52 protein-coding genes, 2 rRNA genes and 1 pseudogene (2 of these 55 cut by a window edge) are annotated in these 57,671 nt (G+C 39.5%); 17 read left to right on the top strand and 38 right to left on the bottom strand.

The features are described from left to right. Window positions 1–1,339, bottom strand: partial view of an S-layer homology domain-containing protein gene (locus tag MKY13_RS00865; protein ID WP_339214731.1) — the start only. Its footprint begins 3,041 nt before the window's first position; 1,339 of the gene's 4,380 nt are visible here — the first part of the coding sequence; it begins with the start codon at window positions 1,337–1,339; its stop codon lies beyond the left edge, outside the window. A 767-nt stretch (window positions 1,340–2,106) separates the two neighbouring features. On the opposite strand from MKY13_RS00865, the gene MKY13_RS00860 reads away from it, so the two are divergent. Together MKY13_RS00860 and MKY13_RS00855 are read left to right on the top strand one after the other, a co-directional pair. Then, window positions 2,107–2,958, top strand: a complete 852-nt coding sequence (locus tag MKY13_RS00860) for a CAP-associated domain-containing protein (protein WP_339214729.1) — start codon at window positions 2,107–2,109, stop codon at window positions 2,956–2,958. A gap of 325 nt (window positions 2,959–3,283) precedes the next feature. Further along, window positions 3,284–4,468: a CaiB/BaiF CoA-transferase family protein gene (locus tag MKY13_RS00855; RefSeq protein WP_339214727.1), complete on the top strand. Its 1,185-nt coding sequence runs from the start codon at window positions 3,284–3,286 to the stop codon at window positions 4,466–4,468. Window positions 4,469–4,535: 67 nt separating this feature from the next. Here MKY13_RS00855 and MKY13_RS00850 read toward each other — a convergent pair whose 3' ends face one another. The 3 genes from MKY13_RS00850 to MKY13_RS00840 form a co-directional block, all read right to left on the bottom strand. Then, a complete protein-coding gene (locus MKY13_RS00850) occupies window positions 4,536–5,990 on the bottom strand; it encodes a Fe-S-cluster redox enzyme (RefSeq protein WP_339214726.1) in 1,455 nt (484 codons plus the stop codon). Between the two features lie 186 nt (window positions 5,991–6,176). Beyond that, on the bottom strand, window positions 6,177–6,692 hold the full coding sequence (locus tag MKY13_RS00845; RefSeq protein ID WP_339214724.1) for a hypothetical protein: 516 nt from the start codon (window positions 6,690–6,692) through the stop codon (window positions 6,177–6,179). Between the two features lie 79 nt (window positions 6,693–6,771). After that, window positions 6,772–8,067 carry an acetamidase/formamidase family protein gene (locus MKY13_RS00840; protein ID WP_339216816.1) on the bottom strand — a complete coding sequence of 432 codons (1,296 nt, stop codon included), beginning with the start codon at window positions 8,065–8,067 and terminating at the stop codon, window positions 6,772–6,774. A gap of 276 nt (window positions 8,068–8,343) precedes the next feature. Between MKY13_RS00840 and MKY13_RS00835 the strand changes: the two are divergent. After that, window positions 8,344–8,689, top strand: a pseudogene (locus tag MKY13_RS00835) (DUF1722 domain-containing protein). Window positions 8,690–8,767: 78 nt separating this feature from the next. On the opposite strand, the gene MKY13_RS00830 reads toward MKY13_RS00835, so the two are convergent. Then, window positions 8,768–9,550 carry a glucose 1-dehydrogenase gene (locus tag MKY13_RS00830; protein WP_339214722.1) on the bottom strand — a complete coding sequence of 261 codons (783 nt, stop codon included), beginning with the start codon at window positions 9,548–9,550 and terminating at the stop codon, window positions 8,768–8,770. Between the two features lie 114 nt (window positions 9,551–9,664). Here MKY13_RS00830 and MKY13_RS00825 point away from each other — a divergent pair, with 114 nt between their 5' ends. Together MKY13_RS00825 and MKY13_RS00820 are read left to right on the top strand one after the other, a co-directional pair. Beyond that, complete coding sequence (locus tag MKY13_RS00825; protein ID WP_339214720.1) at window positions 9,665–10,180, top strand: ClbS/DfsB family four-helix bundle protein; 516 nt, start codon at window positions 9,665–9,667, stop codon at window positions 10,178–10,180. A 127-nt stretch (window positions 10,181–10,307) separates the two neighbouring features. Continuing rightward, the gene (locus MKY13_RS00820) at window positions 10,308–10,739 is read left to right on the top strand and encodes a DUF4279 domain-containing protein (protein WP_339214718.1); all 432 of its coding nucleotides are present in this window, start codon (window positions 10,308–10,310) and stop codon (window positions 10,737–10,739) included. 122 nt (window positions 10,740–10,861) lie between these two features. Here MKY13_RS00820 and MKY13_RS00815 read toward each other — a convergent pair whose 3' ends face one another. The 5 genes from MKY13_RS00815 to MKY13_RS00795 form a co-directional block, all read right to left on the bottom strand. Further along, window positions 10,862–11,431, bottom strand: coding sequence for a cupin domain-containing protein (locus tag MKY13_RS00815; protein WP_339214716.1), 570 nt, complete (start codon window positions 11,429–11,431; stop codon window positions 10,862–10,864). Between the two features lie 49 nt (window positions 11,432–11,480). Continuing rightward, complete coding sequence (locus MKY13_RS00810; protein WP_225231388.1) at window positions 11,481–12,494, bottom strand: nucleotide kinase; 1,014 nt, start codon at window positions 12,492–12,494, stop codon at window positions 11,481–11,483. A 211-nt stretch (window positions 12,495–12,705) separates the two neighbouring features. Further along, complete coding sequence (locus MKY13_RS00805; RefSeq protein WP_191701650.1) at window positions 12,706–15,297, bottom strand: cation-translocating P-type ATPase; 2,592 nt, start codon at window positions 15,295–15,297, stop codon at window positions 12,706–12,708. A 207-nt stretch (window positions 15,298–15,504) separates the two neighbouring features. After that, window positions 15,505–15,747, bottom strand: coding sequence for a spore protein Tlp (locus MKY13_RS00800; protein WP_191701651.1), 243 nt, complete (start codon window positions 15,745–15,747; stop codon window positions 15,505–15,507). A gap of 450 nt (window positions 15,748–16,197) precedes the next feature. After that, window positions 16,198–17,529: an FAD-dependent oxidoreductase gene (locus tag MKY13_RS00795; RefSeq protein ID WP_339214713.1), complete on the bottom strand. Its 1,332-nt coding sequence runs from the start codon at window positions 17,527–17,529 to the stop codon at window positions 16,198–16,200. Window positions 17,530–17,702: 173 nt separating this feature from the next. Here MKY13_RS00795 and MKY13_RS00790 point away from each other — a divergent pair, with 173 nt between their 5' ends. The 3 genes from MKY13_RS00790 (at window position 17,703) to MKY13_RS00780 (ending at window position 20,862) form a co-directional block, all read left to right on the top strand. Beyond that, a complete protein-coding gene (locus MKY13_RS00790; RefSeq protein WP_191701653.1) occupies window positions 17,703–18,035 on the top strand; it encodes a sigma factor in 333 nt (110 codons plus the stop codon). A gap of 119 nt (window positions 18,036–18,154) precedes the next feature. Continuing rightward, window positions 18,155–19,090, top strand: a complete 936-nt coding sequence (locus tag MKY13_RS00785) for a Gfo/Idh/MocA family oxidoreductase (protein ID WP_191701654.1) — start codon at window positions 18,155–18,157, stop codon at window positions 19,088–19,090. 170 nt (window positions 19,091–19,260) lie between these two features. Continuing rightward, window positions 19,261–20,862: a gamma-glutamyltransferase family protein gene (locus tag MKY13_RS00780; RefSeq protein WP_191701655.1), complete on the top strand. Its 1,602-nt coding sequence runs from the start codon at window positions 19,261–19,263 to the stop codon at window positions 20,860–20,862. Between the two features lie 87 nt (window positions 20,863–20,949). Here MKY13_RS00780 and MKY13_RS00775 read toward each other — a convergent pair whose 3' ends face one another. Next, window positions 20,950–21,258 (bottom strand): DUF6509 family protein, encoded by a 309-nt coding sequence (locus tag MKY13_RS00775; RefSeq protein WP_191701656.1) that lies wholly within the window; start codon window positions 21,256–21,258, stop codon window positions 20,950–20,952. Window positions 21,259–21,390: 132 nt separating this feature from the next. On the opposite strand from MKY13_RS00775, the gene MKY13_RS00770 reads away from it, so the two are divergent. Continuing rightward, window positions 21,391–22,566 (top strand): DHHA1 domain-containing protein, encoded by a 1,176-nt coding sequence (locus tag MKY13_RS00770; protein WP_191701657.1) that lies wholly within the window; start codon window positions 21,391–21,393, stop codon window positions 22,564–22,566. 54 nt (window positions 22,567–22,620) lie between these two features. Here MKY13_RS00770 and MKY13_RS00765 read toward each other — a convergent pair whose 3' ends face one another. The 14 genes from MKY13_RS00765 to MKY13_RS00700 all read right to left on the bottom strand — a co-directional run bounded on the left by MKY13_RS00765 (window position 22,621) and on the right by MKY13_RS00700 (window position 35,006). Next, a complete protein-coding gene (locus tag MKY13_RS00765) occupies window positions 22,621–22,977 on the bottom strand; it encodes a rhodanese-like domain-containing protein (RefSeq protein WP_191701658.1) in 357 nt (118 codons plus the stop codon). Window positions 22,978–23,212: 235 nt separating this feature from the next. Beyond that, a complete protein-coding gene (locus MKY13_RS00760) occupies window positions 23,213–25,210 on the bottom strand; it encodes a methyl-accepting chemotaxis protein (protein ID WP_191701659.1) in 1,998 nt (665 codons plus the stop codon). A 162-nt stretch (window positions 25,211–25,372) separates the two neighbouring features. Beyond that, window positions 25,373–26,185, bottom strand: a complete 813-nt coding sequence (locus MKY13_RS00755; RefSeq protein ID WP_191701694.1) for a metallophosphoesterase — start codon at window positions 26,183–26,185, stop codon at window positions 25,373–25,375. 40 nt (window positions 26,186–26,225) lie between these two features. After that, window positions 26,226–26,876, bottom strand: coding sequence for a DUF3292 domain-containing protein (locus MKY13_RS00750; RefSeq protein ID WP_225231389.1), 651 nt, complete (start codon window positions 26,874–26,876; stop codon window positions 26,226–26,228). Window positions 26,877–26,893: 17 nt separating this feature from the next. Then, window positions 26,894–27,610 (bottom strand): silver transporter, encoded by a 717-nt coding sequence (locus MKY13_RS00745; protein WP_191701661.1) that lies wholly within the window; start codon window positions 27,608–27,610, stop codon window positions 26,894–26,896. Further along, window positions 27,576–28,466 carry an ABC transporter ATP-binding protein gene (locus tag MKY13_RS00740; RefSeq protein ID WP_191701662.1) on the bottom strand — a complete coding sequence of 297 codons (891 nt, stop codon included), beginning with the start codon at window positions 28,464–28,466 and terminating at the stop codon, window positions 27,576–27,578. Before MKY13_RS00740 ends, MKY13_RS00745 begins: the two co-directional genes overlap by 35 nt. Window positions 28,467–28,470: 4 nt before the next feature. Further along, complete coding sequence (locus tag MKY13_RS00735) at window positions 28,471–28,842, bottom strand: GntR family transcriptional regulator (protein ID WP_191701663.1); 372 nt, start codon at window positions 28,840–28,842, stop codon at window positions 28,471–28,473. Window positions 28,843–29,208: 366 nt separating this feature from the next. Beyond that, entirely contained in the window at window positions 29,209–29,613 is a 405-nt protein-coding gene (locus MKY13_RS00730; protein WP_191701664.1) for a Na+/H+ antiporter subunit G, read from the bottom strand. Next, the gene (locus MKY13_RS00725; protein WP_191701665.1) at window positions 29,591–29,875 is read right to left on the bottom strand and encodes a Na(+)/H(+) antiporter subunit F1; all 285 of its coding nucleotides are present in this window, start codon (window positions 29,873–29,875) and stop codon (window positions 29,591–29,593) included. The genes MKY13_RS00730 and MKY13_RS00725 overlap by 23 nt, the downstream gene beginning before the upstream one ends. Further along, entirely contained in the window at window positions 29,872–30,354 is a 483-nt protein-coding gene (locus tag MKY13_RS00720) for a Na+/H+ antiporter subunit E (RefSeq protein WP_191701666.1), read from the bottom strand. Before MKY13_RS00720 ends, MKY13_RS00725 begins: the two co-directional genes overlap by 4 nt. A 14-nt stretch (window positions 30,355–30,368) precedes the next feature. After that, the gene (locus tag MKY13_RS00715) at window positions 30,369–31,853 is read right to left on the bottom strand and encodes a Na+/H+ antiporter subunit D (protein WP_191701667.1); all 1,485 of its coding nucleotides are present in this window, start codon (window positions 31,851–31,853) and stop codon (window positions 30,369–30,371) included. Beyond that, window positions 31,846–32,184 carry a Na(+)/H(+) antiporter subunit C gene (locus tag MKY13_RS00710; RefSeq protein WP_191701668.1) on the bottom strand — a complete coding sequence of 113 codons (339 nt, stop codon included), beginning with the start codon at window positions 32,182–32,184 and terminating at the stop codon, window positions 31,846–31,848. The genes MKY13_RS00715 and MKY13_RS00710 overlap by 8 nt, the downstream gene beginning before the upstream one ends. A gap of 1 nt (window position 32,185) precedes the next feature. Then, on the bottom strand, window positions 32,186–32,608 hold the full coding sequence (locus MKY13_RS00705; RefSeq protein WP_191701669.1) for a Na(+)/H(+) antiporter subunit B: 423 nt from the start codon (window positions 32,606–32,608) through the stop codon (window positions 32,186–32,188). After that, a complete protein-coding gene (locus MKY13_RS00700; protein ID WP_191701670.1) occupies window positions 32,595–35,006 on the bottom strand; it encodes a Na+/H+ antiporter subunit A in 2,412 nt (803 codons plus the stop codon). Before MKY13_RS00700 ends, MKY13_RS00705 begins: the two co-directional genes overlap by 14 nt. 338 nt (window positions 35,007–35,344) lie before the next feature. Here MKY13_RS00700 and MKY13_RS00695 point away from each other — a divergent pair, with 338 nt between their 5' ends. Beyond that, window positions 35,345–36,028: a histidine kinase gene (locus MKY13_RS00695; RefSeq protein WP_191701671.1), complete on the top strand. Its 684-nt coding sequence runs from the start codon at window positions 35,345–35,347 to the stop codon at window positions 36,026–36,028. Window positions 36,029–36,083: 55 nt separating this feature from the next. Here the strand turns inward: MKY13_RS00695 and MKY13_RS00690 are convergent, their stop codons facing one another. After that, window positions 36,084–37,289 (bottom strand): MFS transporter, encoded by a 1,206-nt coding sequence (locus MKY13_RS00690; RefSeq protein ID WP_191701672.1) that lies wholly within the window; start codon window positions 37,287–37,289, stop codon window positions 36,084–36,086. Between the two features lie 107 nt (window positions 37,290–37,396). On the opposite strand from MKY13_RS00690, the gene MKY13_RS00685 reads away from it, so the two are divergent. After that, window positions 37,397–38,080, top strand: a complete 684-nt coding sequence (locus tag MKY13_RS00685; RefSeq protein WP_339216813.1) for a DUF421 domain-containing protein — start codon at window positions 37,397–37,399, stop codon at window positions 38,078–38,080. A 59-nt stretch (window positions 38,081–38,139) separates the two neighbouring features. Here MKY13_RS00685 and MKY13_RS00680 read toward each other — a convergent pair whose 3' ends face one another. The 5 genes from MKY13_RS00680 to MKY13_RS00660 all read right to left on the bottom strand — a co-directional run bounded on the left by MKY13_RS00680 (window position 38,140) and on the right by MKY13_RS00660 (window position 42,223). Continuing rightward, window positions 38,140–38,922 carry an ABC transporter permease subunit gene (locus MKY13_RS00680; protein WP_339214704.1) on the bottom strand — a complete coding sequence of 261 codons (783 nt, stop codon included), beginning with the start codon at window positions 38,920–38,922 and terminating at the stop codon, window positions 38,140–38,142. Next, window positions 38,909–39,811 carry an ABC transporter ATP-binding protein gene (locus tag MKY13_RS00675; protein WP_191701674.1) on the bottom strand — a complete coding sequence of 301 codons (903 nt, stop codon included), beginning with the start codon at window positions 39,809–39,811 and terminating at the stop codon, window positions 38,909–38,911. The genes MKY13_RS00680 and MKY13_RS00675 overlap by 14 nt, the downstream gene beginning before the upstream one ends. Continuing rightward, on the bottom strand, window positions 39,808–40,008 hold the full coding sequence (locus MKY13_RS00670) for a PLD nuclease N-terminal domain-containing protein (RefSeq protein ID WP_339214702.1): 201 nt from the start codon (window positions 40,006–40,008) through the stop codon (window positions 39,808–39,810). Before MKY13_RS00670 ends, MKY13_RS00675 begins: the two co-directional genes overlap by 4 nt. Before the next feature lies 1 nt (window position 40,009). After that, complete coding sequence (locus tag MKY13_RS00665) at window positions 40,010–41,128, bottom strand: helix-turn-helix domain-containing protein (protein ID WP_339214700.1); 1,119 nt, start codon at window positions 41,126–41,128, stop codon at window positions 40,010–40,012. Window positions 41,129–41,275: 147 nt separating this feature from the next. After that, window positions 41,276–42,223: a carbohydrate kinase gene (locus MKY13_RS00660; protein WP_191701677.1), complete on the bottom strand. Its 948-nt coding sequence runs from the start codon at window positions 42,221–42,223 to the stop codon at window positions 41,276–41,278. Window positions 42,224–42,373: 150 nt separating this feature from the next. On the opposite strand from MKY13_RS00660, the gene MKY13_RS00655 reads away from it, so the two are divergent. The 4 genes from MKY13_RS00655 (at window position 42,374) to MKY13_RS00640 (ending at window position 46,725) form a co-directional block, all read left to right on the top strand. Continuing rightward, entirely contained in the window at window positions 42,374–42,934 is a 561-nt protein-coding gene (locus MKY13_RS00655; RefSeq protein WP_339214698.1) for a GNAT family N-acetyltransferase, read from the top strand. Between the two features lie 16 nt (window positions 42,935–42,950). Next, window positions 42,951–43,874: a DMT family transporter gene (locus tag MKY13_RS00650; protein ID WP_339214696.1), complete on the top strand. Its 924-nt coding sequence runs from the start codon at window positions 42,951–42,953 to the stop codon at window positions 43,872–43,874. Between the two features lie 387 nt (window positions 43,875–44,261). Then, window positions 44,262–45,785 carry an argininosuccinate lyase gene (gene argH, locus MKY13_RS00645; RefSeq protein WP_339214694.1) on the top strand — a complete coding sequence of 508 codons (1,524 nt, stop codon included), beginning with the start codon at window positions 44,262–44,264 and terminating at the stop codon, window positions 45,783–45,785. After that, entirely contained in the window at window positions 45,778–46,725 is a 948-nt protein-coding gene (locus MKY13_RS00640) for a BadF/BadG/BcrA/BcrD ATPase family protein (RefSeq protein WP_191701681.1), read from the top strand. Before argH ends, MKY13_RS00640 begins: the two co-directional genes overlap by 8 nt. A gap of 47 nt (window positions 46,726–46,772) precedes the next feature. Here MKY13_RS00640 and MKY13_RS00635 read toward each other — a convergent pair whose 3' ends face one another. From MKY13_RS00635 to ade, 3 genes are read right to left on the bottom strand one after another with little or no spacing between them, the layout of a single operon-like run. Continuing rightward, window positions 46,773–47,141, bottom strand: a complete 369-nt coding sequence (locus MKY13_RS00635; protein WP_191701682.1) for a DUF1232 domain-containing protein — start codon at window positions 47,139–47,141, stop codon at window positions 46,773–46,775. A gap of 52 nt (window positions 47,142–47,193) precedes the next feature. Continuing rightward, window positions 47,194–47,931: a glycosyltransferase family 2 protein gene (locus MKY13_RS00630; RefSeq protein WP_339214692.1), complete on the bottom strand. Its 738-nt coding sequence runs from the start codon at window positions 47,929–47,931 to the stop codon at window positions 47,194–47,196. Between the two features lie 60 nt (window positions 47,932–47,991). Further along, entirely contained in the window at window positions 47,992–49,737 is a 1,746-nt protein-coding gene (ade, locus tag MKY13_RS00625; protein WP_339214690.1) for an adenine deaminase, read from the bottom strand. Between the two features lie 144 nt (window positions 49,738–49,881). On the opposite strand from ade, the gene MKY13_RS00620 reads away from it, so the two are divergent. After that, window positions 49,882–51,807 carry a tetratricopeptide repeat protein gene (locus tag MKY13_RS00620; RefSeq protein ID WP_339214688.1) on the top strand — a complete coding sequence of 642 codons (1,926 nt, stop codon included), beginning with the start codon at window positions 49,882–49,884 and terminating at the stop codon, window positions 51,805–51,807. Window positions 51,808–51,864: 57 nt separating this feature from the next. On the opposite strand, the gene MKY13_RS00615 is transcribed toward MKY13_RS00620, so the two are convergent. Beyond that, window positions 51,865–53,040 carry an alanine--glyoxylate aminotransferase family protein gene (locus MKY13_RS00615; RefSeq protein ID WP_339214686.1) on the bottom strand — a complete coding sequence of 392 codons (1,176 nt, stop codon included), beginning with the start codon at window positions 53,038–53,040 and terminating at the stop codon, window positions 51,865–51,867. A gap of 424 nt (window positions 53,041–53,464) precedes the next feature. Next, a complete protein-coding gene (gene aceA / locus MKY13_RS00610) occupies window positions 53,465–54,748 on the bottom strand; it encodes an isocitrate lyase (protein WP_191701687.1) in 1,284 nt (427 codons plus the stop codon). A 214-nt stretch (window positions 54,749–54,962) separates the two neighbouring features. Between aceA and MKY13_RS00605 the strand changes: the two genes are divergently transcribed. Then, window positions 54,963–55,634 (top strand): LytTR family DNA-binding domain-containing protein, encoded by a 672-nt coding sequence (locus MKY13_RS00605; RefSeq protein ID WP_339214684.1) that lies wholly within the window; start codon window positions 54,963–54,965, stop codon window positions 55,632–55,634. A 64-nt stretch (window positions 55,635–55,698) separates the two neighbouring features. Here the strand turns inward: MKY13_RS00605 and rrf are convergent. Continuing rightward, a 5S ribosomal RNA gene (rrf, locus tag MKY13_RS00600) occupies window positions 55,699–55,814 on the bottom strand. A gap of 82 nt (window positions 55,815–55,896) precedes the next feature. Next, a 23S ribosomal RNA gene (locus MKY13_RS00595) occupies window positions 55,897–57,671 on the bottom strand; it runs 1,154 nt beyond the window's last position.

Here is a 57,671-nt window from a genome sequence, read left to right as displayed (position 1 = left end):
AAACCGATACATTGTAGTCTGTGTCGATGTACATCGCCTTCGGACTTGCATATAGCTCAACATTTGCCACATTTCCTTGTAATGTCAGACGGTCAATTTCGTAATTGGCTTTTACAAATGTACGATCGGACGTTACATATAAATGACGGATATCCGCGTTTTCAAAGTCCACATATTTCTTTAAGTTCGACATACGGTCTGTATACTTCTGTAAATGAGGTGGCTTTGTTGGGTCGGGCTTCTCTTGTAATGTTTCTTTATCAACTGGGTTCAGGAAATCTTCATTTTTTGGAACAGTCGGTTTTCCCCAATCGATGAATGATGCGATCTTGCCAACGCTTGCAATACGCGTATTGCTTAATGAAGCAAGCGAACGTCTCGGCGCTTCCGCCACTTCCACACGCCCAGTAAAGTTAATATTTTTAAAGCGCACATAGCTACCATGTACGATGAGCTCCCCTGCAAAAGAAGAATAGCCTCCATCAAGCGCTAATAATCGAGAGGAATTTCCGCTCGCATTAATTGTCAGCTTCGTAATGTTCTGAACTGTATTTCCTGAAAAATTTCCTTCAATAAAGGCACCTTGCAACACGTTTTTATTTGCTGCATTTAAAATGCTCCGTAAATGCGGCGCAATCGTATGCGCAACACCGTTTATGTAAATTTGATTGCCAGTAATATCGCCAACCGCATATACAGGATTGCCTCGATCGGCCTTTTCCGCACGCCATATAAATGTTGCCATTTGTGCACGAGTTACAGTATTAAACGGATCAAATGAAACAGGTGTCTTCCCCTTCGTTACATTCAGGTCATAAAGTGTTTGGATGAAGTAGGCATTCGCATTTTTTGCGTTAACATCCTTAAATCCGTGGTTAAGCTTTGAGGAAACCCCAAATTTGAAACCAAGTGTTAAAATTTTCGCCATTTGTCCGCGTGTAATCGGTTCTTTCGGCTTAAATGTTTTATCGGAATACCCGTTAATAACCCCTGCCTCTGCCAATGCTGCAATGTAGCGGTAGTTTGGATTGCTCATCTGTACATCTTTGAAACCTGGGTTTTTTGGATTTGTTATATTAACATCAATCGTTAGTGCCAGCATTTTAGCGGCATCTTCCCGAGTGATGGCTTGATTTGGTTTAAATGTGCCATCTGAATAACCTGTCGCAATTTTACGGCTGGCTAAATCTAAAATGGGCTCATAATAATCTGCAAATGGATTTAAATCGCTAAATGAATAGGCATTTGTCTGCTGCGGCATGGCCACGATGACACCACTCGCTGCTAAAACTGTTGCGACTGTAGCCTTCGAAAGCTTTTTTCCTTTTTTCGAATCCATGTTTGAGACTCCCCCCTTTTTGAAGTGTCGAGTTATGGTACATCTTTTTAGCACGTACGCTCTTTATATCGGACAATAGTGCACAAAACTGTATCAAATTTATATAGTTTTTCTTTTTAAAGTAGGAAAATCGTTCACATAATACTTAAAAGAAGTATCCTTTACTTCTTTATAAACAAAAAGGAACGGTTTTGCTTTTCGACTCGAAAGTCAGAAAGCAAAACCGTTCTATAATAAATAGCCAACCATTTATACATTACCCGCACAAAAATAGTTCTAATCACTAGCATTTAATCAGCAAATGATAGTCTCTGCAAGACGCCATATAAAATTGTCTATTTTCATTATTTTTATTATTAATTTGTTCGCTCCTCACATACATTGAATGAAAAATAATTCAAATTACCCAGTTTAAAATGATGAAAATGTGAATTTCAAATTTCCGTTGCAATAAAATAAACTATAATGTTATATTTTACTCCTTAATACATTTATATTTTAAACTTATGCGCCTTTATTCTAATTGTTATTTTTATACATATAACTTATAAACTGCCGCTATATGGAATTAATTAAACCTAATATAGGTATTTTCACACACGACCTGTTATAACTTTACCGTTTATTTAAAGCTTAGCAAATCATCTTTCATGAAAGTTCCATAGTAATTGCGCTAATATAGTATTCGTGAGTAGTAGAACTAGAAATAACAAATACAACTATAAGATTATGTGATATATTCATTGAAATCGGCAAAGGGGAAAGCGATGAATCAAGATGTTCTTATTCCATTAACAACTGAGTCTACGGTAGTCACAAAAACAACTGCAATCAAAATTTTTGCATCAGAATATGATTTTGAATGGAGCATCCCCTCTTTAGACTATAACCAGTTCCATTTAATTGGCACTAAAAATAACATTGCGGTAGCCGGCTATGAAACACGCATTGGACAAGCGGTCTGTGGTATTTCCATTGGTGACTCACGTCAGGCAGTAAAAGCACAATACGGCGAACCAATAACCCATATTATAAAAAACAATCGACGCTTCAGGCAGTACTATGATGATAAATACAATGCTGAAACAAGCGGTACTTATTTAATTGATCATCAATATGTAACATTCTTTTATGATGTGCATAAAAACTTTCAAGTGCGATCCATTATGGCAATAGATACCGAAACAGAAATGTCCAAAGTAGGCTTCTTTGCTGCGCCATCACCAGCTTTACGAGACGGCTTTGAAGATTTGATGATGGATCTGATTAATGCTTCGCGCGTTTCGGAAGGGTTGCTTCCTTTACAATATACACCGGAATATAACGCCATTGCCCGTAGCCATAGCTTAAGCATGGCCACTTACAACTATTTCGGTCATATGGATATGCAAGGCTTACGTGGTGGAGCCCGCATGAAAAATGGCGGCATGGCATATGACTGGTGGGGCGAAAACTTAGCATGTGGTCAATATAGTGCCATTTACGCACATGAAGCGTTAATGAACTCCTTGACTCACCGGGAAAACATTTTGCGTGAGCAATTTACCCACGCATTTGTTGGCGTCGAATTCAATACCCAAAGCCTGCCTTACTTTACCATCAATTTTTATTCCTTATAATCTACAGGTCGTATTAAGAGTGATGTTACTTTTAATGCGGCCTTTTATCTTTCCATTTGAGAAATAGTTGTCCAAAATAACCCTTTTTTCTGCATATTTTGCTACATTTGCTTATTTTTGCACTATAATTTTCTGAGTATTTAAAATATAATAATAGAATACTATTGAAAGAGATAGTTGTTTTCTTATGTACATCCTGAATAAATTTTAAAATTTTTCATATTAAAAAGGATAAATATAGGAATTTATCTTATTAACTGTTATAATACAATAAATTTATATTAACCTGTATTAATACAATGTGTGATCATTAAGGGGGATGGGCATGACAATTTTAAATGGATTAAAAATACTGGATTTTTGTTCTCTGTTACCGGGACCACTTGCTACGATGATGTTTGCAGACTTAGGGGCAGAAGTCATCCATATTGAATCAAATCGCCGAGTTGATTTAATGCGTATAATGCCGCCTTATGATGAAGAGAAGGAATCCTACATTCATCAGCATTTAAACCGCTCGAAAAAGTCACTGCAACTAAATCTGAAATCTGAAGAAGGCATTGAAATTGTTAAAAAGCTCGTGAAGGATTACGACATTATTATCGAAGGTTTTCGCCCAGGTGTCATGAAGCGTCTAGGCATTGATTATGATACATTGCGTGAGATTAATCCGCGCCTTATTTACTGTGCAATCACAGGATACGGTCAAACGGGCCCATACGCAACACGCCCAGGTCATGATAATAACTATTTATCAGTTGGCGGGGTATTGAATCATTCACGTTTAAAGGATAAAAAGCCTGTTGCGATGGGGATTCAGATTGCGGATATTGCCGGGGGGACAATGCATGCTGCCATCGGAATATTAGCTGCGGCACTGCATCGTGAAAAATCCGGTGAGGGGAAATTCATTGATGTATCTATGACCGATGCCATGTTTGCGATGAACGCGCTGTACGGCACTCAATACCTTGGAAGCGGGCGCCCTCCTCAGCCGGAAGAGGAAATTTTAAATGGTGGCACATTTTATGATTATTACCGGACAAAAGACGGGCGATATTTTTCAGTCGGCAGTCTAGAGCCGCAATTCCGTAAACTATTATGTGAAGCGTTAGAAATTCCGGAGCTTATTGACAGCACATTTAATGACTCATCCTATACACAGCAGCGATTTAAAGAGGCAGTAACGGACGCCTTTTGCACAAAAACATTTGATCAATGGCTGGAAATTTTTAATGAAGATTTCGAAGGTTGCGTAGAACCCGTACTTACATTTGATGAAGCATGCAACCATCCACAAATCCAGGCCCGCAATATGCTCGTAGATGTGAAAAAATCAGATGGCTCAACACAGCGCCAAATCGGCACAGCCTTAAAAATTAGCGGAGTCGAGCCTACGTACCAATATGTTGGGGCAAAAATGGGTGCACATACTGAGGAAATTTTAAAAACATACGGCTATACTCAAGAAGAAATTGAAAAGCTCAAAGCAAATGGTGTGTTAATTTAAATAAAAAGGTGAATCTAGATTCCAAAGAATCCGTTGATTCACCTTTCTTCCACCCTACTTTTTATCGTTAACGGGTTATCATAACCCGATGCTCAATAAACTGACGCAGATTATAAAAATGAGCAGGTACGAGTAAATATTTCTTATATACAGCCAATAACTTTTCCACTAAGTTATCTTCCTCTGCATAAAACAGGATTTTCAACAAATTGCAAATATGTTGGGATGTCATTAGAGCAATTGCATTATATGGACTTCGTGGATCCAAATATTCAATTTGCCATGTCGCCAGCGATTCACGAACTTTATGGATGGAACCATCTACTAAATTGGCAATATCACGCTGAACCGTTGCCTCAATTTTATGTAAAATATCCTCATAGTCATCAGATTGCAGCAATTCGAAAATAACTGTACAAGTTGCAAGCTCATAATTTCTCAAAAGCTCGATTCCTTGTTCAAATTTCTCCTCTTTTACTACGCTATCTATCAGTTCATAAAACACATGCTCTATATAATTTTTCCGGTAATGCTTTACGAGTGCATCCGGCTGAGGGTTCATACTACTTAAAACGTCCGTATATTCTACGACAAGCTCGATGGCGTGGTTATTCAGTCGTTCTTCCTCAATTAAGTACATCCCCTGCATTAAAATATTCCTGTAATCCTTTTTAAATACGGCCTCTTGAAATAGCATATAACCAAGCAACGTATACTCTTTGTTATTGAGTGCAAACTCCCCGGTCTGCCAATTTCGCTGAAGGGCATAGATGCATTTGCGGAGCTTTAACATATGGCGGCGTCCACTCGTAAAATGTGTGCGAACATTCAATAGATGGAGCTGCTTTAATTCATCGGATTTCGGATTTTCAAAATCGATTTTCTGTATGAGCTTATGAACGATTGTCGCCACCCGATTAACGGTCAACTGCTCGGCAAGCAGTGCTTTAAAAGTTGCCATTAATTCCACAGGGCGCGAGATTTTCTTCAAAGGAAGCTGTAAAAATACTGAATATATTTTTTTGGCGCCAATCACTTGCCAGAACTTTTCATGCTCACAATAGATGGGCTGTACAAAAAATTGATTGTTGACTTTATAAACATAAATTTTATTAAGCCCTGTTTGTGGACGGGGTGTACGAATAGCCTTTGCAAAGATAAATTCTATTAACTGTTCAAATTCGACTTCCCCTTGCGTATGTAAAAATGTGAATAGTTGTTTTCTGTTTTGTGGCTGTGCAAAAAATTGCCCCAACTTTTCATTGGCCATATCGACATTCATATTTGCCTTGCTAAAAGAATCGTAAAAAAATAAATCAAATTTACCCCAATAATATTTCACTAGCTGAAAACAAAATTTCTCCGCACGCTCCTGCTTCAACAAAAAAGTGTCACTATACATGGGAGCGCCCCAAATAGGGAGGTTTCCATCAAACAGAGATGGTTCTTCCAAAGCTTGCTCAAGCTTCTCCCCTATTTGTCCGTTCGTTTGTTGGAAAAGCTGCTCATCATACGAAAGCAACAACAATATCCTCCTCCTTCCCTTGTCTTTTCTCTATACAAAAATATAACAAAATTTAGAAGTACATGAAAAGGAAATTTATTTTTTCCCATAAGAAAAGCATACCGATCTATTAACGCAACTCCGTATCAGAATGGTAGTAAACTCATACGACTGCGGGTAAAAATCGATATGCCCTTTCACTATTTAGTATGCACTATAAGGTGTCACAATGAGTTTCGTTGGATTTGCTTGTACTGGCATGCTGCGTGTTGCACGGTCATAGAAAACGAATACCATTTTTTCAGTCAATTCGCTTCGATCCACTCGCTTCCCAGTTAAATCCACTATTTCTGTTCCTTCATTAATATGGAGCTTGAGATTCAACTGTTCGCAATAGAGCATTTTATCAAACGCACCAACACATACTTCTCCTTTTTTATCATACTGATCATAAATAACGAGCAGTGGCGTAATATGTGGGGGCGAGACCATTGGAGATGGACTTTTAGAATCAACGAACACAATAATTTTTGCCTTCACCGGGATGGCTGAAATACCAATTTGATAGCCGTCCTTTGTCATTAATGGCGTTTTTGACGTAATTTGAAAGATTGCCTTTTTGCTGTCGTCCTTTTCACTTACGGCCTCGATAGTCCCCACACCTGACTGAACCCCAATGGAGATGACAACTGCTTCTATTTTCCTAATTAATGGTTGCATAGCATCACCCCTTCTATTTTTCTATTACAATCCTGTTTCCCGAAAAGCAATTGAAAAAAACTTCCAGTACTTAAGCTCCTTAATCGTACTGGCGTTTAATTGTTTTAAAGAGTCTAGCCTTTTTTAGAAGTGATTTCGGCATTTGAACTGTAGCAGTTACGACACCGGGATGACGCCCTATTTCAATGGAACCTGTTATTGTCGCGCGGTTTCTCACTTCATCCACTGTCATTTCAAATAGTTTCGCTGTACGCTCCAGTGCATTGTCTGTTGCTATATTTAAATTTTGTCCTGTACCAACTATTGACAATGGGAAACTATCTTCCACCTGCTTCACACCGAATTCCTCCGCCAGTTCGCGTGCCTTGCGTTTCTCTTCTTTAGTAAACGGTTTCGCCGTGTACGGTAAGTCCTCTTCATTAGGTAGAATAATTGGCCCTTCCAAATTCACTTTCTTTAATACACTCACCTGCAGCTGCACAATCCCTGCTACATCTGTCGTATGCCCGGCAATTTCTCCATCACCTTGCATTGCATGCATATCCCCTACATAGACACCGCCGCCCGGTACCTTTACCGGACAGATTACTACTGCCCCTTCACGAACGCGGTTAATATCCATATGTCCATCTGTACGGTGAATATCAAGTTCATCTTCCGTCATCGTAAACTCATGTGGTGCTCCAATTAAGAACGTGCCAAAATCACCTGCATTATGGGAATCCGGCATTACCTTGGATGGTGTTGTTCCTAGCTGCCCGACAAAAGGGCGCATTCTTGCCATCACACCAATTAAATCACTTGGTCCAAACGACGTAATTGGATTTTGAATGGACTTTTCCGGTGTTCGCATAAAATTCTTTGCATCCAAGGCGATTCGACGTGCTGCTTCTTTTCCAACAGTCAATCCGATTTCGCCTTTTGAATTAAATGTCATCGTGTAGCCATTCGAGATTTTAAACGGTGTCGTATCCGTACCACATGTCACACATTTTACCGACTCCTGCCCAATACCTTGTACGACGGTTGTAGGATGCAACTTACCGCAGCCCGGACATTTCACCTTCACAAATGGATCTCCGATAAATCGATCTAGCTGTGCTTCATCCGTACCTGAAGAAGTAGCAATCGATGTCACTTGAATGGATTTAATCTGGATAACGATTGCGTCCCCTACTTCCGCGCCTTCCACATACACAGGTCTTGTCACTTCATGTCCACCTCGAATGATCGGTGTAATCATTGGTCCCCAACACCCAGGTGCTGTATTAGCGATAATCGTGCCGCCATCCTTTACCGGTCCCAGCATCGGTGCATTTGGATTTAGTATCCCATCTGTAAATTCATTGACGAATAATGTTTCAGCAGCTTCAATAGCTGATTGCTCTGGATTCAATAAATCCTCTTGTTGTTCAAAATTAGGTGCAAGATCATTTAACATAAAAAAACCCTCTCCCCTTTAAATTGTATGTATATTCAGTAAATTTAAAATGTATTTCGTTTCTGTTCATAAAAATATGCTCTTACTCTATTATACAATTTTTTACATACTAATATCGAGGTGATTTATTAACAAATGTAAAACATTTCTTTATCTTATATAATGATAATAAAAAGGAAATTATTCAGTATAAGAAGGGGGTAGCATTGTATGAACCACAAGCAGACCGAGCAGTTATGGCGGGAGGAAAAATATCGTGTCATGTTCCATAGCCAGAACTAATGCGATCCGACAAGCAATGAAGGATAATTTATCATATGACGAGGTGGCTCAGCTCATCACGGATGCACATAATCAAACAGCGACAAACGGCAGTATGCGCAATGCATGCCAACATATGTGGGGATACTTTAAATGTGCAAGTGCAGAAGAAAAAATGCAGTATGAACGATTGCTGGAGGAAACAGATTTTACTGGACTATTACAATTACTAAAAGGATTGGCTCAGAAATATGAAGTAAACTATTTACTGGAAAGTCGTATTTTGAAGGATTGAATGATTCGGGATCGATGCTTCCTGAAAAATAAAAAACCTATAAAAGCGCTTTTTATTTCGCTCTTATAAGTCGTTTGATTAATATTTATATGATTGTCCGCCATCAATCGGAATAACAGCACCATTAATGAAGTCAGCTTGATTGGATAATAAAAATGCCACTAAGTAACCTATTTCTTCTGGTTTACCAAAGCGTTTCATCGGATTACCTTGGACAAATTTTTTACCGGCTTCTTCCCAGTTATCGCCGCCCATTTGACGCAAAGATCCTTCGACCATAGGTGTCATAATCGCACCAGGGGCAATTGCTTTTACAGAAATCCCGAACTCACCATACTCTACCGCGGAGTTTCTTGTTAACCCAACTACGCCATGCTTACTCGCAGCATATCCTGACTGATTTCCCACCCCGCGGATACCGCCGACAGACGCCGTATTGACGATCGTTCCATAGCCTTGTTCCTTCATTACCTTTAATACATACTTCATACCGTAAAATACGCCATTTAAGTTGATTGAGACAACTTTTTGGAACTCATCGGTCCCATAGTCTTCTGTTAAATTTTGTTTTCCTTCGACTCCGGCATTGTTAAAGAAGGCATCAATCTTGCCGAAGCGTTCCACCGTTTGATTGACAAAGTTCTCTACTTCGCTTTCCGTTGCCACATTTGCTGTAACTAGAAGTGTCTCCACTTTTGGCGCTACTGCTTGTACTTTCGACTTCGTATCATCTAATCCCGCCTGGTTTATATCAACAAGCACTAGCTTAGCGCCTTCTTTTGCCAGCTGTAATGCTGCAGCCTGTCCTAATCCCGAGCCAGCACCCGTTACAATTACGACCTTTTCTTCAAAACGATTCATGAGTTGTCCTCCTATAATAAATAGCTCTCTATGACAACTTATTATTTTCTTTTCAACTGAAATTTATAGCCTGAAAAATATGGTACGATAAGGAAAAAATAGGAGGTATACAGTTTGGAAGGTTCTAAAAAACAGCAGTTTATAGAGCAGGTACAGCAATCGTTTGATGATCTAACTTTATTGATTAATCAAATTCCTGCCCGAAAAAGAACGGTAACGGTAGAAACAAATGAACGAGATAAAAATTTCCGCGATGTCCTTATGCATTTGTACGAATGGCATGCGATGTTAGAGCGTTGGTATCGGGAAGGAATGGACGGAGATACGCCAATAATGCCGGCTCCGGGATATAAATGGCGCAATTTACATGAACTGAACTTTCTGATTTGGCAGCAATACCAAGACCTATCCTTATCAACAGCAATGAAGCGCCTTACATTAAGCCATCAGCGTGTTATGCACTTAATCAATTTACATACCGAGGAAGAAATTTTCACAAAGAAATATTATAAATGGACAAAGACAAGCAATCTGTACAGTTATTTTGCTGCAAACACGGTAAATCACTACGATTGGGCTATTAAAAAATGCGGAAAAATCGCGGAAAAAATTACGCAGGAAACGTCGTAAAATAGATTAGCAAAAAAGGCAACTAGGCAATAGAGTGTGGAAAATTGGATTTCGCCTTTAAATCTAACGGAAACCATGAAACACCTGCACAACGATTGGGATATACAATGTTAAATCGGAGGACTGGATGGAAAAAACACATTTATATGCATACATTAGTTTTACTGGTAAAGATGAAATTGACGATTTCCCCACAGAAGTAGTAACAGAAATGTTAGGTGTAGAGCCAACAACTATTTGGCGAATGGGGGATAGAATAAATGATTTGCGTATGCGTTCATTTACAGCGTGGAAATACGAATCTGGAACGATAGAAACACTTAATACAGATGATGCTTTACGTATCATTTTAAATGTTTTTCAGTACAAAACAGATACAATTAACCGTATAAAAGAAAAATTGAATTTGAATGTACGTATTGAATTAGTGATAACAATGATAAATGGATATACGCCTGGTTTAACAATCTCCCCTGAGTTTAGTAGATTTGCATCTGCCATCAATGCATCCATTGGTATGGATTTGTATGTATATCCTTTTAGTGAACCAGAAGAATAGTCACTTATGGTAAGTAACACCCACTATAGTTAAATAATCCATCAAAAAAAGCTCAGAAATAAGCTGAGCTTTTTTACGCCATTCCGAACGTTAGTCATTCAATTGCTCAATACATCTCAATTCTATTTCCTATGCTCTTCATGGCTCGCTTTAGTAGGTTCAACCGTCCCGAATGGATGATTTGGTGGTGCATAAATTGTATAAAGCTTTAATGGCATCTGTCCTGTATTTGTAACATTATGCCACGTTCCGGCAGGCACAAAAATCGCAGAACCATCAAATACCATTCTATTAAAATTCAGGTTATCTTTTGTTTTCCCCATTTGGGTAATCCCCTGGCCCTGCTCAATCCGAATGAATTGGTCCACATGTGGATGCACCTCTAGCCCAACATCCTCACCAGGATTTATGCTCATTAAAGTAAGCTGTAGATGATTTCCTGTCCAAAGAGCGGTACGATACGTCTGGTTCTGTCTCGCCGCTTCCTCAATATTGATGACAAACGGATTTTTTCCATAATCTTTTAAAACTACTCCCTGATGATTTGAGGCGTCGCCCTGCCAATTATATGGGGCTGTAGTATTTACCCACATTGGATAATTTACATTACCTGGCGTACCCCCATATGGGTTGACCGGTATATGTGTAGGATACTGGTATTGCTGATATGGGTACCCATAAGGATAATACATTTTATCATTCCTTTCGAAAATTCATTCTATTATCATATGCTTTGTTTTTTTAAATGGTTTTTAACTCTTGCACAAGATCAAATAACGGGACTGTCCGTTTATTGAATTCATCTACGTTTAATGCTGCATCTACTGCTTCACGGACTTTCCGTTCTTCGTCGGCATATTGTTTGGCAAATTGCTTCGCTTCTTGCATAGTCGCTTTATACTTTGCGACAAGCTCATTAATGTTGTTTAGCTCCACTTCTGTTGGATGGCAGTGCTGAGCGATGTCGAAAACTTCATCGCCAGGACGATTCTCATCCGGGAAATAAACATGTGGCTCAGTACTATCAAATATACAGAACTTTAATTCAGGCAAAATGACCATATCAATCGAATTGGAATCCAACCCACACCATACGAGCTGCACATCATAGCCACGACTCTGTGCTTCTTTTGCCAATTGCTTCATCATCGAGGATTTACCTGTGCCAGGATACCCTTTGATGAATAGCCTCTTTTCCAAGTTTTGCGTAATACTTTGAACGGTATCACGTGCTCCTGCCGGTGTTAACGTTCCGAGTAGCCGGTGGGTCAGCTGACCCGATTTATCCAATTTCTTCTCACCGAATAATTGATTCGTCAAATCTGCAAATTGCTGATTCAATCCGTTCCAATTCATATACTTCCTTGTTTCCACTTCCCAGTCATCATGAATATGAATCGCCTTGGAAAGAGCAGCAAAGCATTGATTATAGTAGGTTTGTTTTTTTTCATTCAAAGAGAACAACGCTTCATTCGCCGAAAGCTGTTCTTCATCTACACAATCATAAAGGGAAATGACATGATCCCGTCCCCCAAGAACAGTAGGCTCTATTGAAGGATTGGTTGCCTGAAGAATTAAAATCCGATGTGGTGCTTGAATAAAGATGCCTTCAACCGTGCCCTCAAATAATGGGTCATGGAAATACTCGATACTAGCGCCCTTTTTAACATAGTAGTCACCGATGTTTTGAAGCAGCTCGGAAATTTTGAAGCCGTGCGCACCCTTTAGTAAATACACCGTTTGTGCTTCATTCATTAAATCCTTGTATATATTTTTTATGCCCTGCCCTGTCATTGCCTGACCGAAGAAATACTTAACTGTTGTGCTTATGACGTCACCCTTCCATAACCTTGTTAACTTTATTGTTATGTTAAAAGCCTAAAAAAGTTGCCATCTCACGTAGTATTTAATCGAAAAACGCATGCAATTAAGTTCATGCATGCGCTTTATATTCAAGCAGCTCTCTTTAACTCGCTCTGAAAAATAGTTTATGAAGCTGAATTATAATTAGTGGAACTAATGATAAACCATAAATAATTAAATACTGGAAGTTATTCAAGCGCGCTACTTCAAATAATCCAGAGAGCAGCACAAAGTTCAGTATGGAAAATCCTAATAAAAATGCAATCCATACAGCTAAATTCGAGAAGATTCCCAGTTTAAAAATGGATTCATCCGAACGGCAATTAAAGCCATGTACCAGTCTTGATAAACATAATGTCGCAAATGCCATCGTTGTGGCTACTGCAGTATCACCTGTCGACAATCCTATTTGGAAGGCGATGATTGTAACCGCCGCAATAATTGCTCCCTCAAATCCTACTTGGGAAACAAACTTCTTATTTAGCAACGGCTCCTTGATGTTACGGGGCTTTTCTTTCATAAGCTTTTTATTATGTGGCTCTAGCCCAATCGCAATTGCCGGCAAACTATCCGTTAATAAATTTATAAATAATAGATGAATCGGTAGAAACGGTGCAGGCAATGCAAAAAGCGTTGCATATAAAACGACAATAATTGCACCAGCGTTTCCGGATAACAGGAATTTAATAGCGTTACTAATATTGGCGTAAATACTTCGACCATTCGAAATCGATTTGACGATCGTCAAAAAGTTATCATCGGTTAAAATCATCGAAGAAGCATCCTTTGCCACTTCAGTCCCTGTACCCATCGCTACACCAATTTCGGCCTGTTTTAGCGCTGGGGCATCATTTACACCATCTCCCGTCATGGCGACTACATGTCCTTTGTCTTGCCATGCTTTCACAATCCGTATTTTATGTTCCGGGGAGACACGTGCATAAACTGAGATTTTTTCTACCTTTGCCTTCAATTCTCTATCTGAAAGCTTTTCGATTTCTTTTCCTTCAATCGCTTCACTCGGATTTTTTAAAATGCCGAGTTTCTTTGCGATCGCCATTGCCGTAATTTTATGATCACCTGTAATCATGACCGGTTTGATGCCTGCTTTAATACAATCCGCCACTGCTTGTGCCGATTCTTCGCGTGGTGGATCCATCATTGCGATTAATCCAACAAATGTTAAGTTATGCTCCTCTTTTTCCGTTAAGGTAGGAGAATATACATCTTTATACGTAATCGCCATTACCCTTAGCCCGGCATTTGAGAAGGTTTCATTTACGTAATTTATCTTTTCTACTTGCTGCGTCGTTATGTTGGACCCGCCATGACTTGAATGAATGCGGCTAACACGCGGCAGCAGTACATCTACCGCCCCTTTTGTAATCATAACGGAACGATTTCCCATGCGGTGAACTGTGCTCATTACCTTACGAGTCGAATCAAAAGGTAATTCACCAACACGTTGATGAAGGCCACGTACAATATGTTCATTTAAGTCATATTCACGTCCAAATTTTACGAGTGCCAATTCCGTTGGATCCCCGATTTCCTTATCCTTCATTACAACGGAATTATTGCAGAGTATGGCCAATTCGAGCAGTTTTTTATGGTTTTCATTAGCTAGCTTTAGCTCATTAAAAGGCAGAACTTGATCGCCTGTATAAACCTCTTGAACCGTCATTTTATTTTGCGTAAGTGTCCCTGTCTTATCTGAACAGATAATTGATACACTCCCCAAACTTTCTACTGCATGCAGCTTACGAATAATGGCATTTTCCTTCGCCATATTTGTAGTCCCCACTGCTAAAACGATTGTCACAATCGAACTAAGTGCTTCCGGAATTGCTGCAACCGCCAACGAAACGGCGAACATAAAGGAGTCAATTAACTCACGCCCTCGAATAATATCAAGCCCAAATATAATTAAACAAATAATGATAATGCCGAGTGCAAGACGTTTCCCAAAACGATCCAAGCTCACTTGTAATGGCGTTTTTTTCTCCTGTGCATTGTCCAAAAGAGTGGCAATTTTACCGATCTCGGTATTCATTCCTATAGAAGTAACGACCGCTTTTCCACGACCATTCGTTACAAAGCTCCCGGAGAAAACCATGTTCCTTTTATCGCCTATAGCAAGTTCCTTTTCGTGGATGGTGTTCGCTATTTTATCAATCGCTAATGATTCACCGGTTAACGAACTTTCGTTTATTTGCAAACTATAGCTTTCAATTACTCTACCGTCAGCACTAATATAATCGCCTGCTTCCAAAACAAGCAGGTCACCGACAATAACATCTCTTGACGGTATTTCAATAACTGCTCCCTCACGGATGACTTTAGAAACGGGTGCAGCCATTTCCTTTAGACTATTTAGCGATTTTTCCGCTCTTACATGCTGAACAGTTCCCAGTACGGCATTTAAAACAAGTACGATTAGAATAACAATAGAGCTATCTACATCACCAAGAAACATAGAAATAATGGCAGCAGCAATTAAGATAATGACTAAAAAATCCTGAAACTGCTCTAGCATAACTTGAAAGATATTCTTTTGTTTACCTTCTTTCAGTTCATTATAGCCATATTTTTTATGCCGAGAACGTACTTCATAATCTGTCAGTCCATATGGTGTTACGTCCAGCTTCTTCATAACTTCCTGTACGGTGTTACGGTAATAGTCAGATAAATTCATGAGAACCTCCCTTCAAGTTTTAAGTATAGATAACCACTTTATTTGGTTATTGCATGGAAAATATGAGCACTCTCACAAGAACACTGTATGAGAGTTTTATTGTTAAAATGTATATCTCACAATAAAAAATTCATAAAGTTGAAATTCTGCCTTTTTACTAAATAAAAAAACGTTAATCCCATTAAGATTAACGTTTTGACTGAAGCATTATTTATAATAATTTTTTCTAGCTTGAAAGGCTTTTTTTTCTCTTATTTGTTCTTCCAATTGTGCAATGGCCGTTTTACGTCGCGCATTTTTTTCCTCTAAATTTTCCAGTTCTTCAGGAAATGCGAATTCTTTACTAATTTCCGCCTCTTCGATATTTTCCTTCGTATTTTCAATCATCTTCCCTAAACTTAACGCATTTTTGGACTTTTTATTAAATACATCATGTCTATCATTTTTCATGCTTTTTCCTCCTTATTCCTCATTAAAGTTAGTTTGTTTTTCTTTGATTTTTTTATGCAAAGTGATTTTTTCAATTAAATTCGTATATACGTTCGTCACACATGTCACATTATTGTTATAAAAACAATATAAAATAATAAAAATATATAAAAAAACCCTTATGAACACTTGCTACTAAGGGTTTTCATAAGCAACTGGCTATTTTACATATTTTTTACAACTTTATTAAAATGACATTTTCTCCATAAACTTGCGCTATAGTATGTATAAGTTCAAAGAAAAGTAGATAGCCTTCTCCATGATTCCACCTTGCAGATCAAACATAGCTGCCAGCATGGTCGAACGTTTATCTATTGATAATTTATTTGAACAGAATTTGACTAACACCTCTTTTAAACACAAAGCAAGCTCCAGCTATTTCCCAATAATAGCTGGAGCTTGAGACGTTTTTTAATCCTTTTTCCCATACCGCTTCGGTACCTGCATGAGCGCATCCCATACGCCACTAAATGGTGGAGCATAAGCTAAGTCCAGGTCCAATAATTCTTCAAAGGTCATTTCATTGTAAAGCGCTGTAGCAAACACATCAATTCGTTTATCGACACCGTGTTTCCCGACAATTTGCAATCCAACAAGCTTGCGACTTTGTTGTTCGACTAACATGCGTAGCTTCATCTTACTTGGATGAGGATAATAGCTGGCAATGTCGTTCACTTCCATTACATATGCCTCTATCAACGCATTAGACTTATCCGCAGCATCATTAGTTAATCCCGTCATTCCTATTTGTAGATCAAAAAACTTCAAAATGGAAGTTCCTACAATCCCATTGAACTTTTGATTAAAACCGGCAATATTCAAACCAGCGATCCGCCCTTGTTTATTCGCCGTCGTACCAAGAGGCAAGTAATCATCCTGCTGCTTCAGTCTGTTATAATGTGATGCACAATCCCCTGCTGCATACACATTCGCAATGGATGTCTCCATTTTTTCATTAACGATGAGCGCCCCATTTTCAAGCTTTGCAAACCCTGTCGCAAATTGTGTGTTTGGCCTTACACCAGTCGCTACGATAACTAATTCAGTAGGGTATGTCCCCGTTTTTGTACGAATTGCTTCGACAACTTGTTCGCCCTCAAAACCTATTGTCTCTTCATTCAGTAAAACATCCACCCCTTTTGAAATCGCCTCTTCATAAATGATTTTCGAAAGTTCCGGATCTAAAATCGACATGAGCTGACTCCCTTGATGAATCAGACGCACATCCAGACCGCGCTCACGAACCGTTTCGACAATTTCCAGTCCTATATAGCCGCCGCCAACGACTGTAACATGCTTCACATTCGGTAATTGTTCCATCAACTTATTCATTTGGGGAATTGTCTTAATCATATGAATTCCTTTTAAATTGGCATTTTCCAGTCGTGGCATTGTCGGCGCAGCACCTGTTGCAATCAGCAGTTTATCGTATGCAAATTCAAATGGCTCCTTACTATTTACATCATGTCCGCTCACCTTTTGTAATTTCGTATCAATTGCCGTCACTTCATGAAAGATTCTCGCATCAATATCGTATTTAGAACGGAATTCCTCGACATCGCGCGCAATGAGTTCTTCAGTATTAGGTACCTTTCCGTTAATTACATAAGGCAACCCACATTGCCCGTACGAATAAATATCTCCTTTTTCCAAAACAACGATATGTGCGGATTTATTATTACGGACAATTTCCATAGCCGCACTCATCCCAGCAGCGTCCCCACCGATAATTACAACTTTCATCATAGTCACTCCTTGCTTGTTTATAAAATTCATTTTTTTATTTTGTATACTTTTACGAATTTAATTAGTTATATAAGTAAGTTAACTTACAATAAGTAAAGCATATTTCGTTTTATTTCACACGATTAAAGCTTCTTATTTTCAACATATGGATATCCGGAAGTTGGTGAACTATGGACAAGTCATGGGAAAACTATTTGCTTGAAGAAGCACAAATTGTTTTCAAATATTTATTAAAAATCGGGGCTACAAAGGAAGATGCAGAAGACGTCACACAAGAAACCATTATGAAAACAATTGAATGCTTATCGCAAATTCAAGCAAAAAATTTGCGCGCATGGCTTTTTAAAGTGGCATTGCATCGGTATTACACGTTATATAACAAAAATAAAAGGTCCGTCTCAAACGGCATCGTTGTAACAGGTACTGCCGAGAGCTTAAAGCAATTGCAGAATTTACCTTTCATAAAGGCTTCTTCGCTTGGTGTTGTAGTAGATAAATATTAATTGTAGGCGCAAAAGCATGCTGAACATGTTTTTGTGCTTTTCTTTTTATTATCATAATCTCAAAATATGCTACACTAACTATCAGAAAACTCTAAACTTTTAAAAGGAGCACGAACTGAATGACAAAAACAACAATTGGCATTATCGGCACTGGTGTTGTCGGTGAGCGCATTATTAACCAGGCATTACAAAACGAACACTACGAAATTGCTGCTATATTCGATACGAATGAGGAGCGTACAGCGCAGTTGGCAGAAAAATATAATGTACCGACAACAAATGATTTACAGGATTTACTGAATTTAAAGCCTGACTGGGTTTACATCGGGACGCCCCCTGTCAGCCATGCGACTCTTGCTGAGGAAATTGCGAAGCATGGACTGCATATTTTATCGGAAAAACCACTTGCCCATGATGCTGCAGATGGAGAAACAATGGTACGTGTTGCCAATGATGTAAAGGTGAAAACAGCGATGCACTTCCCATTAATGTATGGAGCAGCCGTACATCAGCTTAAAAAAGAGCTTACATCTGGTATGGGGGATATTACACGCATTGAACTACATACATACTTCCCGGAATGGCCGCGTAAATGGCAACAAAATCCTTGGATTGCCTCACGTGAGCAAGGCGGCTTTATCCGTGAGATTTTCCCGCATTATTTACAGCTGACACACCACTTATTCGGGGATCTCAACATTCTCGCCCATGAAACAACCTATCCGGAAAACACGGAGCTATGTGAAACAGGTGTATCTGCTTTAGCCAAAACAACAAGCGGCATACCTGTTGTAATAAACGGACTTGCCGGCATCGGTCAGGAAGAGCGTATTGATTATAAAATTTTCGGTTCAGAAAAAGTTGTCACATTACGTAACTGGTCACAAGTATATACGAGTAAAGCTTACGAATCGGAAGTGGAAGTCCCTGCGAATACAGCCCCTGAATCCATGCTGGATGCTTGTAGAAAAGTCCTTTTAGGTGAAGAAGCGTTCATCGTCCCATTCGAGGAAGGCTTAAAAGTACAGCGCTGGATTGATGAACTATTGAAATAAAAATCCTTTGTATTTTGAGCTGTTTGGACAATGCTACAGCATGCCAAACAGCTTTTTTTAGGGGAATTTATTTCGGATTCTGAAATATTTATTTGTAAATAACCCCCTTCTATACTAAAATAGTCATAATATTCATTTTTTAGATTACTATTTGTTAAGGGGGAATTTTTATGGACTTTTTACATTACCCATTTCCGAGTAAGCGTAACACTGTTATCGCGAATCGTGGAATGGTCGCAACATCTCAGCCATTAGCAGCACAGGCAGGTTTGGATATTTTGAAAAAAGGCGGAAATGCAGTTGATGCTGCCATTGCTACAGCAGCAGCCTTAACCGTCGTGGAACCAACATCAAATGGTATTGGTGGTGATGCCTTTGCACTCGTATGGATGAAGGATGAACTTTACGGATTAAATGCTTCTGGACCTTCTGCTAAGACCATTTCGAAAGAGGCATTAGCTGAACGGGGACATGATAAAATTCCGATGCATGGGGTCATTCCTGTTACTGTTCCTGGTGCTCCTGCGGCATGGGCTTCCTTATCAAAGCGTTTTGGAAAGCTACCATTAAGCGAAGTATTGGCACCTGCTATTTCCTATGCGGAAGAAGGCTACCCGATTTCAGCAACACTCGGACAATATTGGCAATCTGCGTATAAAAAATATAAAAATTCACTTACAACCGAAGAGTTCCAACACTGGTTTGATACATTTTCGATTGATGGACGCATGCCAGAAATCGGTGAAGTGTGGCATTCACCCGGCCATGGAGATACATTACGCAAAATCGCAAAAACAAATGGCGAGGCATTTTATAAAGGTGATATTGCCGATCAAATCGATGCCTTTATGAAAAAACATAATGGTTTTATTTCTAAGGAAGACTTAGCAAGCTATGAACCTGAATGGGTAAATCCAATTAAGGTACATTATAAAGGCTATGACGTGTGGGAAATTCCTCCGAACGGTCAAGGTATTGTTGCCCAAATGGCACTAAACATTTATCAACATTCAGAGCCGAAATGGCAAGATGCTGAGACATTACATAATCAAATCGAAGCAATGAAACTAGCCTATACAGATGGGAAAGCATTTGTTACAGAAAGCAGTGAAATGCCGGTCGATGTAGAAACATTATTATCAAAAAACTACGGAGAATCTCGTTTTGCAGAAATTATGGATACAGCAATGGATCCTAAGCCATTTGACATTCCGAAGGGTGGAACGGTGTATTTAGCGACTGCCGATGCGGACGGCAATATGGTGTCTTATATTCAGAGTAACTATATGGGCTTCGGCTCCGGTATTGTCATTCCGGAAACAGGTATATCACTGCAAAACCGTGGTTATGACTTCTCACTTGATGAAAACCACCCTAACTTCTTAAAACCTGGTAAACGTACCTACCATACAATTATTCCTGGATTCCTAACGAAGGATAATCAGGCTGTTGGTCCGTTTGGTGTAATGGGAGGCTATATGCAGCCACAGGGACATTTCCAGGTGATTACATCTACCGTAGACTTTGCACTCAATCCGCAGGCAGCTCTTGATATGCCACGTTGGCAATGGATGGGTGAAAAACGAATTGAAGTCGAGCCGCATTTCCCTAATTATTTAGTTCAGGCGTTACAACGTAAAGGCCATGACATTCATGTGGCAGTGGACGGTGGCAGTTTCGGACGCGGGCAAATTATTTGGCGTGATCAAAAAACAGGCGTGCTGTATGGTGGAACAGAGCCGCGTACAGATGGGGCAATTGCCGCTTGGTAAAATGTAAATAATAAAAAAGCACCTCATTTCGAACGACTCCCAACAGTTGGTGGCGTAAAGTTCAATGACGAGGTGCTTTTTTTATTTTTATTGCTCTTCTACTTCTGTTGAATCAGCAAATAATTCTTCTTTACAAAAGCCCAAAATTTCTGCTTCCTCATCTTCTTCCAATGCAAAATCCAAAAACTCATTATTTGCTTTATCCATAATAAAGTAGTTTACAATGCGTACATTTTCTTCGATTACACCAACGATGACACGGATTTCTAAACCTGCTGCAGAATATAGCTCGTCTTCCTCATCTACTTCTACATCTAATAAAAACTCATATCGCTTACCTTCAATAATATTTGTTGGATCTAAAATTTCCTCTACTGAAAACTGTGTAATATTCATATTTGTACTCCTCCCGGAAAATCCTTCTTTCTCATCATAAACGAAATTTCCCGCGCGTCAAATAACAACGATTATTTTACCGTGACAGCAACGTTTTCATATGACAAACTAGAAATTAAGGAGTGATGGATTTTGAAAGAGTTATTTTATTATGAAGACGCAATGATAAAAGAATTTACTGCGGAAATTGTAAAAACAGGTAGTGAAGAAACACGTAATTTTATTGTCTTAAACAATACGGCATTTTACCCAACAGGGGGTGGACAACCCCATGATACGGGCTGGATTAATGACCTGGAAATTATCGATGTCGAGAAAGTGGATGATGAAATCCGTCATTATACTGTGGGAAATTTGTCGAATATTTCCGGGGAAATTAAAGGGAAATTAAATTGGGGACGCCGATTCGACCATATGCAACAACATGCGGGACAGCATATTTTAACAGCTGCTTTTGTAGAATTATTTGATTTTGCTACTGTGAGCTTCCACCTAGGAACTGAACTTGTCACAATCGACTTAAATGTGAGTGAAATATCAGATGATCAGCTAGCCGCCGCGGAAAAGCGGGCAAATGAAATTATTTTGGAAAATCGGCCAATTGAAACTAAATGGGTGACAAAAGACGAGTTAGCTCAGTATAACTTGCGAAAAGTTGTAAAAGTCGATGAAGATATACGTTTAGTCATTATTCCTGACTATGATTACAACGGGTGTGGTGGTACCCATCCTACTTCTACAGGTCAGGTTGGTTTGCTAAAAATTTTAGCTACTGAGAAAATGAAACAGCAAATTCGTGTACATTTTGTTTGCGGCAATCGTGTATTACAGCAGCTCGCTATGCGTAAAAACGTATTAAGTGATGTTGCTCGTCAATTAAGCGCACCAGAAGAAGATGCATCTGAAGCATTAAGAAAATTTGTAAAAACGGCAAAAAGCACTGAAAAAAGCTTGGCAGAGGCACAAGATGCACTGCTTGAATTTGAAGCACAGGCTTTGGCGAAAGAAAAAATCGCGGCAGCAATGTTTGAAAACCGCTCTATCCAAAGCTTACAAAAATTAGCCCGTTTCATTACTCAGCAAAATGAAGATGCAATTGCTCTTCTCGTTGCCAACAATGAGGACAAGCTTCAGTTTGTCGCAGCACGTGGCAGTCAACAAACGCAATCAATGAAAGAAATTTCCGCAGCCGTTTTACCACTTATGAACGGTAAAGGCGGCGGCAACGATGCACTTGTCCAAGGTGGTGGCGAGAAAATCATTTCCGCACAGGCACTGCTAGATGCCATGAAAAAGGCAATCCAATAAAAAATGGGAGAAGCAGATAAAGGGTATTTCCCTTATCTCTTCTCCCATTTTTATTTAGCCTGCTCGCAGCCCATTCATACCACGACGGACATTCGTGACATCAGTATAGCCTAGCTTTACAAGTTCCTTACAAGCCTTGTTACTTCGTACCCCACTTTGACAAATGACGACAATTGACCGATCTTTCGGCAGATCACCTAAATACGTGCCAACAGGGCGATTTATAAATTGAGGAATATGTGCCTCTTTATATTCCTTCTCCGTTCGAACATCCACAAATACATACTGTTTATCTTCCAGTAATGGCTGCAAATCTTTTGTCGTAATATATTTCACACCTTTTTTCGGCATAAAACGCACAACCATCACGACAATTCCCACCATTGTCAATAAAGTAATAATACCTTCCATTTTGCATACCCCTACAACTTGTTTTCTCTATTTTACGATACTGTTGCTGCGCTGACGAACAATTTGCGTTTTTTTAGGGGGAGCAAAGATTTTGTAATAATTTATTAGAACTTTTTCTGTTTTTTTAGAAACACAACCACATTTATTAGATACGCGCCCATGCCCCCTTCCGCATTTCGCTCCCTCTCAAACAAAAACAGCAGCGCAACAAAAACCCATTGCACCGCCGTTTACATTATAGTTTAAACTGTTTAATTGTGACCTGTAAGTCTTTTGCCATTTCAGACAGCTTTACGGCTTGATTAGCCATTGCATCTACTATTTCTAACTGACCGGATGCTGAATGCGCAACATCCCTTACATACGTTGCTGCTGATGTAACCGAAGCTGACATTTCTTCCATTGATGCCGATACTTCTTCTGTATTGGCGCTCATTTCTTGAGCAGAACCACTCAGCCCTTCAATTTCAACTGCAATTCTGGAAACTGCTTCTACAATTTCGCTGAAGCGTTCGTCTAATTGGCTTATAGATTGTAAACCTTGCGCAACATTTTCCTCTCCTGATTCTGCTGCTTGAACGGCTTCCACAGTATATTGTTGTACTTTCTGAATCAGGACATTAATTTTCGCTGCTGAATCAGCCGTTTGCTCAGATAATTTGCGTACTTCCCCTGCCACTACTGCAAAACCGTGTCCAGCCTCCCCAGCACGGGCAGCCTCAATCGATGCATTTAATGCCAGTAAGTTTGTCTGAGATGAAATATCGGTAATCATTTTTGAAATTAGCCCGATTTCCTGCGACTCTTGCTTTAGCTTATGGATGACTTCCAATTCAATTTCAGTCCCAGATTGTATTGCATTCATTTTTGCAATCGAATGGCGAACTGCCTCATGACCATCGCGGACTTTCTTTTCTATAAAGTCCGTATGCTCAGAAACAGTACTGGCTACTTCGGCTACTTCCTGAATACCCATTGCCATCTGCCCCATCGTCTCCGCACTTTCTTCCGTTACTTTCGCCTGACTATCAGATCCCCGCTCTACCTCTTCTATTGATTGTGAGATAATTTTCGCATTGTCGGTCACTTTCATAACATCTCCCATTAACTCACAGGAGGCTTCACTTACATTTGCAGAGTTTGTTTGCACTTTAGTAATCATCATATGCATATTTTCCACAACTTTAGTCAACGAACGAGAGAGCACCCCGAGCTCATCATGACGTTTTTGAAGACGCTCATGTGGCTTATGGGTGAAATCCCCCTGCCCTATAAATTCGCTTACTTTTACTACTTCACGAATTGGACGACTAATACTGTTGGATAGGAAGAAGGCAATAATTAACCCAATAAATAGCACACTAAATGTAGAAATCGTTAAAGTAATCCTCATTTTCATTAAACTAACGAACATCTCATTTTCCTTTGCCATAATTCCGATAGACCAGCCATTATCTAAAGTATGATAGCCGAGGAAGTGATTATCGCCATTAGTGTCCTTATATTCAAAGAATCCTTCTTCGTTTGAGATAAGTTCCTCAACAGCAAGAGCCTCTCCAGTCATTTTGTCCGATTCTTTTGCCTTAGTTAAAAAGTTAACTTGTTCCTTTACATATTCATGGTTCGGATGCGCCTGAATGGTACCCTCTTCATTTATTAAATAGGCATACCCCGTTTTTCCCACAACGATATCTTCCAATACCGATGATAAGAAATAACCATCCATACGTGCGAGTAACAATGCCTTTTCCCCTGTTACGGTTTCAATAGGTGTCGCAATCATAATTACCGGCTCATTTGTTACACGGCTTATAATCGTATCAGACATTGCCGTATTTCCTTCAAGTGCAGTTTGAATGTATGCGCGATCCGCTAAATCGGCTGTTGTATTATCCAAATAACGGGCAACCCCATTTGCATCGACGATTCCAAAGCCTAAATAATCTTCACTTTCTGCTAGACGCTTGTTCAAATATGCTGCTTGTTCTGTAAAATCCATACTTTGAATGGCAGAATGCTCCGCGATTCCTTGTATTTCAGTATGTGTACGTTTAAAAAATTCCTCAATATAATGTGATACATCGCCGGCCTTTGACTGTAAATTATCCCGAATTTGTATTTCCAATGAATTATAACTATTATAATAGCTCGATACACCTAAAACGGCGCAAGTTAAAGTAAGTAATATTACGATGGATAAAGTTAACTTTGCCCCAATCCCTCTATTTTTCATCCAATACCCTCCATAAATTATAGAAATCTAGTAATCACAATGAATTTTATGCTATAAATTACCTATTATTAATTACCTAACACATAATATAAAACTGGTAATGGTATGTAAACAAAATATTGGGAACAACAAAAAAACGTCACATCTTCGTGACGTTTTCGGCTATTTTTTTAATTGAATGACATAAACTTCAGGTAGATTAAAGATTCGATAAGGAAACAGACTATTACCTAGCCCTCTATTTACAATCATCTTCGTTTGTTGTTCTTCAAATATCCCCGCTGAATATTTCGGCATTATGCCTTGCGAAGGTGCAACAAGTCCCCCAATAAAAGGCACTCGAATTTGCCCCCCATGAGCATGGCCCGTCATGACTAGATCAATATTTGCTTTCACATAGGCATCAAACTGTTCTGGTCGATGCGATAACAAAACAGTAAACAAATCCTTATCAATACTTTGCATGGCCTGATCAATTGATCGCCCTACATTCTGTCCCATCAGCGGGTCCTCAATACCAGCTATGACAATCTGTTCCCCATTGCGCTCTAACAACACCGCATCATTTGGCAATACATGGACACCGATCTCTATTAGTGCTGCATAAATTTCATCCATTAAATTCAGCGCAACCTCATGATTACCGATTACATAATAAACATCCGCAATTTCGGTAAATTGACGCACAGCCTGCAAGCTATTTTCCAGATCATAGCGTCTGCTATCAACGATATCACCTGTAATGAAAATAACATCCGGATTGGTAGCCCGTACTTTTTCTACTAAGCGTGACTGATTTTCCCCAAACGTTGCATCATGTAAATCGGTCACCTGCGCAATTCGAAAACCATCAAAGCTCGCAGGAATTTTGTCAGACTCATGGATATGCTCTGTCGTTACAAGCCAATTATTATTAATATATAAAAATATATAGACTACTACTATAAAAATGATTAATTTCAAGATCTTTTTCAACACATAATTCGCTCAATTCATTGTGAGTTTTAAGCAGTCGTTAATACCGCCCATCTTTATCAATAATATTGAACTGTTTCGGAACATTCAAGTGTAAAATACGTTGACCAATTAAATCATGGAGCGGATTATCAAATCGGGAATGAAAACCAACATTTAACAATTGTGAAGAAAAGTTTACCGATTTCATTTTTACCTCTGTATCTGCTTCTAGAATATATAGCTTATTTTCATTCCATTCAATTCGAGGCTCTTCAACAAATGGTGTAATATACACACCATTTAAATAAAGCGGTGTTTCATAATAGGATACGGTTATTTCATTTTCATTCGTTTCTGCCCACGATATATATACAGGTAAGTAATAGCTGTTTTCATTGCGGAGAATTTCAATGTTCTCTACCGTTGCTTCAAATGTCTTAGTAAACTTTAAATGCTCTTCTTTTAAACTTTCATATTTTCGTAACTTTAAATCGCTTGAAAGTTGTTCATTACCAATACGCTGCTCTTGTAAAAACTCCTTGGAAGGCGCTTTAGCGATATCGCCTGACATAAACATTAAATAGACAAAGGCTAGAAGTCCACAACCAAAATAGACAGCGGAAAACACCAATGTCCGCTTTGGTTTCCATATACGGATTTTTGTTATGAAAAAACCTGCTATCGTTACCCCTATAATTAATAAATACAAAAAAACAAAAGCGATACTCATGTGCGCGTCACCTCTCTACGTTGGCGCATCAATACAATGAACAGCCACAATAAAATAATATAAATTGCGCTACGGCCAATAATTTGCAGCGCGCTCCCCCCAAAAAGAATACCCCAAAGTTCAATCGAATACTGGCGAATTAGGAGAAACACCCCTGCACATAAAATCGCAAACACAATTTTCGAAAAATCAAACACAGCATGGATAAAGTAGCCGATGGATGCTGCCAGTAACGAGCAAACCGTAAAACTAATAAATGTTAGCAATGCATATTCCATGCTATGGAATATAAATAAATCACCCGTCCGTAAAATGTCGACCAATATCGAAATCCATAATGTACTGATTGCAGCAACCAATGTAAAAATACATAACACAACTAGGAACAATGCAGATGAAATAGCTTCTGTATAGTTTGTCGTGACAATCGAAAAGTTATCTCGTGAAATGGACTTTGATGCAAGCATCCAACCAAATATAAGCATCATGATGACAGTAAACATAAAGAGGGAATCCAATGTATAATATTGTTCCTTATAATTAACGAATTCGCGTCCCATACCTAAAGTTCCACTTCTTCCACCACCTGATAGTAGTGTCAGTAAAATATATACAATCAGCACCGTACTAAACATTGAACTATATGCCTTACACTTCCACTTCACCTGCTCATAAATATTACGCGCGGGACTCACTGTTACGATAGATGTCATCAATGGATCCTCCTCCTTCCGTTGCTGTTAATACTTTGCATACATCACTTGCGGATAAACTTTGCATCCGGACGTGATCTGGTAATGGCCAATCATTCTTTCCTACAATCGCTTCAAAAATCGGACCATTTTCATATGTAGCAAGTACCTCATACTTTTTTAAAGCAGGCTCCACATTTTCCTTTTGTCCAACAAGCTTTACCGCCAACTCCTGCACTTCCACTACCGGTGCAAATAATGCTACTTTCCCTTCATGAAGCAGTATAATTTCTTCAATTAAATGCTCCATCTCATTTAAGTAATGGCTTGAAATCATGATGACACGCGGATACGCTAAAAAATCCTTTAATATTACTCTGTACATATCATCCCGAATCGTTTCATCCATCCCATTCATTGGCTCATCTAGTAAAGTGATCGCACTGCGGCTGGCAATTCCGTAAATGAGATTGAAGGTCGCCTTCTGACCTTTGGATAATTGGTAATGGTAATTTTTTTCAGAGATATTACTAAATTTCAATAGCTCAAATGCTAGGTCCGTTGCAAAATTTATGTAGAACTTTTCTGCTGATTTAAAAATTTCCCTTAAAGTTAAAACAGCTGGAAATGTCATTCCATCCTCTATAAAAATTGTATTTGCTGCAACCGTTAAGTTTTGAAAAGGCTTTTTACCGAATACTTCTATGTTTCCATTAGAAGCTTTTGCATGACCGGCTATTATCTTTAATAATGTTGATTTTCCTACACCATTCCGCCCGATAAGACCAATTATTTTGGGCTCATCAATTTGAAAAGAAACATCGGTTAAAATCGCTCTCTTCCCATAATGCTTTTCTAACTTCTCAAAGGTAATCATGTCCTCACCCCTCCTGTTGAATATGCTTAATTAGTTTAATCAAATCTTCATCCAGCACGCCTAAACGTTTTGATTCCTGTACAATTTCCTTGGCCATTTTTGTCAGTGTTTCACTGCGCCGTGTTGTTAAAATCCGATGTTTTGCATCCGTTACAACGAACATCCCTAGTCCTCTCTTTTTATATAAAATCTCTTTTTCAACTAGAATCGTTAAGCCCTTCCCTGCTGTTGCTGGATTAATGTTAAAAATTTCTGCCAGCTGATATTGGGAATACACTTTTCCATCCGGAAGCAACCGATCAGCTAATATTTCATTTTCAATCCATTCTGCAATCTGAATATAAATAGGTGCTGTATTTTGACCATTGAAATTCAAGAAAATCCTCCTTTCATTGTTATCCAGTACATTAGTGTTGTAATGTACTATATATAAACTTAGCTTTTTTGTCAATAAAACGAGAAATATTATCCACATATACTATTTATCCACAAAGTTATCCACTTTCGATTGAGTTATACACATTTTAATCACGATTTTTCAACAGGTAGACCAAAACTTATCCACAAACCCTTAGTTAGAGCTCATAAAATATCCTCTATTTCTTTATGGAAATGCCATTTTTATATAATTTTTTACTATAATAAGTATCAATTTTTATAGATTGTGGATAACTAAAAAATTTAGGCAAAAAAAGCATTTTAGAAGTGCCATTCGCCTACTTCTAAAATGCTTTAATTGATATTATTTAATTTCCTTTAAAGTAGCCTCTACTTCTTCTTTTACTTGGATATTTTCTTCGCCAAATAAAATTTCATTTAAGGCATCATCTCCAGAACCTTCTGCTAGCGGTACGCGTGAACGATACGCTGCTCGACATACTAAATGCCCGGCTACCGGTGCTGTGATAAATACGAAAATAATCCCTAAAATTAAGCGAATACTTACATAGCCATCATGAATCCAAAAATACACAAACCCACCAAATAAGCAAAGTAGTACAGAAAGTGTCGCACTTTTCGTGGCAGCATGCGAGCGTGTATATACGTCCGGCAATCGAATCATACCAAATGCACTAATCACGCTCACGATGGCGCCTACTAAAATTAGAAGTGCAGCCATTAACTCAATCAGCTGATTTACGTTCAACAATGACACCTCTTTCGATATATTTCGAGAATGCAATTGTTCCGATAAATGCTAAAATACCTAAAATTAGAATCGCCTCTAAAAACGCCTTTGTATTTAATACGATAGAGACAATCGCAATTGCGGAAATCAAATTAACACCAATGGTATCGAGTGCAATTGCGCGGTCAGGTAGTGACGGTCCTTTTATAACACGATAAAGGGAAAGCGCGATTGCTAGCATAAATAAAACAAGTGCCGTTTTTAAAATCAGATCGATCATTGTGTCACCTCCAAAATGGCACGTTCAAACTTGCCGATTGAACGAATTACCGTTTCTTTCGATTCCTCTATATCCATCGCATGAATATAAAACGTACTGTTATCTTCTGATACTTCCATCACAACAGATCCCGGTGTTAACGTTAATAACAGCGCTAATGTCGTGACTTGGTAGTCGCCTCTCAATTTTGTTTCATAAGTGAAAATACCCGGTGTAATTTTCAGTTGCGGGTCCAACACGTGTTTTAATACAGAAATACTTGATGAAAGCAGCTCTCGAATAAATAAAAGGATGAGCTTGATAATTTTTAACACACGGCGTAAATAAAATTGTGTTCCAAAGAATCGATGCATGGCATATAAAATCAATGTTCCGACTAAAAAGCCTGACATGAATGTCGTAAAATCGGCCGTTGGATCATCTTTCAATAAAAACCAAAGCGTTGCAATAAATAAATTAATAATAAATTGACCTAACATGTGCTCACCCTCCTTTACTTATTCGTATTTAAAATTGCATCGATGTACACAGAAGGGTTCGATAATGTGTAAGCTGCATCATTCACATAAACTGCCAAACCTTCTGCACCAACGCCTAACCCAATAATGAAGATGGCCAATAGTACAAATGAAGCCATTACACTTCGTGGAATCGGCATTTTGTCTTCCTCATTAATCGATGTTTCCCCAAAAAACGAAGCTAGGAAAATACGTAGTAACGAATACATAACGATAATACTTGAGCCAAATGCCAACGCCAGTAAAACATATGATTCCGTTTCAACTGCGCCTTGACCAATCAGCACTTTTCCAATAAAACCACTCAACGGCGGGATACCGACAAGTGCACACATCATAATAAAGAACAGCCACCCGAACAATGGATAAATTCGGATTAATCCATTCATATTTTTCACGACAATCTCACCCGTTACAAGTACCATTGTACCAATGAGTAAAAACAGAAATGCCTTTCCAAGAATGTCGTGAACTAAATAATAAACCGCACCTGCCATAGCTGATTCTGTGCCAATTGCAAGAGCAACTAATATAAAACCAACACTAATAATAACATTGTACGTAGCAATCGTTCGAACGTCTCGTCCCGCTAATGCGCCCATACATCCTGCAATAATCGTTATCCCTGCCATTACCCCAATGATTGTATGAGTAATTTCGGGTTGCAACGGGAACATGAGCATAAATGTACGGAACAATGCATACATGCCGACCTTAGTTAATAATGCAGCAAATAATGCCTGCACAGCTGTAGGTGGAACACTGTAGGAGCCTGGCAGCCAGAAGAACAATAATAAACCAGCCTTTAATCCAAATACAACTAAGAAAGTAAGTGACACGACCGTCAGCAATGGATCTTGCCCTGCCTCTGCCACACGCTGTGCAATATGCGCCATATTAAGCGTCTTTAATGTTCCGTACAAGTATGCTAGTGCAACTAGGAACATCCACGATGCCACAACATTGATTAATACATACTTGATTGACTCCCGGAGCTGAATCTTACCTCCGCCTAAAGCAATCAGTACATATGAAGCAAGAAGCATCACTTCAAAACAAACAAATAGATTGAATATATCACCTGTCAAAAAGGAACCATTCACCCCTGCAATCAAAAACAATACAAAAGGGTAAAAGTACATTTTCTCATGACGCTCACCTATTGTTGAAAATGCATAAATTAAACAAATTGCCGTTACGATACTTGCTGCTAATACGAGCAGTACCGAAAAGGAATCGGCTACAAACAAAATACCAAATGGCGGCATCCATCCACTGAAGTCTAAACGAAGTATTCCTTCATTTTGGATAAGCTGTAATAAGACGACAGAGATGCACGCTACAAAGACCATCGTAACCAAACTTACAATTCGTTGGAGCTTAATATTATTATTTAAAAATACTAATAGTGTTGCCGTAATAATCGGCACAATTAAAGGTAAAACAATTATATTATTCATCAGATGACCCTCCAAGCTCCTCTAGATCATCGGTTCCATTCATTAAGTACATCCGGTAAGCCAGTACTAGTAAAAATGCCGTAACCGCAAAACTAATTACAATCGCTGTTAAAATCAAAGCCTGTGGCAAAGCATCAGTAAACGGAGCTGCCGCCTGTCCTAAAAGCGGAACACTCCCCTTCTTCAAGCCACCAACCGTCAATAATAATAAATGAACGGCATGTGAAAGAATGGCTGTGCCGACAATGACGCGTATTACACTACGAGAGAGGATTAAGTAAGTAGCGACTGCGACTAGAATGCCGACAAGTACAATCATTAATGATTCCATACTATTCATCCTCACTTATATTTAAAATAATCGTTACGAGTGTACCGACGACCGTCAATGCGACACCAGCTTCAAAAATCGTAACAGTAGACAAATGCTTCTCTCCTAATAATGGAAGATCAAAATAACCATCTGCCTGTGTTAAAAAGGGTACATCAAAGAAAATAGAGGCGATGGCCGAACCAGTTGCCAGCAATACCCCGATTGCAGCTACTTTTTTAAAGTCAAACGGCATACCTTTATGGACCGTTTCAATATCGTACGTCAAATACAGAAGGACGATCCCCGAGCCAAGTACTAATCCACCGATGAATCCACCGCCTGGGGCATTATGTCCTGCAAAAAATAAGTACATACCAAGCGTAAAGACGATGAACACAACGCCTCGTACGACTGATTTTAAAATAACATCATTTACTTTCAACGTCTGCATCCCCCTTTTTCGCCTTTAGCTTAATAAGTGTGTAGATGCCTAGACCCGCAATAAAGAGTACAACTACTTCCAGCATCGTATCAAATGCACGGAAATCCCCTAAAATCGTGTTGACGATATTTTGCCCGCCTGCTAAATTATACGAGTCCTCAAAGTACTTCGAAATCGGCTCAAATCGATCGTAGTTCATTACCGCTAAGCCGATAAGTGTAACAGTTGCGCCAACCGCTATGGAAATAGTTATTTTCGCAAATCTCCAGCTCTTCGATATATACTCGTTTTTAAGCTTCGGTAAATATTTAAAAGATAGTAGGAACAGCGCTGTTGTCACAGACTCGACGACCAACTGTGTAAGCGCTAAATCAGGTGCTCTAAACACGACAAAGAAAAATGCTACAGAATATCCGAGTACCCCGTTTAACAGAACTACAGTAATACGCTGTTTTGCAAAAATAATTGCCACGGCAGCCATAATCATAACGAATACTAAAACCAATTCATAAGGCTCGATTACCGAGTCCTTTGAAGGATTCCAGCTAAATGCATCCGCATAAATCATATAACCCGCTAAAAGGGCAACAAAAAACACATAAATATACACGAAATAATAGGTTAAATTACCGTTCATATAACGATTCGTTGCACGTCCTGATACATTCTCACTTGAAGTAATCACACGTTCATACAAAGCGTTTAATGTAAAACTTGGTGGAATCAGCTGATAGATAGGACGCCACTTTTTTAATACTCGGTACAATAGAACCCCTAATAAAATGACACCTGCTGTCATAATAAGCTCTGTATTTATATATCCATGCCATGCCGCAATATGAGGCGTCATATCCTCTACCGACGGAAACATTGGATAGATGCTTGCCATTGCCGGACTTAAAATATAATGTCCCAGCACATTAGGGAAGATAAAAATCCCTACAACAAATGCAATTAAAATATAAGGAGAAATCAACATGCCAAATGGTGCTTCATGCGGCGGCTTCTCCAAACGATCTGGCTGGATTTTGCCGAAGAACGTACGCATAACAATAATGACACAGTAAATAAAGGTGAATATACTTGCTACCCATGCAATAATGGGGAATAAAACTCCGATGCTATTAAGTGAGAAAAGATCCAGCTCGGTAATTTTTAACGTTGCCGTAAAGAACATTTCCTTACTTAAAAAACCATTGAATGGTGGTAATCCCGCCATAGAGGCACTACCGATAACAGCTATCGTAAATGTAAATGGCATAAGTGACATCAATCCACCTAAACGGCGAATGTCACGCGTCCCCACTTCATGATCGACAATACCTACCATCATAAAGAGTGCACCTTTGAACGTTGAGTGATTGATTAAATGGAACAAAGCCGCAAAAGTGGCCTGTGTATAAATGACGGATTCCGTTGAATAACCGGAATGGAGTGCAGCAGAGCCAAGACCAAATAGACACATAATTAATCCAAGCTGGCTAATTGTTGAGTAGGCAAGTAATGCCTTTAAATCGAACTGTTTGACGGCATTAAATGATCCCCAGAATAAAGTAAGGAGACCTACCCCACTTACCGCCCAAAACCATACTTCGTGACCTCCGAAAATAGGCGTTGTACGTGCAACAAGGTAAATACCTGCTTTAACCATAGTGGCAGAGTGCAAATAGGCAGAAACCGGTGTAGGCGCCTCCATTGCATCAGGCAGCCAAATATGGAAAGGAAATTGGGCGGATTTTGTAAATGCCCCTAAAAGCACTAAACACATCGCTGGTACAAAGTATGCACTGGATTGCACAACATCTAAATTTGCGACAATTTCCCGTATACTAAACGTACCGGATGCAACATATAACATTAAAAAACCAGCTAACATCGCAACGCCACCAGATACTGTGATGGTCATTGCTTTTCGTGCACCTGCACGAGAGGCTTTACGGTGATGCCAAAATGCAATTAAAAGGAATGAGGAAACACTCGTTAATTCCCAAAATACATAAAGCACCATTAAATTATCTGAAAGGACGACGCCTAGCATAGCGCCCATGAATAGTAATAAATAACAATAGAAATGGTGTAACGATTCTTTCGTTGATAAATAGAAAATTGAATACAGTATGACTAAACTACCTACCCCAGTAATGAGCAAACTGAATATCATGCTCAATCCATCTAGATACGTAGTAATATTAATACCGAAAGAGGGGATCCACTCAAACGTCTTGACGAATACTTCGCCATTTGCAACTCGAGGGATATATGTAGCTAAAATTGAAAATAAAACGACTGGTACGACTAATACAAACCATCCTAAGTGAACTTTCTTAAAACGGCTGTATATAAACGGGATTAATGCTGCGGCAAGAAACGGCAACACAATGGAAAGCACGACAATCAAAAGCAAAAACCTCCTAAAATAAAGTCAACAAAACTATGTAAACACTAAATTTAATTAATCATACTTGACTATCTATTTAACTCACTTCATAATAATGTGGCATATAGAGATTATATTTATAAATAAATACCATTTTTTTAGACTAAATTGCTGAAAGCAAGAAAAAAATTACGTTGAATTTAGTGATTGTAAATAAACATCACAGAAATAAGTATACAATAATAAAGTGTGCAATGCACTGTAATAGCTTTCGTTTTATCTCAATTATGCTTAATTTCTCAAAATATATTCCGATTCAATAAATTATCATAGGATAAGAAAAAGAGGTGCGAACTAAAATGAAACATGTTAAAGGCCGATTGGATGAAAGTATTTTAGTTTGTGTATATTATGGACAAAATGGTGAGCGATTAATTCGCCGTGGACACAAACTTGCGACATTACTCGACTGCCCATTATATGTGCTGACAGTTGACTCAAAGCCGCTTGACGCTTTTGATGCGGAGAAATCCGGTTACATCGAACAGTGGAAAGAACTAACTGATGAGTTGGATGTGGAAGAGTTCTTCATTAAAGATAATGAAAAACGCCCGATTCATAAAGTGATTACAGAAGTGGCAACAAACTATAATATTACGCAAATCATCGTAGGTCAAAGTGCGCAAAGTCGTTGGGAAGAAATTACGAAAGGCTCGTTTTTAAATGTCCTTTTAAAAGAAGTACCTTTTGTTGATTTCCATATCGTTTCGGTTAAACATCCATCAGACGATGAACTGATCGATATTTTTGAAAAAGGCGTTCGCGCTTATTTAATTAAAGAAAACGGTCATTACAAAATCGCTTTCACTTGTCCTAAAACTGCCTTTATCGAAGGTATTTTCTTTAAGGAAATTGGCACCGATTTTGATAATGGAATCTTTAAATTTAATTTTGACAACAAGATGCAGGAAGTAAATATTACCGAAGCACTAGTAACGGATCCGGATCGTATTCCTCCTGCCTGCCGCTTAGAAAACGAATAACATACATTATCCCCCCTCACCGATTCATACGCGAGGGGGGTTTTTTCTTTAAAAATTAGTTTGCCTTTCGAACCTGGTCTCTCGGCAATAAAAATGCAACGAATAATAATAACGTTAAAACAGACACAGCATTCATCGTAAAGTGAATCCCCATCTCATCAATGAGCTTGCCAATGACAATCGAGCCTATTGCCCCCATACCAAATGCGACACCGATTGTTAACCCAGCCATTGTCCCAATTTTAGACGGAACAAGCTCCTGTGCATAAACGACGGTCACAGTAAAGCTAATCATAATAAGCATACCGATAATAATAAGAAAGAGTAATACAGCTGGTAATGGAATAAATGGCAGTGCTAAGCAAAATGGAATAGGTGCTATAACCGATAGCAGTATAATGTTTTTTCTTCCGAAACGATCCGATAAAGGACCTCCAAAAAAGGTTCCTACTACTCCGAATGCCATAAACACGAAAATAAATAGCTGTCCGCGCTCAACACTCATTCCATATTGCTCGATTAAATAAAATACATAAAAGTTCGTAATATTCGTCACATAAAACGAACGGGCAAAAATGAGTAATAGCAAAACAGTAAGCGCCATTTTTACTTGATTTTTTGTTAAAGGCGGCAATGAGGAAACGAGAACCTTCTTTATGTTGGACTTTTTCTCCGCATCAAGCTGACGTTTATACCACATTGAAATTTTTGTTAACAAGAAAATCCCAATTGACGTGAAAATGAGGATATATGCTACACCATTCATTCCAAACGGTAAGATTAAAAAAGCACTTAATAATGGAGCTAACGCCTGTCCACTATTTCCCCCTACTTGATAAATTGACTGTGCCAATCCACGTTTATTCCCTGCCGCCATGAAAGATACACGCGAGCCCTCAGGATGAAAAATCGCAGAACCGATACCTAAAAAGATGACCGACACTAAAATCATCCAGTACTGTCCTGATAAGATCAGCAATGATAGACCAATAAACGAACTGACCATCCCTATTGGCAATGCATAGGGAAATGGCTTTTTATCCGTCATAAATCCTACAGCTGGTTGTAGTAGGCTTGCAAATATATTGAGGACAAACGAGATCATACCAAGTTGGGTAAACGTTAACCCTAAATCACGTTCCAGTAGCGGAAACATCGCCGGTATAACCGCTTGCATTGTATCATTGATTAAGTGACATATCCCAATTGCTACCATAATGGGATAGACAGGATTTGATTGTTTTTCAATTGTAGCCGACATCTGTTTTCACATTCTTTCTATTAGATAAAGTCGCATATTTCCTTTTATGTTTGCCCATGCTATTCGCTATAAGGAGTGATCATAAATTGGAATTAAACTTATTTGAAATGCTCTGGCGTTCAAGTTGTGCATTTTTTGCTATATTACTACTTGCACGCATAATTGGCAAAAAACAATTAAGCCAGCTTACTTTTTTTCATTATGTAACAGGTATTACATTTGGTTCAATTGCCGCGGAAATCTCCGCTCAGGTAGAGACACCTTTTTTGGATGGACTTATCTCCCTTATATGGTGGGCACTACTTACTCTTTTAGTCAGCTTTATTACACTTAAGTCGAAAAAAGCTCGTGTCTTATTTGATGATAAGCCGACAATCGTCATTCAAAACGGTGTTATTTTGAACGATAATCTCAAAAAGGCAAGGCTTCATACGGATGAACTTGCCATGTTACTAAGAGAGCAAAGTATTTTCGGGTTTGATGAGGTGCAGTTTGCTGTCTTCGAAACAAATGGTGAATTAAGTGTGCTGAAAAAACCACTTGCCCGCACTGCTTCAAAACAGGATGTGAATGTTTCAGCTCCTGCACCACAGTATTTACCAACCGAGGTCATATCAGACGGGAAAATTATTACAAAAAATTTAAATGACCTCCAATTAACAGAAGAATGGCTGCTTAAAAAACTATCCAAGAAAAACTATCATTCCGTTGAAGACCTTTATTATGTTCAAGTTTTAGAAAACGGCTCACTTTATATTAGCGTCAAAAATGCCAGTCCACCTTCCTCATAATATTTTCCTCCTTAAATAAAAAAGAGAGACCGATTTAAACATCGGTCTCTACTGAATAATTAGATCTTTAGTTGGCCCATATTTTTTCGGCTCATGACTATACCAAGAATAGTGGACAAAATCGTCAGACCCACAACCATAAGTACTGTAAGCCAATAAGTTTTCAAAAGTACACTATCTGTTAGAAGCGCTATTCCATAATTCGCAAGCTTCCATGGTGTTAAACTCCAAAAAGCCCCAAACAGTGAATCGATGAACAAACCTAACGATATAATTACAATCGTAACGGCTGCTGCAATCGATGTGTTGAATGCCGCACTCATTGCAACAGTTACAGCCATAACAAATAGTAACCATAGACAATACGTCCCCAACATCGCAAAGAACTTCATCCAATCAACAGTACCATACAACAATGCAGTATAATACATACTCCCCGCATAGCCTGCAATCGCACTAATCATAGCGATGATGCTTGCTACCATCCATTTACTCATGTACATTGCTGTAAAAGAAACAGGACGAACATAGATGAGTGTCGCCGTGCCATTTTGTCGTTCCCGGCTGAATATACCAATATAAGCTGCTATTAAGACGAGTAAACCAATCGACTGAAACTGACCCGTCGAAGCCATTAAAAGGTCGGCTGGCTGTAATTCAGGCATCGTCAACATAAACCCTTCTGGCATATTGCCGACAGCTTTTAAAATATCTTCCATAAAGTAATTCATTATTGGGTCACTAATTCCAAGCAGTATAAATACGAGCGGTATCCATATTAATTTAAAGCTCCGTACACTTTCACGCCATTCCTTTAAAAAAAGTGCTTTAAATTGTTGCATTCTCGCCAGCCACCTTCATAAAGATTTCTTCCAAGCTTGCTGTCTCTCTTTCCACCTTCAATACTTCACATGGTGAAACAGCAAGCTGGTATAAAAGCTGCTGCATAGTCGGACGGTCTTCCAAAATCTCAACATAGACAATATTTCTCGCCCTTTGAGTTTGAAATGCCGTTTGTTCCGTAAACTGCTGTGCTTCGTTCTCATGAGAAAACGTAATTTTATAGCGTGGCTCCTGAAATTTTTCCTTTACTCGCTGCAATGAGCCTTGCTCTACTAATTGTCCGTCACGTAAAAACAATAGTTGATCCGTCATTTCCTCTGCATCATTTAAAATATGTGTCGAATACAATATCGTCGTTTGCTCCTGCACTTCCTTAAGCAAATTCATTACTTCACGACGCCCTACAGGATCCAGTGCTGATACCGGTTCATCCAATAATAAAAGTTTCGGCTTATGAACAAGTGCCTGTGCAATACCCAACCGTTGCTTCATTCCACCTGAAAAAGTGACAGTTTTCTTATTCATGGCGCCCTCTAACCCAACAAACGAAAGCATCTTTTTGCACTCACTTTTTAAAGTACGTTTATCAAGATTACTTAAACTCGCCACCATTTCCATATACTCCAGTGCAGTCAGCCAAGAATAGAATTGTGGATATTGCGGCAAAAAGCCGATTGCACTACGCATATCTTTTATATTAGGCATAATAATTTTTCCACTTGTCGGCTCCATTAAATGGGCTAGCATCGAAAGCGCAGTTGTCTTCCCAGCACCATTTGGACCAATTAGTGCTGTAGACGTGTGCATTGGTAATGAAAACGATAGGCCATCTACTACTTTTTTAGGGCCAAACTGCTTTGTTAAGCCTTCCACTTCAATGCATATCATTGGTTTTTACGTCCAAAAAGAAAATACGCAATTGGCCCAAGCGTATTAACAAATAGTGACACGATAATCCAAAACCATTTTGGTCCGCGGGTTTCATGAATACGAATAATATCAACAATCGCTACTGCCGCCAACACAAACTGCAATACTAATAGCGGGGCAATCAATCCCCAAGGAATATTTGATAAAGCTTCCATCTTACAATTCCTCCTCTAATTTTAAATGATGCTTCAAATTAACGATTAAATTTTTATAACGTACATCTTGCTGGACATTCGCTAACATCGGATTATTGGTGATACCATCTATTATTGACCGTCTTATTGTTTCCTCATCACGGGGGGCTTGCGAACTAAGCATTACTTCCCTTGCAATCCACCCGTCCAGTAAATAAAAATAATCATCGCCTACAAGCTGAAGAGGGAAATTAATTTTCATACAAATTTTCACATAGCACTCAACACAACGAAGGGCCTGCTCTATATTATTTTGTGCTGCATATCCGCTTGAAGCCCGTATATAAAATAGGAGTGCTGTATGAGCATTTAATTTTCCAATATTAAAGGTTTCGATCATTGTTTCGATACGGCGAACGGATTGTTCAAAATATGCCTCATTGTCTGCTTCTAACATTAATGCTTCACTCGCATTTGAAATGACACATAACAATTGCTGGTACATATTGACCTGGAAAATTTCCTTCGCCTTCTCCGTGTTGCCGAGCATCATTTGGGCTGTTGCGATTAACTGTTCATTCCCTAGCTGAATAATTGCATCTTCTCCTAAAAGCTCAAGTACTTGTTGGGGCTCCCCTTTTAAAATATACGTAAGGGCCTCCAGTAAATTTGCTTCATTTGTCAGTTTATAATCTCCACTAAACTCCTTTACACGGATGCAAAGTCCTTGGATTTTTTTAGTTACCTGCTCTTTGTCATCGGCCTTGTTGAAATAATTCACATAAAGTTGCGCCATCTTCAGCAAAAAAGGAAAGCAAGAATAATATTCCTCAATGAGTAACTCAATATCCCTATTTACATCTTCAAACGGCTCTTTCGAAAATCTTCGAGCCAACTCCTCATACATATTCATAATCCGCTCATTCGTCAACTGTGGTTTATACCCTAACAATTCATCAATCGATACGTTAAAATATGTTGCAAGCTTTGGCAATATTGATATGTCGGGATAACTTTGCCCTTTCTCCCATTTCGACACAGCTGCTCTGGAAACCCCCATAAAACGAGCAATATCCTCTTGTGTTACATTTAATTTTTTTCGATTATTCATAAAAATGGTCGCAAATTGAAAGTTATCCATCCCTTCACCTCTTAACCTAATTATAAGAAGAAATGATACGTTTTTATAGCGACTAATTGTTTCAATTTAATGATTTTGTCAACTAATGGTTTCTTCACAACAAAAAAAACAGGCTGTCCACTAGCTAGACACCCTGCATATTTTCTACTATTTAATTAAATGTTTTATATCTTCATAGTTTGGCAGTGCAGTTAATGCACCCGCCTTTGTTGCAGCCATTGCGCCTAGCTTATTACCAAATGCCACACAGTCTACTAAATCCTCTTTCACTGTTGGCAGTCCATTGAAATGTACATAGCGTAGGACACCGGCCATAAATGCATCTCCAGCACCTGTTGTGTCTACTGGAACAACGCGATCAACAGGGACATGTGTAACTTCACCATTGAGTACAGCATAGGCACCGTCAGCACCTACTGTAATTAAAACAATCGGTACTAATAGCTCGTCCAGCTTTTGTAAGCCTTCTTCAATTGTTGTTGTTTCTGTTAAGAAAAACAACTCTTCATCTGTCAGCTTTAAAATGTCGGCATCTTCAAAAAATGATGCAACCGTTTCGCGGCAAATTTCTTCGGATTCCCAACGTAATGGACGAATATTCGCATCGATAGCGATAATCGCTCCTTTATCCTTAGCCATTTCTACAGCAGCACGTGTCGTTTTTAAAGCTGTTTCTTCAAACATTGTTCCTGAACATACATTTAAAATAGAAGCACGCTTGAAAGCTTCCTCATTCAATTGCTCAGGTGTTACTTGTAAATTCGGCGTCTCATCGACATAATCTTTAAATACTCGCTCACAGTTTTCTGTTAAATGCACGTATACTCCACTTACACGCTTTTTCGCATCAAATACTGCAAAATCTAAATTGACGCCTTCTTTTGAGATCTCCTGGCGACAAAATTCCGATGTTTCGTCATCCCCTGTAATGGTAATAAGGGCTGACGGAGCACCAATTCGACTAATTCCCGCGGCTACATTGATTGTTGCGCCACCCAAAAACTTCGTGAATGACGTATTCGTTTTGTCATTTGCAATATAATCAACGAATGCATCTCCATAAACTAAGATGAATTCTTTGTCTAATTGACTCATTAATTGTCTAACCTCCGACGTTTTATGTTCTTACTAATTTACCATAGAAAAGAACGATTTATAAAACTTTATACTATTCTGACACTAATCGTTTTTTCGCTTACTATATTTATTTCTGTTATACTGTGTTTCGGTAAGGAGAGGATTTTGATGACGATTATTATTCGAAATGCGGAAATAAAAGATGCCGCTGCTATTGCCCCTTTAATTTATGACGCTATTGGCGACATTGCAAATAATTTGACTGGACAAGACGTCCCTCAAAAAATATTAGCATCTTTAGAACAGTTAGTTACAGAAACAACGAATCGACATAGCTATTTAAATACATACGTAGCTGAGAGAAATGACGAAATATTGGGGATTGTCGTGTTATATGACGGACATCTTGGGAAAAAGCTGGATAGTCAACTGGAAGCACAGCTAGCTGAAAAAGGCATCCCTATTACGTTAGATGTTGAGGCTCATATGGATGAATATTATATTGATACAATTTGTGTTTCTAAAGATGCACGCGGTCTTGGTATTGGAACGCGCCTTTTGCAGTTTGCTGAACAAAAGGGTAAGCAATTAGGCTACAGCAAAATTTCTTTAAATGTGGAATTGGAGAAGATTGATGCTAGACGCTTATATGAACGGATGGGCTACTCTACAACCGAAAGCTGGACAATTATTAACGAACCATTTCATCATATGGTGAAATCGCTATAGAATAGGAAGAAACACAATGAAACAAAATTGGATTTACTCACTGCTTGTTGTTATTGCGGCAAGCAGTTATGGCGTACTATCTACTATAGTAAAAGTTGCCATGCAGCATGGCTATACAACAGCAGAAGCTGTCACTAGCCAATACTTTTTCGGCTTTTTAATGGCCCTTTTATTATTTATTTTAACACAGCGAACATTACCGAACATTACAAAGTCCGGTGCAGTGACCCTAATCTTTGCCGGTATATTTACTGCCCTTACAGGAATTGTCTACGGTCAATCGCTAAATTATTTACCGGCCTCACTAGCGGTCGTCATGCTTTTCCAATTTACTTGGATTGGACTCTTTATGAATTGCTTCGTAAGTAGACGATTACCGAGCCGTATTGAGCTATTCTCTTTAGCCTTCTTACTTGCGGGAACGATTTTAGCCGCTGGTATTATCGATGTAGATTTGTCCCAAATTGCTTGGCAAGGATGGGCACTAGGCTTAGCAGCTGCTTTTACTTTTGCCGCCTTTCTACAGATTAATGCCCGTAAAGTTGAGGGTGTGACAATGGTTGGTAGAACATTTATTTTATCCGTTATTGCGCTCCTTGTTATTTCAATCTTTTTAACACCTGAAATTATCTGGAACGGGCAATTAGGTACCGGACTATGGAAGTTTGGGATGGCACTTGGTTTATTCGGTATTATTTTACCTATTTTATTATTCTCGATTGCTGCACCTAAAGTTGGCGGAGCACTCGTTTCAATTTTAAGTGCGATGGAACTGCCGGTAGCCATTATCGTATCCGTCATTGTATTAAATGAAAGCTTAACGATGATTCAAGTTGGCGGAATTATTCTCGTTTTATTCGGCATGGTATTGCCTTCCTATTTTACTGCAAAGAAAATGCGTGCAATAGAAAAGAAGAACAATGAAACGAACTCCATTTAAAAGAGCTGTTGTCTGTATTTTTACAGGCAGCAGCTTTTTTAGTTGCAGAGCTTTAATTTTATTTGAACAAATGTTGTAGATATTAGAAACTTCTCCGGTGATATTAGAACATCTGTACCCTTTTATAGAAAGTTTCCATCACTTATTTGAACAACTGAAATAGATTTTAGAAAATCAGGTCTTTATTAAAACTTTTATACATATATTAGAAGATTTTAAATAATTATTAGATAATTTAACCATATTTAATGAAGTAGTATTTCTATTTAGATTGTAGGCCAGAATACTTTTTCTCTTTAATTATTATAATTGATTAAATTTTCCAACAATTGTAGAATAAAAGTATTACTTAGTAGTTTCTATCATTTGATTGGAGGCCCATTCATCATGTTTTTTCAAAATTTCCGCGATCTAGTAAATGAGAAAGAAGGTATTTTATTTCCTTCCAACAGTTATCGTCAAATGGTTCTACAGCCTGCGTATGACGAAGCACGTAAGCACTTTTTAGATGCAATGCTTCAAATTCATATTGCACACTTGAAAATGTTAGAGGAGCAGGAACTAGTAACCGCAGATGAAGCACGCCGAATTGGGCAAGCCATACAGAAATTAGACCTGGAATATTACAAAACACGCGATTATAACCCACAGTTTGAAGATTTATTTTTCCGTATTGAAAATAAATTAATCGAACTAGGTGGCGATATTTCAGGAAATTTACATATTGGCCGCAGTCGAAACGATATGGGAATTGCTATTTATCGCATGACATTACGCAAAAAGATGCTGACCCTTATGCAGGAGCTTATAAATTTACGCCATTCTTTAATTCTGTTTGCCGAGGAACATGTAGAAACGATCATGATTGGCTATACACATACCCAGCAAGCACAGCCGACAACGTTTGCCCACTATTTAAAAGCGGTTATTGACCAATTGACTCGTGACTATAAACGGATGCAGGCTGCCTACGAGAACATTAACCGCAGTAGCATGGGCGCTGCCGCTTTAACAACAACGGGCTTCCCTATTAGCCGCGAACGGGTGCAGGAGCTTCTTGCCTTCGATGATTTAATTGAAAATGCATGGGATGCCGTTGCTGGCGCTGACTATATTGCCGAAGCAGCCAGCACTGTACAACTTGCCGCTTTAAACTTAGGGCGTACATCACAAGACTTTTTATTGTGGGCAACACAGGAGTTTAATGCTTTTAAGCTTGCGAGCCCATATGTACAGATCAGTTCAATAATGCCTCAAAAGCGAAATCCTGTTTCTATTGAGCATACACGTTCCCTACTATCTTCTGTTGTAGGGGATGCAAGTACGGTTTTACAAATGGTTCATAATACACCCTTTGGAGACATCGTTGATACAGAGGATGATATGCAGCCCTATTTATGGCGGGCAATTGACCGTTTAGTCGGAATTTATAAGTTGTTTGGAAGCTTGATTGTGACAATGGATGTAAACAAAGAAAATCTGCTAAAGCGTGCGCAAAACAGTTTTGCCAACGTAACAGAGCTTGCGGATTCTCTTGTTCGTTCAGAAAATATTTCATTCCGCCAATCCCATAAAATTGTAAGTCTTTGTGTGCGAGAGCTTATAGCAAATAATGAAGAATCGCTTGCAAGCCTAACGTGGGACTTAGCAAATGAGAAATGCCTTGAAATTACAGGGAAGCCTCTCCAAATAAATGAAATTGCCTTTTATCAAGCCATTCAACCTGAATACTTCGTCAATATCCGCACTTTGAAAGGGGGTCCTGCCCCTGTGACGATGAGAAAGTCACTTGTACAGGCGCAGGATGACTCTGTACCGCTTGAAAACTGGCTACGGGAAAAAACAGAATCAATTTTACAGGCAGAAGAGCAATTAGATAAATTTTTAAAGGGGTGGACGACTAATGAATGAACAATTTATTTTAGCTGTTGACGGTGGCGCAACAAAAACGGTTATGACAATTCGTTCGTCAGAGGGACGCGAGTTATTTTCCGCAACCTCTACTAGCTCGAATTATCAAGCGGCAGGAATTGAACATGTACAACATGTATATACAGGATTACTAAGAAGTGCAGCAGCCCATTTACCGAGTCTATTTATCGATGTGGCGGTATTTGCCATTTCTGGGGTTGATACGGATCAAGATAAAAAAATTATCGAAGAAATTATTGAAGAAAGTATCGCACGCTGTCCATTCACTTTTGGTCACGTTATTATTGAAAATGATGTGGAAGCGACATTAAAAGGATTAGGTCATCATGATGTGAGTTTACTCATTTCAGGGACTGGAGCCATATGCTATAGCTATATGAATAACAGAATTATCCGTGCAGGAGGTTGGGGTCATCGCGTTGGGGATGAAGGTAGTGGCTACTGGATAGGTAAGCATATCGCCAAGGCCATTTTCCGCGCTGCAGACGGTCGCAATAAGCCGACTGCATTAACAGAGCTTGTTTTAAAAGGCCATCACGTAAACAGTACGGATGAACTGTTTAACTTAATCTATTCCCCGGATTATACGAATGCACGGTTAGCAAGCTTAGGTTCCTATTTACAGCAGGCGGTGGACATGGACGATGCAGTTGCCCATAAAATTATGCTTAAAGCGGTGGACGAACTTGTATTACTAGCAGCAACAACGTTAAAAAATGCCGGCTATGCAAATGAAGTGCATACACTGTTCTTAAATGGCGGTGTATTGAAAAACAATCCGAGCATAATGAATGGAGTCATCACACAACTTGAACAAACGCATCCAAATCTAACTGTAAAACTATGTGAAGAAAAACCAATAGAATCTATTTTCAATCGAGGCTTACGGGAAATTAACGGGACCCTCTATATCAACTAAAAACAAAGAGGTCAAGTACGATGAAAATCGCCTTGACCTCTTTTTACTTACTGCGCCTCAAATTTCGAATCAATCATTTGCTTCGCTTCCAACTTCATTTCATCAGTAATAGATAGATACACTTTTCCAAGCGCAGTTAAAATAATAAACGCATCATCCGTCAAACCAACTAGCGGTAAAAAGTCGACAATTAAATCAATCGGAAAAATGAAATAACCGAGCGCCCCCAGAACAATCAGTTTATTCGCTTTCGACATATCCGGGCTACGTAATGCCACAAAAAGTGTAGCTGCTGCATGCATTGCTTTATAGCCTAAACCGCCACCGAATTTTTTAAATTTATTGAGGAATTTATTTTCTGAATAGTGTTCTTCCTGACCATCGATCATTTTATCAAAATTAAATTGTTCAGCCATTATTTCTCTCCTCCATTCTCCCTATATATTCCCTTAATTTTGCTGTTTGTAATCATTTACGTTTCCGCTTTGAAGATAATTCTTTTGGCATTTTGCCTTTACGAAGAAAGTTTAACCAAAGTTGCTGGAAAATTTTCGTCGGATCCAATACTTCGTCATAATAAGTTATCGAGTTTTTCCGGAGTTTGGCATAACCGATAGGTACTTCATATAAAGGGACATTTCGTTTAATCGCTTCAATGAGCATATTCGTGTCATAGTTAAAGGACTCCCCTTTTACTTTTGACAGCCAAGATAAATGCTCCCTCGGAATAAAACGTAAACCAGTCTGAATGTCGAGTAGACGTTTATGTATAAATAGCTCAAACAATATCGAATTCGCACGGTTTTGAAGTTTACTTAAAAAAGGATAGTCTGAAGCTTTAAAATCGCGAACACCTAGTATAATCCCATCCGAGAAAATCTTTGTACTTGAAAGCACTTGCTCTACATCCAATACAGAATGCTGACCATGTGCACCTACTGTAATAATACCTTTTGGCCGTTCTGCAGATTTTAATATGTATTCCATCCCCGTTTTCAGCGAACGACCTTTTCCTAAATTCTTTTCATGCGTTAAAACAATGCAGTTTTCCTGCTTTAATTGCTCAAATGTACTGTTATATCTTTTATCACTGCCATCATTGATAACAATAATGCCTGCAAGAGGCAGTGCCTGTAATTTCCGAACAAAGTCTACAACTGCGGGTAACGGGTTCAACGCTGGTATAACAACTATGACTCGATTCATTTTGCATGCTCCTTAGAAATAGAGATATTCTCTAAATTCTATCGGTTAATGCTGGAAAATTCAATGAGATTCCCCACCGTCAGTTATTTCTACCGGAATATGCTTAAACGCTGTCACATCGAACAAGCCCGTATCAGTTAGCTTAATATCCGGAATGACCGGCAATGCTAAAAAGGACAAAGTTAAAAACAAATGATAATCAAGTGTAGGATGAATAATATGAAGTGCTTCATGTAATTTTTGAAGTTCCAATTTTGCTTCTTCTGCTGAACAATCCGTCATAAGACCCCCAATAGGTAAAATCAACGAAGCAATGATCTCGCCTTCATTTAATATGACCAACCCACCTTGCATTTCCTGAAGTGCATTGAGTGCTACAAGCATATCTTCATCATTTGTCCCAACGACAATCGCATTATGAGAATCATGGGCAATCGTTGTTGCTACCGCCCCGCTCTGTATACCGATACCCTTTACAATGGCCACTGCCTTTGTTCCTAAATGATGATGGCGCTCCACAACCGCAAGCTTCAGTAAATCCTTTTTAACAGAAGGAATAAATTCCCCATTCACTACATCGACATTCGCTTCAATCCGCTTCGTAATTAATTGATTGGGAACGATTTGCATTACATTTGCCCGATTTCCTTTAAACGACAAGCGTAAATCCTCTTTCGTTAACTTTGGTAAATGCATTGAATGTAAAATAGACGTTTCAATAATAGATTTTTCCGGAGCCGGAGTAAGCATTTTGCCATATTCAGCAACCTTCTTGCCGTCCTTCCATACAGCTAAAGCTTTCATCGTCTGCAGGTTATCTACTAATAAAAAGTCCGCGTCAAAACCTGTAGCGATTGCCCCTTTATTATTTAAGCGGTAACATTCTGCAGCATTTAATGATGCCAGCTGAATTGCAAGTAATGGATCCATGCCTTCTTCAATGGCAAGAGCAACAGCATAGTTTATGCTCCCTTGTTCCATGAGCTCATCCAAATGTTTATCATCGGTGCAAAATGCAAATCGCCGCGCATTAGCAACCGTCACAGCAGGTAAGATTGCTTTTAAATTTTTAGCAGCAGAACCTTCGCGAATAAACACATACATCCCTTGCTCTACACGATCTAACGCCTCTTCTGCTGTTACACATTCATGATCTGTAGCAATCCCTGCAGCACGGTATCCACGAATTTGTGCACTAGTTAAACCTGCACCATGCCCATCTATAATCATCCCAGCATCTTGCGCAAGCTTAAGCTTTGAAAGCATCCCTTCCTCACCGTTTAGCACAGCCGGAAAGTCCATTACTTCTGCCAGCCCTAACACACTCTCATGATGGACAAACTCCGCTAAATCTTTTGCTGTTAATACTGCCCCTGCATTTTCAAAGGATGTCCCTGGCACACTGGATGGCAGCATATAATAAATATCCATTTCGACATCTTCTATATCCCTCAACATAAATTCCAGCCCTGCTTTTCCAGCAACATTGGCAATTTCGTGCGGATCTGTTACGACAGCCGTCACACCATGAGGAAGTATAATCCGGTTAAATTGCTTCGGCGCCAGCATGGAAGACTCGATATGTATATGGGCATCAATAAAACCCGGCACAATATACTTTCCACTTGCATCAATAATTTCATCCGCTTCAAATTCACCTGGTTCGGAGATGGCAATGATTTTCCCATCAGCTACTACGACGTCCCCCTGTCGCCAGCGAAGATTAAATACATCTGCTATTTGTGCATGTTGAATAATGAAATCTGCTTTTTCCCTTTTTTGCGATTTATCTATAATCCGTTTCATACTGTCCCTACCACCCATCCAGCTATTTTCCAATTATCATACAATATTTTCTATATTATTGGTGTTATAAATGCTTCCTATTCACTTTTAATCTTCCTCTCCGATAAAAAGATTACTTAGTGTTATTGAAGGGAGTGAATATTTATGGTAAATCGTGACTTACTTACAAAGGTTGTTAATTCAATTCCGGAAACACATCGCCCTTTAGCGGAAGCACTGCAGGGTTCTGCCCGTTACACCATTTCCAACCCTATGCTCTCTTTAAAGAAATCTAATATTGCGCTCCGCATGATCGTACGGGATTTATATGCAAAGGAGATGCAGAAGGACGGAACAGTAAGCGAACTACGTACCCTCCTGAACAATAAACACTTTATCGAAAAAATAAAACCGCGCCGCATGTATTTGCTCATGAATTTAATTCTGAAAATGACCGAAGCCCAGGCAAATGATTTGATCGATACGAAGGCTGCAAAAATTGTACTGGATTATTTAATGGATTTAACTAGCTGGTACACAAAACAGTTGCTTACAAAAGAAAAGTTATCAGTACCATTCGAAATCGAAAGTCTCACTCCCACTTCTTTCGGGAAGTTAGATTTGCCGGCCTATGACTATGAAGCGGCCGCTAAATGGTTTTTAATTGCTGCAGAAAAAGGCAATACCATTGCACAATACAATCTCGGCGTTTTATACAATCATGGCAAAGGTGTCCCTCGCAATTTAAAAGAAGCGGCAAAATGGTATTCTTTAGCTGCTGAAAAGAAGGATAGCAACGCGCTGTATGCACTTGGCATCTTGTATCAGCTCGGGCAAGGTATTGAACAGGATGAAAAAAAATCCGCTGAATTATATGAACTAGCTGCAAACGCAGGAAATGCAGATGCCCAGTATAATCTCGGTTCGCTATACAATCAGGGGACTGGTGTTCAGCAAAATTATGAAACAGCTGCAAAATGGTATAAAAAAGCGGTCCAGCAAGGAAATACAAGCGCCATGAATAATCTCGGTTTCTTATATCATAAGGGACAGGGCGTAGAACAAAATTACGAAAAGGCTGCGGACCTTTTTTTACAGGCAGCTAAAATAGGAGATGCTAGTGCGCAATATAACCTAGGCTATTTATATACAAAAGGTGATGGTGTCAAACTTTCCTATAACGATGCAGCTTGCTGGTATCTATCGGCCGCTATTCAAAACCATACGAATGCTCAATTCCAACTCGCATTACTTTATAAATCAGGTCAAGGCATCGGTCAAAGTGAAGAAGAGGCGATTAAATGGTTGACACTCGCGGCAAATAACGGCCATACAAATGCCCAATATACTCTCGGCCTTATTTATAAGCAACAAAATACAACGCTTGCCCAAATAAGTGCCCTGGAATGGTTACTAAAAGCTGCCTCAAACGAACATATTAGTGCAAACTATGATTTAGGTATGCTTTATTTAGAAACCGGTGCTACAGAAACAGCAGTAAAATGGTTGAAACGTGCAGCTATTCAGAACCATGCAAAAGCACAGATTCAGCTTGGGCTTTTTTACCTTGGTGATGAACACCATTTACCGAATTATCAAGAGGCACTTAAATGGTTTTACGCAGCTGTTAGCAAAAATGAGGCGGAAGCTGAATACCAGCTTGGATTACTTTACGAAAAAGGACTCGGTACTTCTGTCAATTATGATGAAGCCCGCCGCTGTTACCGCTCCGCAGCAGAACAAGGACATCTCCATGCACAATATCAGCTCGGCAATCTGTTTGATAAAGGACTTGGGACAAAGCAGGATTACACCGAGGCATTTAAATGGATTCAACAAGCCGCACAAAAGGGGTATCCAAAAGCACAATTTCAATTGGGCCAAATGTATGCAAATGGCGAAGGAATAACGAGAGATTATCAAGAAGCCGCTAAATGTTATCGCCTCGCCGCTTTGCAAGGACATACTAAAGCCCAGTTCCAACTTGGAATGCTCTATAAAAAAGGACTTGGCGTAACACAAGACTATACAGAAGCAACACGCTGGTTAAAACAGTCGATGGAACAAAGTATGAGTGAGCCATCATTCTGACTTCATCATAAAAAGGGAGCTAAAATTACTCTTTAGCCCCCTCTTTCTTCTATAAACTTAACTTTTTACTGTTGCCTGTTCAATTTGCTGTGAGAACACCTTTTTCGCTTCTTCGATATTTACTTCTATATTCTGTTCTTGCAATGCTTCACCGATCGCAATAATGGCCTGCTGTAGCATCTCGGAAGTCGCATTACCCATATGTCCCATACGGAATGCTTTTCCAGCCAAATGAGCTAACGAGCCTGCTACAATAACGCCTCGACTTGCCAGGCTTGCACGAAACTTCCCGTCATCCACCCCTTCAGGATATAAAATGCAGCTTAATGTCGGTGCCGCTACTTCTTCCTCTGCAAGTGGTGTCATGCCATATGAACGTAACGCTGTACGCACCGCTTTTCCATAGGCAATATGTCGAGCTTCGCGCTTTTCCATGCCTTCTTCCAATACAATTTGCAATGCAACATCATATGCATAAATTAAATTTACTGGTGGTGTCGCAAAATACATCGCTGGGTTTTCCATAATATTGCGCCAGTTATGTATATCCGCATAATACGCAGGAACTGTCCCAATTTGTTCACGGGCGGCCAAAGCCTGTTGACTAAAGGCAACGATTGCAAGACCTGGTGGAATACCAATCGCTTTTTGTGAACCTGTTAAGACGATATCAATCTTATAATCTTCCTCCCCATACGATTTGCCCATATCCTCTTGAAGCGCTGCCGTCGCTACGACACCATCCACAATTACAAGCGCACCCGATGCTTTAATAATTGGAATAAGCGTATCTAAATCGGAAGCAACACCTGTTGATGTATCTGCATGTGTAATCGTGACTGCCTTATATGACTTTGCTTTTACCGCTTCTTCAACAAGTTGCGCATCCACACGTTCCCCCCACGTAGACTGTAGCACGTCGACTTCAATACCAAATGCCTTTGCCAGTGGTGTAAAACGATCACCAAAATAGCCATGGCTAATGACTAAAAGACGTTCACCTTTAGCAACAGTGTTTACAATAGCCATTTCCATTGCCAATGTACCAGAGCCCGCTACTACATACACCTCTCCATCAGTATTAAAAAGCTTTTTCGTATTCGTAATTGCATTTTTAAATATTTCCACAAAACGAGGATCTGTATGTCCTCTCGTTTCACTTGCCAACGCATCATAAATTTCATCCATTACAGGTGTTGGTCCAGGTACAAGTAATAGTTCTTTATTTTTCATATAAACGGCTCCCCTATTAGTTAGTAATTAAAAGCTCCTCAAATAAACGCCTATCTACTAAAATGGAAAATGCCTTTCCAGCCCCATCCAAGCTAGAAAGACATATTTCCATTTATACAAAACCCCTAAGTTTGCTTCTATTTATGGGAGGCAATCCCATTCTAAACCGCGGTCCAATTCGATTTAGATTGTATCGTAGTTAAAATGTTCAAGTTCAAAATCCAAAATCCTATCTCTTTTCCCCAACCTTCGTATTGCTTTCGAAATCGCCCTTTTGCATAGCGGTTATCTACTAAGTGCTATATCCCCGATAACACTTTGAATAGGAAGAGCGGGTAAAAAGAGATAAATTATTATTTATAGAGCAGTTCCCCGTTTATGAATTATTTTCATAATCCTACCCTTTTAAAAAGTCTATACCTTATTAAGCAAATTGCTCAGTCTCAGTAGAACCAGACATAGCAGTTGTCGATGATGTACCGCCTGAAATTGTTTGTGATACTTCATCAAAGTAACCAGTACCTACTTCACGTTGGTGACGAGTTGCAGTATAACCTTTAGACTCTGCAGCAAACTCAGCTTGTTGTAGCTTAGAGTAAGCAGCCATTCCATTGTCTTTGTAGTCATGCGCAAGCTCGAACATACCAAAGTTTAAGCTGTGGAAACCTGCAAGTGTGATGAATTGGAACTTGTAGCCAAGCTTCCCTAATTCACGTTGGTACTCTGCAATTTCCTCATCTGATAATTTAGCTTTCCAGTTGAATGATGGCGAGCAGTTGTACGCTAACATTTTCCCTGGGAATTCAGCGTGAATTGCAGCAGCAAACTCACGAGCTTCTTCTAAAGATGGGTGAGATGTCTCACACCAAATTAAGTCTGCATATGGTGCATAAGCTAAACCACGAGCAATTGCTTGCTTAATACCTGGTTTTGTACGGTAGAATCCTTCTGGAGTACGTTCACCTGTTAAGAATTCTGCATCGCGTGGGTCAATATCAGACGTTACCATGTCAGCAGCGTCAGCATCAGTACGAGCGATTAAGATTGTATCAACACCCGCAACATCCGCAGCAAGACGTGCAGCAATTAAGTTGCGTACTGCGTTTTGAGTAGGTAATAATACTTTACCACCTAAGTGACCACACTTTTTCTCAGAAGCTAATTGGTCTTCTAAATGGACACCAGCTGCACCAGCTTCAATCATCCCTTTAACTAACTCAAATACGTTTAATGGACCACCAAAGCCTGCTTCAGCATCAGCCACAATTGGTGCAAACCAGTCGAAGCCATCATCGCGACCTTCAGCATGATCAATTTGATCAGCACGTTGTAAAGCTTGATTAATGCGCTTTACTACTGCTGGTACAGAGTTTGCTGGATATAAAGATTGGTCCGGATACATTTGTCCAGAAAGGTTCGCATCAGCCGCTACTTGCCACCCCGATAAGTAGATTGCTTTTAAACCTGCCTTTACTTGCTGTACTGCCTGATTCCCCGTTAAAGCACCTAAAGCATTGATAAACGGCTCTTCATGTAATGAATTCCATAAACGAGCAGCTCCACGCTTTGCTAATGTTTGCTCTTGGATGAATGAACCTTGTAACTTTACAACCTCTTCAGCTGTATAGCCACGCTCAATTCCCTCCCAGCGTTTATTTTCTGCCCATTCTTTTTGTAAAGCTTCAATTCTTTCTTGACGTGTTGACATGATAAATTTCCACCTTCCCCATTGTGTATGAAAATTCTGTTAGGAAAATTTGCTATCCCCTGTTCCATAACAGAACATCTTGCTGTAATATAATGTATAACAGAACGATTTACTTTTCATTATTTTCTGACAAATTATGTTTAATTAAGGATGAGTTGTCTTATTTAAAGGACGAAACATATTTAGGCAATAATACAGAAGGAGTGGATTTACCTTGTCATTACAAAAAATTGATGTCGAAAAAGATATTTTTAATCAGTACAAAACTATTTTAGAAGACTGGATTCCAGCAGAAGCATCGATAGCAATAGCAGTAAATAACACTTATATTTATTTTAGTACGGGTCATCACCAATTCACATTAAAGGTAGGCTCTGCTGTTCCAGAAGACAGTATTGCTTTCCAAGTTCTCCAGACAGGACAAAAAACAGATGCAGTCATGGAAAGTACACTTTTTGAGACACCTTATTATGCAATCGGTTATCCCATCCTTGTAAACGGAGAGCAAGGGGCTTTAATTGTTGTCCTTCCTCCCCTTTTTACAATTAAGAAACCGGATACTTACAAATTTTTAACAGGCAAGCAAGTAGAAGACTGGATGCCTATTCCTATTGATCAAATTTCACATATTGAAAGCCTTCAAAAACGAACTTGGTTTTATTCTCAAGGTGAACAATATAAAACGGCTGTCACATTGAAAGAATTACAGACAAGGTTGCCGTCCAACTTTATCCGCATTCATCGATCTTGTATTATTAATATTTACTATATAAAGAAAATCTCACGGGATTTAACTTCCAACTTTATTGTTCAGCTAAGTGAGGGGACAGAATTACCAGTAAGTCAATCTTACATTAATAATTTACGGGAGGTTTTGGAATTTTAACATCTTCAAATAGGGGGAATTAGACATAAAAAAACCACTGATTTCTCAGTGGTTTTTTTCGTGTGCGAAGCGACGTCCTACTCTCACAGGGGGAAGCCCCCAACTACCATCGGCGCTAAAGAGCTTAACTTCCGTGTTCGGTATGGGAACGGGTGTGACCTCTTTGCCATCATCACTTCACTATAGGGCTTCTTACGAAACCTGTAGAAAGAATCGTTCTTTCAAAACTGGATAAACGTTTCATTGAGTTGTGCAATAAAATGTGGTTAAGTCCTCGACCGATTAGTATTCGTCAGCTACATGCGTCACCGCACTTCCACCTCGAACCTATCTACCTGATCGTCTTTCAGGGGTCTTACTTACTTGCGTAATGGGAAATCTCATCTTGAGGGGGGCTTCATGCTTAGATGCTTTCAGCACTTATCCCGTCCACACATAGCTACCCAGCGATGCCTTTGGCAAGACAACTGGTACACCAGCGGTGTGTCCATCCCGGTCCTCTCGTACTAAGGACAGCTCCTCTCAAATTTCCTACGCCCACGACGGATAGGGACCGAACTGTCTCACGACGTTCTGAACCCAGCTCGCGTACCGCTTTAATGGGCGAACAGCCCAACCCTTGGGACCGACTACAGCCCCAGGATGCGATGAGCCGACATCGAGGTGCCAAACCTCCCCGTCGATGTGGACTCTTGGGGGAGATAAGCCTGTTATCCCCGGGGTAGCTTTTATCCGTTGAGCGATGGCCCTTCCATGCGGAACCACCGGATCACTAAGCCCGTCTTTCGACCCTGCTCGACTTGTAGGTCTCGCAGTCAAGCTCCCTTATGCCTTTACACTCTTCGAATGATTTCCAACCATTCTGAGGGAACCTTTGGGCGCCTCCGTTACTCTTTAGGAGGCGACCGCCCCAGTCAAACTGTCCGCCTGACACTGTCTCCTACCCCGCTAAGGGGCATGGGTTAGAAGTTCAATACAACCAGGGTAGTATCCCACCGACGCCTCCTCCGAAGCTGGCGCTCCGGGATCTCTGGCTCCTACCTATCCTGTACAAGTTGTACCAAAATTCAATATCAGGCTACAGTAAAGCTCCACGGGGTCTTTCCGTCCTGTCGCGGGTAACCTGCATCTTCACAGGTACTATAATTTCACCGAGTCTCTCGTTGAGACAGTGCCCAGATCGTTACGCCTTTCGTGCGGGTCGGAACTTACCCGACAAGGAATTTCGCTACCTTAGGACCGTTATAGTTACGGCCGCCGTTTACTGGGGCTTCAATTCACAGCTTCGCTTGCGCTAACCGCTCCTCTTAACCTTCCAGCACCGGGCAGGCGTCAGCCCCTATACGTCACCTTACGGTTTTGCAGAGACCTGTGTTTTTGCTAAACAGTCGCCTGGGCCTATTCACTGCGGCTTCTCTAGGCTATGCACCCAAAGAAGCACCCCTTCTCCCGAAGTTACGGGGTCATTTTGCCGAGTTCCTTAACGAGAGTTCTCTCGCACACCTTAGGATTCTCTCCTCGACTACCTGTGTCGGTTTGCGGTACGGGCACCTCTCACCTCGATAGAGGCTTTTCTTGGCAGTGTGAAATCAGGAACTTCGCTCTAAAGAGCTCGTCATCACAGCTCAACGTTATAGTATGCGGATTTGCCTACATACACGCCTTACTGCTTGAACACGCGCAACCAACGGCGTGCTTACCCTATCCTACTGCGTCCCCCCATTTCTCAAACGGTGAGGAGGTGGTACAGGAATATCAACCTGTTGTCCATCGCCTACGCCTATCGGCCTCGGCTTAGGTCCCGACTAACCCTGAGCGGACGAGCCTTCCTCAGGAAACCTTAGTCATACGGTGCATGGGATTCTCACCCATGTTTCGCTACTCATACCGGCATTCTCACTTCTAATCGCTCCACCAGTCCTTCCGGTCTGACTTCAACGCTATTAGAACGCTCTCCTACCACGCATACTCAAAGTATGCATCCACAGCTTCGGTGAATCGTTTAGCCCCGATACATTTTCGGCGCAGCGTCACTCG

The organism is Solibacillus sp. FSL W8-0372 (genome assembly GCF_037969735.1).
GTDB lineage: Bacteria > Bacillota > Bacilli > Bacillales_A > Planococcaceae > Solibacillus > Solibacillus faecavium.
This window is presented reverse-complemented; position numbering and strand designations above follow the sequence as displayed.

What these genes read in the sequence shown, in the direction of transcription:
- MKY13_RS00860 (WP_339214729.1), top strand. Translation starts at nt 2,107, where the DNA reads ATGAATCAAGATGTTCTTATTCCATTAACAACTGAGTCTACGGTAGTC.
- MKY13_RS00855 (WP_339214727.1), top strand. Translation starts at nt 3,284, where the DNA reads ATGACAATTTTAAATGGATTAAAAATACTGGATTTTTGTTCTCTGTTA.
- MKY13_RS00845 (WP_339214724.1), bottom strand. Translation starts at nt 6,692, where the DNA reads ATGCAACCATTAATTAGGAAAATAGAAGCAGTTGTCATCTCCATTGGG.
- MKY13_RS00830 (WP_339214722.1), bottom strand. Translation starts at nt 9,550, where the DNA reads ATGAATCGTTTTGAAGAAAAGGTCGTAATTGTAACGGGTGCTGGCTCG.
- MKY13_RS00820 (WP_339214718.1), top strand. Translation starts at nt 10,308, where the DNA reads ATGGAAAAAACACATTTATATGCATACATTAGTTTTACTGGTAAAGAT.
- MKY13_RS00815 (WP_339214716.1), bottom strand. Translation starts at nt 11,431, where the DNA reads ATGTATTATCCTTATGGGTACCCATATCAGCAATACCAGTATCCTACA.
- MKY13_RS00810 (WP_225231388.1), bottom strand. Translation starts at nt 12,494, where the DNA reads ATGAATGAAGCACAAACGGTGTATTTACTAAAGGGTGCGCACGGCTTC.
- MKY13_RS00805 (WP_191701650.1), bottom strand. Translation starts at nt 15,297, where the DNA reads ATGAATTTATCTGACTATTACCGTAACACCGTACAGGAAGTTATGAAG.
- MKY13_RS00800 (WP_191701651.1), bottom strand. Translation starts at nt 15,747, where the DNA reads ATGAAAAATGATAGACATGATGTATTTAATAAAAAGTCCAAAAATGCG.
- MKY13_RS00795 (WP_339214713.1), bottom strand. Translation starts at nt 17,529, where the DNA reads ATGAAAGTTGTAATTATCGGTGGGGACGCTGCTGGGATGAGTGCGGCT.
- MKY13_RS00790 (WP_191701653.1), top strand. Translation starts at nt 17,703, where the DNA reads ATGGACAAGTCATGGGAAAACTATTTGCTTGAAGAAGCACAAATTGTT.
- MKY13_RS00785 (WP_191701654.1), top strand. Translation starts at nt 18,155, where the DNA reads ATGACAAAAACAACAATTGGCATTATCGGCACTGGTGTTGTCGGTGAG.
- MKY13_RS00780 (WP_191701655.1), top strand. Translation starts at nt 19,261, where the DNA reads ATGGACTTTTTACATTACCCATTTCCGAGTAAGCGTAACACTGTTATC.
- MKY13_RS00775 (WP_191701656.1), bottom strand. Translation starts at nt 21,258, where the DNA reads ATGAATATTACACAGTTTTCAGTAGAGGAAATTTTAGATCCAACAAAT.
- MKY13_RS00765 (WP_191701658.1), bottom strand. Translation starts at nt 22,977, where the DNA reads ATGGAAGGTATTATTACTTTATTGACAATGGTGGGAATTGTCGTGATG.
- MKY13_RS00760 (WP_191701659.1), bottom strand. Translation starts at nt 25,210, where the DNA reads ATGAAAAATAGAGGGATTGGGGCAAAGTTAACTTTATCCATCGTAATA.
- MKY13_RS00745 (WP_191701661.1), bottom strand. Translation starts at nt 27,610, where the DNA reads ATGACATCTATCGTAACAGTGAGTCCCGCGCGTAATATTTATGAGCAG.
- MKY13_RS00740 (WP_191701662.1), bottom strand. Translation starts at nt 28,466, where the DNA reads ATGATTACCTTTGAGAAGTTAGAAAAGCATTATGGGAAGAGAGCGATT.
- MKY13_RS00725 (WP_191701665.1), bottom strand. Translation starts at nt 29,875, where the DNA reads ATGATCGATCTGATTTTAAAAACGGCACTTGTTTTATTTATGCTAGCA.
- MKY13_RS00720 (WP_191701666.1), bottom strand. Translation starts at nt 30,354, where the DNA reads ATGTTAGGTCAATTTATTATTAATTTATTTATTGCAACGCTTTGGTTT.
- MKY13_RS00715 (WP_191701667.1), bottom strand. Translation starts at nt 31,853, where the DNA reads ATGAATAATATAATTGTTTTACCTTTAATTGTGCCGATTATTACGGCA.
- MKY13_RS00710 (WP_191701668.1), bottom strand. Translation starts at nt 32,184, where the DNA reads ATGGAATCATTAATGATTGTACTTGTCGGCATTCTAGTCGCAGTCGCT.
- MKY13_RS00695 (WP_191701671.1), top strand. Translation starts at nt 35,345, where the DNA reads ATGAAACATGTTAAAGGCCGATTGGATGAAAGTATTTTAGTTTGTGTA.
- MKY13_RS00690 (WP_191701672.1), bottom strand. Translation starts at nt 37,289, where the DNA reads ATGTCGGCTACAATTGAAAAACAATCAAATCCTGTCTATCCCATTATG.
- MKY13_RS00685 (WP_339216813.1), top strand. Translation starts at nt 37,397, where the DNA reads ATGCTCTGGCGTTCAAGTTGTGCATTTTTTGCTATATTACTACTTGCA.
- MKY13_RS00680 (WP_339214704.1), bottom strand. Translation starts at nt 38,922, where the DNA reads ATGCAACAATTTAAAGCACTTTTTTTAAAGGAATGGCGTGAAAGTGTA.
- MKY13_RS00675 (WP_191701674.1), bottom strand. Translation starts at nt 39,811, where the DNA reads ATGATATGCATTGAAGTGGAAGGCTTAACAAAGCAGTTTGGCCCTAAA.
- MKY13_RS00670 (WP_339214702.1), bottom strand. Translation starts at nt 40,008, where the DNA reads ATGGAAGCTTTATCAAATATTCCTTGGGGATTGATTGCCCCGCTATTA.
- MKY13_RS00665 (WP_339214700.1), bottom strand. Translation starts at nt 41,128, where the DNA reads ATGGATAACTTTCAATTTGCGACCATTTTTATGAATAATCGAAAAAAA.
- MKY13_RS00660 (WP_191701677.1), bottom strand. Translation starts at nt 42,223, where the DNA reads ATGAGTCAATTAGACAAAGAATTCATCTTAGTTTATGGAGATGCATTC.
- MKY13_RS00655 (WP_339214698.1), top strand. Translation starts at nt 42,374, where the DNA reads ATGACGATTATTATTCGAAATGCGGAAATAAAAGATGCCGCTGCTATT.
- MKY13_RS00650 (WP_339214696.1), top strand. Translation starts at nt 42,951, where the DNA reads ATGAAACAAAATTGGATTTACTCACTGCTTGTTGTTATTGCGGCAAGC.
- argH (WP_339214694.1), top strand. Translation starts at nt 44,262, where the DNA reads ATGTTTTTTCAAAATTTCCGCGATCTAGTAAATGAGAAAGAAGGTATT.
- MKY13_RS00640 (WP_191701681.1), top strand. Translation starts at nt 45,778, where the DNA reads ATGAATGAACAATTTATTTTAGCTGTTGACGGTGGCGCAACAAAAACG.
- MKY13_RS00635 (WP_191701682.1), bottom strand. Translation starts at nt 47,141, where the DNA reads ATGGCTGAACAATTTAATTTTGATAAAATGATCGATGGTCAGGAAGAA.
- MKY13_RS00630 (WP_339214692.1), bottom strand. Translation starts at nt 47,931, where the DNA reads ATGAATCGAGTCATAGTTGTTATACCAGCGTTGAACCCGTTACCCGCA.
- ade (WP_339214690.1), bottom strand. Translation starts at nt 49,737, where the DNA reads ATGAAACGGATTATAGATAAATCGCAAAAAAGGGAAAAAGCAGATTTC.
- MKY13_RS00620 (WP_339214688.1), top strand. Translation starts at nt 49,882, where the DNA reads ATGGTAAATCGTGACTTACTTACAAAGGTTGTTAATTCAATTCCGGAA.
- MKY13_RS00615 (WP_339214686.1), bottom strand. Translation starts at nt 53,040, where the DNA reads ATGAAAAATAAAGAACTATTACTTGTACCTGGACCAACACCTGTAATG.
- aceA (WP_191701687.1), bottom strand. Translation starts at nt 54,748, where the DNA reads ATGTCAACACGTCAAGAAAGAATTGAAGCTTTACAAAAAGAATGGGCA.